Origin of the sequence: Parafrankia sp. Ea1.12 (assembly GCF_900465275.1) — a bacterium.
GTDB classification, from domain to species: Bacteria; Actinomycetota; Actinomycetes; order Frankiales; family Frankiaceae; genus Parafrankia; species Parafrankia soli.
The window spans coordinates 1-56,987 of the sequence record NZ_UBIZ01000570.1; the positions used below are offsets into that span (position 1 = coordinate 1).

The 56,987-nt window shown below is 72.6% G+C and carries 49 protein-coding genes and 5 pseudogenes (1 of these 54 running past the window's edge); 25 read left to right on the forward strand and 29 right to left on the reverse strand.

All coding sequences use genetic code 11. The features are described 5' to 3' along the window. A partial coding sequence (locus tag FMEAI12_RS31720; RefSeq protein ID WP_146776816.1) for a HAMP domain-containing sensor histidine kinase occupies positions 1–1,238 on the reverse strand: 1,238 nt, incomplete at its 3' end. 94 nt (positions 1,239–1,332) lie between these two features. After that, on the reverse strand, positions 1,333–2,022 hold the full coding sequence (locus FMEAI12_RS31725; RefSeq protein WP_020464384.1) for a response regulator transcription factor: 690 nt from the start codon (positions 2,020–2,022) through the stop codon (positions 1,333–1,335). Positions 2,023–2,166: 144 nt separating this feature from the next. On the opposite strand from FMEAI12_RS31725, the gene FMEAI12_RS31730 reads away from it, so the two are divergent. Beyond that, positions 2,167–2,790: a hypothetical protein gene (locus FMEAI12_RS31730; RefSeq protein WP_235014906.1), complete on the forward strand. Its 624-nt coding sequence runs from the start codon at positions 2,167–2,169 to the stop codon at positions 2,788–2,790. Positions 2,791–2,842: 52 nt separating this feature from the next. On the opposite strand, the gene FMEAI12_RS31735 is transcribed toward FMEAI12_RS31730, so the two are convergent. After that, positions 2,843–3,628, reverse strand: coding sequence for an SDR family oxidoreductase (locus FMEAI12_RS31735; RefSeq protein WP_112108898.1), 786 nt, complete (start codon positions 3,626–3,628; stop codon positions 2,843–2,845). On the opposite strand from FMEAI12_RS31735, the gene FMEAI12_RS31740 reads away from it, so the two are divergent. After that, a complete protein-coding gene (locus tag FMEAI12_RS31740; RefSeq protein ID WP_235014907.1) occupies positions 3,627–4,358 on the forward strand; it encodes a MerR family transcriptional regulator in 732 nt (243 codons plus the stop codon). The genes FMEAI12_RS31735 and FMEAI12_RS31740 overlap by 2 nt on opposite strands. A gap of 343 nt (positions 4,359–4,701) precedes the next feature. Here FMEAI12_RS31740 and FMEAI12_RS31745 read toward each other — a convergent pair whose 3' ends face one another. Together FMEAI12_RS31745 and FMEAI12_RS31750 are read right to left on the reverse strand one after the other, a co-directional pair. Next, on the reverse strand, positions 4,702–4,920 hold the full coding sequence (locus FMEAI12_RS31745; protein ID WP_020464378.1) for a hypothetical protein: 219 nt from the start codon (positions 4,918–4,920) through the stop codon (positions 4,702–4,704). A 161-nt stretch (positions 4,921–5,081) separates the two neighbouring features. Then, positions 5,082–5,543, reverse strand: coding sequence for a VOC family protein (locus FMEAI12_RS31750; RefSeq protein WP_112108899.1), 462 nt, complete (start codon positions 5,541–5,543; stop codon positions 5,082–5,084). Between the two features lie 168 nt (positions 5,544–5,711). Between FMEAI12_RS31750 and FMEAI12_RS31755 the strand changes: the two genes are divergently transcribed. From FMEAI12_RS31755 to FMEAI12_RS31770, 3 genes are all read left to right on the forward strand, one after another. Beyond that, on the forward strand, positions 5,712–6,230 hold the full coding sequence (locus tag FMEAI12_RS31755; protein ID WP_112108900.1) for a hypothetical protein: 519 nt from the start codon (positions 5,712–5,714) through the stop codon (positions 6,228–6,230). Positions 6,231–6,594: 364 nt separating this feature from the next. Further along, complete coding sequence (locus tag FMEAI12_RS31765) at positions 6,595–7,668, forward strand: ferredoxin reductase (RefSeq protein ID WP_112108901.1); 1,074 nt, start codon at positions 6,595–6,597, stop codon at positions 7,666–7,668. 11 nt (positions 7,669–7,679) lie between these two features. Then, a complete protein-coding gene (locus FMEAI12_RS31770; protein ID WP_071065147.1) occupies positions 7,680–8,768 on the forward strand; it encodes an acyl-CoA desaturase in 1,089 nt (362 codons plus the stop codon). Positions 8,769–8,806: 38 nt separating this feature from the next. On the opposite strand, the pseudogene FMEAI12_RS31775 reads toward FMEAI12_RS31770, so the two are convergent. Then, positions 8,807–9,391, reverse strand: a pseudogene (locus tag FMEAI12_RS31775) (DinB family protein). Positions 9,392–9,908: 517 nt separating this feature from the next. Here FMEAI12_RS31775 and FMEAI12_RS31780 point away from each other — a divergent pair. Continuing rightward, positions 9,909–10,193: a hypothetical protein gene (locus FMEAI12_RS31780; protein WP_071065150.1), complete on the forward strand. Its 285-nt coding sequence runs from the start codon at positions 9,909–9,911 to the stop codon at positions 10,191–10,193. Positions 10,194–10,208: 15 nt separating this feature from the next. On the opposite strand, the gene FMEAI12_RS31785 is transcribed toward FMEAI12_RS31780, so the two are convergent. Both FMEAI12_RS31785 and FMEAI12_RS31790 read right to left on the reverse strand, forming a co-directional pair. Beyond that, positions 10,209–10,640, reverse strand: coding sequence for a heme-binding protein (locus tag FMEAI12_RS31785; RefSeq protein WP_112108902.1), 432 nt, complete (start codon positions 10,638–10,640; stop codon positions 10,209–10,211). Then, positions 10,637–12,814, reverse strand: coding sequence for a malate synthase G (locus FMEAI12_RS31790; RefSeq protein WP_112108903.1), 2,178 nt, complete (start codon positions 12,812–12,814; stop codon positions 10,637–10,639). Before FMEAI12_RS31790 ends, FMEAI12_RS31785 begins: the two co-directional genes overlap by 4 nt. A gap of 71 nt (positions 12,815–12,885) precedes the next feature. Here FMEAI12_RS31790 and FMEAI12_RS31795 point away from each other — a divergent pair, with 71 nt between their 5' ends. Beyond that, complete coding sequence (locus FMEAI12_RS31795; RefSeq protein ID WP_235014908.1) at positions 12,886–13,767, forward strand: IclR family transcriptional regulator; 882 nt, start codon at positions 12,886–12,888, stop codon at positions 13,765–13,767. A 75-nt stretch (positions 13,768–13,842) separates the two neighbouring features. Further along, a complete protein-coding gene (locus FMEAI12_RS31800; RefSeq protein ID WP_112108936.1) occupies positions 13,843–15,228 on the forward strand; it encodes an FAD-binding oxidoreductase in 1,386 nt (461 codons plus the stop codon). Between the two features lie 22 nt (positions 15,229–15,250). Here the strand turns inward: FMEAI12_RS31800 and FMEAI12_RS31805 are convergent, their stop codons facing one another. Together FMEAI12_RS31805 and FMEAI12_RS31810 are read right to left on the reverse strand one after the other, a co-directional pair. Beyond that, on the reverse strand, positions 15,251–15,943 hold the full coding sequence (locus FMEAI12_RS31805; RefSeq protein WP_071065155.1) for a TetR/AcrR family transcriptional regulator: 693 nt from the start codon (positions 15,941–15,943) through the stop codon (positions 15,251–15,253). Further along, entirely contained in the window at positions 15,940–17,562 is a 1,623-nt protein-coding gene (locus tag FMEAI12_RS31810) for an MFS transporter (protein WP_112108904.1), read from the reverse strand. The genes FMEAI12_RS31805 and FMEAI12_RS31810 overlap by 4 nt, the downstream gene beginning before the upstream one ends. 749 nt (positions 17,563–18,311) lie before the next feature. On the opposite strand from FMEAI12_RS31810, the gene FMEAI12_RS31820 reads away from it, so the two are divergent. From FMEAI12_RS31820 to FMEAI12_RS31850, 7 genes are all read left to right on the forward strand, one after another. Beyond that, positions 18,312–19,619, forward strand: coding sequence for an efflux RND transporter periplasmic adaptor subunit (locus tag FMEAI12_RS31820; RefSeq protein WP_112108906.1), 1,308 nt, complete (start codon positions 18,312–18,314; stop codon positions 19,617–19,619). Between the two features lies 1 nt (position 19,620). Next, the gene (locus FMEAI12_RS31825) at positions 19,621–20,484 is read left to right on the forward strand and encodes an ABC transporter ATP-binding protein (protein ID WP_071065159.1); all 864 of its coding nucleotides are present in this window, start codon (positions 19,621–19,623) and stop codon (positions 20,482–20,484) included. Beyond that, positions 20,484–21,716 carry an ABC transporter permease gene (locus FMEAI12_RS31830; RefSeq protein WP_112108907.1) on the forward strand — a complete coding sequence of 411 codons (1,233 nt, stop codon included), beginning with the start codon at positions 20,484–20,486 and terminating at the stop codon, positions 21,714–21,716. Before FMEAI12_RS31825 ends, FMEAI12_RS31830 begins: the two co-directional genes overlap by 1 nt. 23 nt (positions 21,717–21,739) lie before the next feature. Beyond that, positions 21,740–22,750 (forward strand): DUF5666 domain-containing protein, encoded by a 1,011-nt coding sequence (locus FMEAI12_RS31835; protein ID WP_235014910.1) that lies wholly within the window; start codon positions 21,740–21,742, stop codon positions 22,748–22,750. Continuing rightward, complete coding sequence (locus FMEAI12_RS31840) at positions 22,743–25,190, forward strand: HlyD family efflux transporter periplasmic adaptor subunit (protein ID WP_112108937.1); 2,448 nt, start codon at positions 22,743–22,745, stop codon at positions 25,188–25,190. Before FMEAI12_RS31835 ends, FMEAI12_RS31840 begins: the two co-directional genes overlap by 8 nt. A gap of 104 nt (positions 25,191–25,294) precedes the next feature. Beyond that, entirely contained in the window at positions 25,295–25,717 is a 423-nt protein-coding gene (locus FMEAI12_RS31845; RefSeq protein WP_112108909.1) for a cupin domain-containing protein, read from the forward strand. 88 nt (positions 25,718–25,805) lie between these two features. Further along, entirely contained in the window at positions 25,806–26,579 is a 774-nt protein-coding gene (locus tag FMEAI12_RS31850; protein ID WP_112108910.1) for an SDR family NAD(P)-dependent oxidoreductase, read from the forward strand. Positions 26,580–26,789: 210 nt separating this feature from the next. On the opposite strand, the gene FMEAI12_RS31860 is transcribed toward FMEAI12_RS31850, so the two are convergent. Continuing rightward, positions 26,790–27,758, reverse strand: a complete 969-nt coding sequence (locus FMEAI12_RS31860; RefSeq protein WP_112108911.1) for an LLM class flavin-dependent oxidoreductase — start codon at positions 27,756–27,758, stop codon at positions 26,790–26,792. A gap of 456 nt (positions 27,759–28,214) precedes the next feature. On the opposite strand from FMEAI12_RS31860, the gene mdoC reads away from it, so the two are divergent. Further along, complete coding sequence (mdoC, locus tag FMEAI12_RS31865) at positions 28,215–29,651, forward strand: glucans biosynthesis protein MdoC (RefSeq protein WP_112108912.1); 1,437 nt, start codon at positions 28,215–28,217, stop codon at positions 29,649–29,651. A 124-nt stretch (positions 29,652–29,775) separates the two neighbouring features. Here the strand turns inward: mdoC and FMEAI12_RS31870 are convergent. The 6 genes and pseudogenes from FMEAI12_RS31870 to FMEAI12_RS31895 form a co-directional block, all read right to left on the reverse strand. Continuing rightward, positions 29,776–30,927, reverse strand: a pseudogene (locus FMEAI12_RS31870) (acyltransferase family protein); the annotation flags it as partial. A 207-nt stretch (positions 30,928–31,134) separates the two neighbouring features. Beyond that, a pseudogene (locus FMEAI12_RS40320) lies at positions 31,135–31,260 on the reverse strand (SDR family NAD(P)-dependent oxidoreductase); the annotation flags it as partial. Positions 31,261–31,325: 65 nt separating this feature from the next. Further along, the gene (locus FMEAI12_RS31880; protein WP_131626243.1) at positions 31,326–31,946 is read right to left on the reverse strand and encodes a hypothetical protein; all 621 of its coding nucleotides are present in this window, start codon (positions 31,944–31,946) and stop codon (positions 31,326–31,328) included. A gap of 460 nt (positions 31,947–32,406) precedes the next feature. Continuing rightward, positions 32,407–33,276 (reverse strand): universal stress protein, encoded by an 870-nt coding sequence (locus tag FMEAI12_RS31885; RefSeq protein ID WP_112108915.1) that lies wholly within the window; start codon positions 33,274–33,276, stop codon positions 32,407–32,409. Between the two features lie 149 nt (positions 33,277–33,425). Continuing rightward, positions 33,426–34,628, reverse strand: a complete 1,203-nt coding sequence (locus FMEAI12_RS31890; RefSeq protein WP_112108916.1) for a HAMP domain-containing sensor histidine kinase — start codon at positions 34,626–34,628, stop codon at positions 33,426–33,428. A gap of 20 nt (positions 34,629–34,648) precedes the next feature. Beyond that, positions 34,649–35,308 (reverse strand): response regulator transcription factor, encoded by a 660-nt coding sequence (locus tag FMEAI12_RS31895; protein WP_112108917.1) that lies wholly within the window; start codon positions 35,306–35,308, stop codon positions 34,649–34,651. Between the two features lie 145 nt (positions 35,309–35,453). On the opposite strand from FMEAI12_RS31895, the gene FMEAI12_RS31900 reads away from it, so the two are divergent. After that, entirely contained in the window at positions 35,454–36,308 is an 855-nt protein-coding gene (locus tag FMEAI12_RS31900; protein WP_131626244.1) for a hypothetical protein, read from the forward strand. A gap of 110 nt (positions 36,309–36,418) precedes the next feature. Here the strand turns inward: FMEAI12_RS31900 and FMEAI12_RS31905 are convergent, their stop codons facing one another. After that, the gene (locus FMEAI12_RS31905) at positions 36,419–37,915 is read right to left on the reverse strand and encodes an MFS transporter (RefSeq protein ID WP_112108919.1); all 1,497 of its coding nucleotides are present in this window, start codon (positions 37,913–37,915) and stop codon (positions 36,419–36,421) included. Between the two features lie 90 nt (positions 37,916–38,005). Beyond that, positions 38,006–39,016, reverse strand: coding sequence for a zinc-dependent alcohol dehydrogenase (locus FMEAI12_RS31910; protein WP_112108920.1), 1,011 nt, complete (start codon positions 39,014–39,016; stop codon positions 38,006–38,008). 429 nt (positions 39,017–39,445) lie between these two features. On the opposite strand from FMEAI12_RS31910, the gene FMEAI12_RS31915 reads away from it, so the two are divergent. From FMEAI12_RS31915 to ppsA, 3 genes are all read left to right on the forward strand, one after another. Beyond that, positions 39,446–40,051, forward strand: a complete 606-nt coding sequence (locus tag FMEAI12_RS31915; RefSeq protein WP_112108921.1) for a DoxX family protein — start codon at positions 39,446–39,448, stop codon at positions 40,049–40,051. 141 nt (positions 40,052–40,192) lie between these two features. Then, positions 40,193–40,810 carry a CBS domain-containing protein gene (locus FMEAI12_RS31920; RefSeq protein WP_235014912.1) on the forward strand — a complete coding sequence of 206 codons (618 nt, stop codon included), beginning with the start codon at positions 40,193–40,195 and terminating at the stop codon, positions 40,808–40,810. Continuing rightward, on the forward strand, positions 40,807–43,239 hold the full coding sequence (gene ppsA / locus FMEAI12_RS31925; protein ID WP_112108923.1) for a phosphoenolpyruvate synthase: 2,433 nt from the start codon (positions 40,807–40,809) through the stop codon (positions 43,237–43,239). Before FMEAI12_RS31920 ends, ppsA begins: the two co-directional genes overlap by 4 nt. A gap of 53 nt (positions 43,240–43,292) precedes the next feature. Here the strand turns inward: ppsA and FMEAI12_RS31930 are convergent, their stop codons facing one another. Further along, the gene (locus FMEAI12_RS31930; RefSeq protein WP_112108924.1) at positions 43,293–44,576 is read right to left on the reverse strand and encodes an acetyl-CoA hydrolase/transferase family protein; all 1,284 of its coding nucleotides are present in this window, start codon (positions 44,574–44,576) and stop codon (positions 43,293–43,295) included. A 203-nt stretch (positions 44,577–44,779) separates the two neighbouring features. Here FMEAI12_RS31930 and FMEAI12_RS31935 point away from each other — a divergent pair, with 203 nt between their 5' ends. The 4 genes from FMEAI12_RS31935 (at position 44,780) to FMEAI12_RS31950 (ending at position 47,956) form a co-directional block, all read left to right on the forward strand. Next, entirely contained in the window at positions 44,780–45,958 is a 1,179-nt protein-coding gene (locus FMEAI12_RS31935; protein ID WP_112108925.1) for a universal stress protein, read from the forward strand. Continuing rightward, a complete protein-coding gene (locus FMEAI12_RS31940; protein ID WP_131626247.1) occupies positions 45,906–46,238 on the forward strand; it encodes a hypothetical protein in 333 nt (110 codons plus the stop codon). The genes FMEAI12_RS31935 and FMEAI12_RS31940 overlap by 53 nt, the downstream gene beginning before the upstream one ends. Before the next feature lie 2 nt (positions 46,239–46,240). Further along, complete coding sequence (locus tag FMEAI12_RS31945) at positions 46,241–46,960, forward strand: hypothetical protein (RefSeq protein ID WP_112108927.1); 720 nt, start codon at positions 46,241–46,243, stop codon at positions 46,958–46,960. Positions 46,961–47,038: 78 nt separating this feature from the next. Next, positions 47,039–47,956 carry a universal stress protein gene (locus FMEAI12_RS31950; protein WP_112108928.1) on the forward strand — a complete coding sequence of 306 codons (918 nt, stop codon included), beginning with the start codon at positions 47,039–47,041 and terminating at the stop codon, positions 47,954–47,956. On the opposite strand, the gene FMEAI12_RS31955 is transcribed toward FMEAI12_RS31950, so the two are convergent. The 8 genes and pseudogenes from FMEAI12_RS31955 to FMEAI12_RS31990 all read right to left on the reverse strand — a co-directional run bounded on the left by FMEAI12_RS31955 (position 47,950) and on the right by FMEAI12_RS31990 (position 55,510). After that, positions 47,950–48,222 (reverse strand): hypothetical protein, encoded by a 273-nt coding sequence (locus tag FMEAI12_RS31955; protein ID WP_112108929.1) that lies wholly within the window; start codon positions 48,220–48,222, stop codon positions 47,950–47,952. The genes FMEAI12_RS31950 and FMEAI12_RS31955 overlap by 7 nt on opposite strands. Before the next feature lie 49 nt (positions 48,223–48,271). Continuing rightward, a pseudogene (locus FMEAI12_RS39560) lies at positions 48,272–49,092 on the reverse strand (cation transporting ATPase C-terminal domain-containing protein); the annotation flags it as partial. 63 nt (positions 49,093–49,155) lie between these two features. After that, positions 49,156–49,284: pseudogene (locus FMEAI12_RS40325) on the reverse strand (hypothetical protein); the annotation flags it as partial. Further along, positions 49,239–50,117, reverse strand: a complete 879-nt coding sequence (locus FMEAI12_RS31970; RefSeq protein WP_116430191.1) for a universal stress protein — start codon at positions 50,115–50,117, stop codon at positions 49,239–49,241. The pseudogene FMEAI12_RS40325 and the gene FMEAI12_RS31970, both read right to left, overlap by 46 nt. 166 nt (positions 50,118–50,283) lie before the next feature. Next, entirely contained in the window at positions 50,284–51,093 is an 810-nt protein-coding gene (locus tag FMEAI12_RS31975; RefSeq protein WP_112108938.1) for a CBS domain-containing protein, read from the reverse strand. Positions 51,094–51,238: 145 nt separating this feature from the next. After that, a complete protein-coding gene (locus FMEAI12_RS31980; RefSeq protein WP_146776817.1) occupies positions 51,239–51,838 on the reverse strand; it encodes an HPP family protein in 600 nt (199 codons plus the stop codon). Positions 51,839–52,017: 179 nt separating this feature from the next. Next, entirely contained in the window at positions 52,018–53,835 is a 1,818-nt protein-coding gene (locus tag FMEAI12_RS31985) for a GAF domain-containing protein (RefSeq protein WP_112108939.1), read from the reverse strand. 190 nt (positions 53,836–54,025) lie between these two features. After that, positions 54,026–55,510 (reverse strand): hypothetical protein, encoded by a 1,485-nt coding sequence (locus FMEAI12_RS31990; protein WP_112108930.1) that lies wholly within the window; start codon positions 55,508–55,510, stop codon positions 54,026–54,028. 374 nt (positions 55,511–55,884) lie between these two features. On the opposite strand from FMEAI12_RS31990, the gene FMEAI12_RS31995 reads away from it, so the two are divergent. Continuing rightward, positions 55,885–56,718, forward strand: a complete 834-nt coding sequence (locus tag FMEAI12_RS31995; protein WP_235014914.1) for a PP2C family protein-serine/threonine phosphatase — start codon at positions 55,885–55,887, stop codon at positions 56,716–56,718. Positions 56,719–56,773: 55 nt separating this feature from the next. On the opposite strand, the gene FMEAI12_RS32000 is transcribed toward FMEAI12_RS31995, so the two are convergent. Beyond that, a protein-coding gene (locus tag FMEAI12_RS32000) for a SulP family inorganic anion transporter (protein WP_112108932.1) crosses the window boundary here: on the reverse strand, positions 56,774–56,987 show its 3' portion. 1,457 nt of this gene lie beyond the right edge of the window; the window shows 214 of its 1,671 coding nt (coding positions 1,458–1,671); the start codon falls outside the window, past its right edge; its stop codon occupies positions 56,774–56,776.

Below are 56,987 nucleotides of genomic sequence, written 5' to 3' on the forward strand. Positions count from 1 at the left end.
AGCCCGGTCGAGCCCGCGCCCCCGGCCCCGCCGCCCCGGCGCAGCGCCGCCGCGGGGTCGACGACCCCCGGGCCGGCGTCGAGCACGCGCACCCAGACGGCGTGGTCGGTCAGCCGCAGCTCGACCGCGAACGCCACACCCTCGGCGGTGTGCCGGAACACGTTGCCGAGCAACGCGTCCAGCGCGGTCGCCAGCTCGGCGCGCGCCACCGGCACCGGCGCCGGCCGATCGACGCCGGACACCGCCCACCCGCGCCCCTGGTCCTCGGCCAGCGCGGACCAGAAGTCGGCGCGGTCGCGCACGACGTCGGCCGCGTCGCAGCGCTGCGCCGCCACCTGCTCGTCACCGAGCGCCCGGGCGGCGCGGATGACGTAGTCGACCTCGTGCTCGAGCTGCGCCACCGCGTGCCGGGTCGCCTCCGCCGCCGCGGCGGCAGCGGCGTCGCCGCTACCGCCACTGCCGCCGCCGAGGGCGGCCGTGTTGAGCCGCAGCACGGTCAGCGGGGTGCGCAACCGGTGGGACAGGTCGGCGGCCCGTTCCCGCTCGGCCGCGAGCAGCTGGCGCACCCGGTCCGCCATCGCGTTGAAGGCGACGGCAGCCTCGTGCAGCTCGGCGGGAGCCGCCCGGTCGGACGTCGGTGCGCGGGCGGTCAGGTCACCCGAGCCCAGTTCCCGGGCGGCGCAGGCGAGCCCGCGCGCCGACCGCACGATGCGGGTGCCCAGCCGGTCCGCGACCAGCACCGAGGCCAGCACCAGCGCCGCGGCGACACCCCCGAGGACCAGGCACGCCCTCGCCACGCCCCGGCCGAGCTCGGCCTCGGGCACGAACACCTCGATCACCGCGATCCGCGCGTCGGCGACCGCGACCGGCCGCAGCAGGACGGATCCGCCCGGCACCGCCACCACCGAGGAACTACCGGCACCCGCCACCGCGGCCAGCTCCGCCGCCCCGGCCCGCGACCGCCCGACGGCAACCAGCGCCGAAGGCTGGGCGGGTGCCGGCACGTGCACCGCGACCAGTCCTTCCGCCCCGCCGCGCGTGCTGGCGAGGGCCCGGCCCAGCGCCGCCTGGTCAGTGGTGATCGCCAGCGCCGGCCCGAGCTCGGCGGCCTGGCGCTCGGCGTCGGTGAACGCCCGGTCGTGCGCCGTCCGCTGGACCGTCAGCACCAGCGGGACGAGGAAGGCCAGCGCCACCATCGTGGTCACCGCGATCGACACCTTGGCGAGCGCCCACCTCATCGCGCTCTCACCCGTGCCCTCACCGTGCCCTCACCGTGCCCTCATCTCGCCCTCGCCCGGCCATTGCCGAGCCCGCATCGTGCCGTCGGCCGACTCACGGCCGAGGCGCCTCGAGCTTGACCCCGACGCCACGCACCGTGTGGAGGTACTTCGGCCGGGCGGCGGTCTCCCCGAGCTTGCGGCGCAGCCACGACAGATGGACGTCGATCGTCTGGTCGCCGCCGTACGCCTGCTGCCACACGGCGGCCAGCAGCTCCCGGCGCGGCACCACGTCGCCGGGGCGGGCGGCCAGGTAGGCCAGCAGGTCGAACTCGCGCCGGGTGAGGTCGAGATCCCGCCCGTCCAGCACCGCCGTGCGTTGCCGGGGGTCGACCACCAGCTCACCCACCCGGAACGCCGGTACCCGGCCGGTGGCGGCGGCCGGACTCGTGCGGCGCAGCACGGCGGTGACGCGCGCGTCGAGATGCTCCGGCGAGAACGGTTTCACCAGGTAGTCGTCGGCACCGCTGTGCAGCAGCCGGACCATCGCCGGCTCGTCCCCGCGGGCCGTCGCGACCACCACCGGGACGTCGCTGACGCCGCGCAGCATCCGCAGTGCGGCCGCGCCGTCCAGATCGGGCAGGCCCAGGTCGAGCACGACGAGGTCGCAGCCGACCTGCGTCACCTCGCGCAGCGCGTCGAGCGCCGCGCCGACGCTGCGCACCGCGTGCCCGGCGCTGGACAGGTGCCGCACCAGCGCGGCACGCACGTACGGGTCGTCCTCGACAACCAGGATCGTCGCCACGCCCGGCTACCCGGTCGCCTGCGGAGTCATCGGCGTGGCTCCTCTCGGGCGGCGGCGGTACGACGTGTCGGTAGCTGACGACGTGTCGGTAGCTGACGATGCGTCGATACCTGAACAGGGCGAATGTGGCAATATCGCACCGCTATGGCTTGGACTCTGCTCCGCCTGGCCGCCTGGGTGGTCGCGACCGCGCTGGCCGTCACCCTGTCCTGGTTCGCCGTCAACGGGGTACTCGCGGGCGACACCTTCGCCACGCCGTCGTCAGCCGTCGCCATCGACCCGCCGGACGTCCCGCCGCTCCCGTCGGTCAACCCGCCCCCGGGGCTGTCGCCGTCCGCGACGGTGGCGCAGTCCGGGACGGCGGTGCCCGCTGGGACGGCGGTGCCGTCGGCGACGTCCACCCTGTCGTCGACCGCGCTGCCCAGCGCATCCGCCCCGCCGACGCCGCGACCGCGGGCAACGGCCCTCCCGGCCCCGGCCGCAGCGTCGCCGTCAACCGGCCCCGTGGCCGCGCCGCCGCCCGCGGCCCCCGCACCGGCCGGCACCGCCACAGCCACCGCGCAGAGCTACCAGCTTGACGGCGGACGAGTGGTGATCGAGACCACCGACGTCTCGGCCCGCCTGGTGTCCGCGACGCCGGACGTCGGCTGGAAGGTGCAGGCGTGGCAGGCCGAGGGATGGCTGCGGGTCGACTTCAGCCGCGACGGCAGGACGTCCTCGTGCTTCGTCACCTGGAACGGACATCCACCCAGCGTCCAGATCACCTGAACCCCGGCCTGGCCCGCGGCGCGGGGTGCCGCGGGCCAGGCCGGGCGGATGATCAGCCGACGGTCGGCACGGTGCCGCCGTCGACGGTGTGCTCGGCGCCGGTGATGGCGGCCGCACGGTCGGACACGAGGAAGGCAACGAGTTCGGCGACCTCGGTGGGCTGCGCGGGGCGGCCGAGTGGGATGCCGCCGAGGGAATCCATGACCTGCTCCAGCGCCTGCCCGCGGGAGATGGCCTGGCTCGCTGCGATGCGATCGATCAGACCGTCGGCGCCGGCGGTCTGGATGAAGCCGGGGGACACGACGTTCACCCGAACGCCACGCGGACCGACCTCGTTGGCCAGGCCCTTGCTGTAGGTGGTGAGCGCGGCCTTGGCCGCCGCGTAGCCGAGGGTCGCCTCGTACAGGGGCATTCGCCGTTGGATGGACGACACGTGCACCACCGCCCCGCCGCCGGCGTCGATCATCGCCGGCAGCAGGGCACGATCCAGCCGGACGGCGGCGAGCAGGTTGAGACGCAGCTCGTGGTCCCGGTGCTGGTCGGTGAGGGCGGCGAAACCACCAGGTGGGGCCTGTGATCCGCCGAGGGTGTGCACGACGATGTCCAGCGTGCCGAACCGGTTCCGCACCTGGTCGACGACGGCGGCGACGCCCTCGGCGGTGGTGAGGTCGGCGGGGATGAACAGGTCCGGCCCGGCCTGGCCGGACGGGCGGGTGCGGGCGGTGGCCAGCACGATCGCGCCGGCCTCGCGGAGCCGGTCGGCGATGGCGGCGCCGGTGCCCCTGCTGGCTCCGGTGACCAGCGCGCGGCGGCCGTCGAGCCGGTCACTGATGGTCATGGCGGCCCACCCTGCTCCGATCTGCTCCGATCTGATTCGTCATGCGGCCACCGTCGAGCAGATCCCGTCCGCCCAGGTGATCCACCGGCTGCGGGAGCTGGACATGCCGCTGGCCGACGTCGCCCGGATCCTCGCCAACGAGGACCCGGGCGCGCGGGCCGAGCTGGTCGCCGGACATCTCCAGCGGCTGGAGGCCGAGCTCGACCGCACCCGGGCCGCCGTCGCCTCACTGCGCCAGCTGCTGCGGCCGGACGTCGCGGAGCTGGCGGTACGGCTGCGTTCCGTCCCGGCCCGGACCGTAGCCGCGATCAGCGGCACCGTCGACCACGACGATGTCCTGGCGTGGTACGCCGAGGCGATGACCGAGCTCGACGCGGCCCTGGCCGGGCGCGAACGGCTCGGCCCGCCCGGCGGCTGCTTCGACAACGAGCTGTCCACCGCCGGCCGTGGCACGGTTCTGGTCTACCGGCCGTCCGCCGACCCACCGGCGCGGGGCCGCGTCACCCCGCGGACCCTGCCGGCCGTCGAGCTGGCCACCGCCGTCCACCACGGCGCCCACGACGACATCGACGTCACCTACGGTCGGCTCGGCGCCTGGGTGGTCGACCACGCCCTCGCCGTCGACGGCCCCGTCCACGAGACCTACCTGACCGGCCCACGCGACGATCCCGCGCCGCGGTCCTGGCGCACCGAGATCGGCTGGCCCATCTTCCGCCTCACGCCGTCCTGACCACGACGGGATGTCCGCCCGCGGCCCGGGCCGGTCAGATCCCGGTCTGCTCAGGCCCCGTCGGCGGCGGTCTGGTCCGCTGCCGACCCGTCCGCCGGGTCAGCGTCCGGCAACGAGTAGGGGATGTACGGCGGGTCGCCCATGGGGTACGCGCCCGTCATGGTGGCTGAGGCGCTTCCGGTCTTGTCCAGAGTTACTGTTGCCTCGCCGGGCCGGAATCCGTGCCAGATGCGCACTGTTCCGGACGGTGGTGTTCCGCGGAACACCAGACCCCCGCGGGCTGCGGTCACCACGAACCATGATTGATCCTGGTGTTCCGTGGAACACCAGAAAGGAGCGGGGCTTACAAGGTGGCGATCTGGCCCAGGCCGACGAACGGCAGCGCGACATACCCGTCCGCGGGAATTCCCTGGTCGTGGACGTACTGTTCGAGTGCGTCGAGGTCGACGAACGGTGCCATCACCCCCGCGCCGGGTACCACCAGCGCCCACACCTCCGACGGGATGATCGAACCCCGGATGTTCACCAGCCGTGCCAGCCCGGCCTCGATAGCCGCCGTCATCACACTCGGGCTCACCGTCGCCCCCCGTTCCCGTTGTCGCGCTCGGGCCCCCGTTGTCGTGTTCCGGCCCTCGTCGTCTCTACGGTCATGGTGTGTCGGATCCCCCTGGACTAGTTAGCCCGTAGGGTTCCCCCCGAACGCGGGGCTGCGCGGGATCGCTTTCAGTCCAGGCAGAACTCGTTGCCCTCGGGGTCGGTCATCACGATGTGGCCGGCGCCCGTTGGGGGCACGGGTTCGTGGCGGCTTACCCGCTTGGCGCCGAGCGCGACGAGCCGGTCGCACTCGGCCTCCAGCGCCGCCATCCGCTCGTCGCCCTGTAGCCCGGGAGCCGCCCGGACGTCGAGGTGGACGCGGTTCTTGGCGGTCTTGTCCTCCGGCACCTGTTGGAAGAACAGCCGTGGGCCGTGCCCGTCCGGATCCTCGATGGCCGATCTCGTGTTGCGCTGCTCCGGCGGGACGCCGGCCCGCGTGAGGAAGTCGTCCCAGGCGGCCAGCGGGTCGGCGCCCTCGGGCAGGTCGACGCCGGGCGGGCCGGGGTGGACGTAGCCCAGCGCGTCGCGCCAGAAGGACGACAGCGCGCGCGGGTCGTGGGCGTCGAAGGTGACCTGGATGTGGCGGCTCATCGGGCTGCTCCTCTGCTGGCGGGTGGGTGACGACACGGCCTTCCGCCGCCGACATCGTCCCGCACGCGGCTGTGATCGCCCCCGCACACACCCGGCGCCCGTCGGGCTGCCCGGCCCGTCGGTCGGCACGGTGGCTTGAGTCGTTGGCCAGCGGGCAAGCCCGATGGCATGGGAGACGTGACCAACGAACCGGATCCGCGTCTACTCGGTACCTACCTGAACGACCATTTGGCCGGTGCCGGCGCGGGGGTCGATCTCGCGTCCCGGATCGCGCGGGTGCACCAGGGCACTCCCTCCGGCCCCGCGCTCGCGCACGTGGCCGCTGAGATAGCGCGGGATCGGACGGCGCTGCTGCAGATCATGAAGGATCTGGGAGTGCCGCGGCGGCGCACCAAGGCTTTGCTCGGGCGGCTCGCGGAGAAGGTGGGCCGGCTCAAGCTGAACAACCGGCTGCTGCGGCGGTCGCCGATGAGCTCCGTGGTCGAGCTGGAGACGCTGTGGCTCGGTGTGAACGGCAAGTCGCGGCTGTGGCGCTCGTTGGGGGCTGTCGCGGCGGGTGACAACGGGCTCAGCCCGCAACTCCTCGATCACCTGCTCGACCGGGCCCGGCAGCAGGCTGACGATCTCGAGGACCTCCGGATGCAGGCGGTCGAAGAGGTGTTCGGCGCACTGTCCCACCGCATGTGATCGTTCTACCGTGTAGGGCCGTCCCACCACTCGTCCCCGGCTGGTCTCCCGCCTCCCCGGCGGGGCGTTGCTGGTCGCGATCCCCGGTGTGGGTCGCATGGTCCAACTGCGCCGGGTGGCACGCCGTCACCGAAAGGCCGAGAACATCCCGCCGCCACCGTGACCGACGACGAGCGAGAGTTCGGCACGCGGGCCGCCTGGTCGCGGAAGGTGACGCGCGGGTGTAGCGTTTCGAGCGAGCGAGCGCGCCGGCACCGGCGTGAGGCATCGGTCTGAAAATCGCACCGAGCAAGCTCTCTTCTTGTTCCGTGCTCCCGGCGAGGTCAGCGTCACACCCGAAAATCGGCAATCGGGAGAAAGTAGTGTGACCGTCGGAAGAATCCTGTTGGATGCCGCGGCGTCGTTGACCACGCCACTGCTGCCCGATGATTACCTCGGACTGATTGATCCGCTCTGGTCGCGGCGCGGGTTGCGGGGGCGGGTCGAGGCTGTCCGGCGGGAGGCCGCCGGCGTCGCCACGCTGGTGATCCGTCCCGGCGCGGGCTGGAACGAGCATCGCGCGGGTCAGTACGTCCGGATCGGCGTGAATGTCGACGGCGTGTGGCACTGGCGCCCCTACTCGGTGTCCTCGGCCCCGAGGGATCCCGGCGGTGTCATCTCGATCACGGTCAAGGCCCTCCCGGACGGGAAGCTGTCCGGTCGTCTCGTGGAAGGGGTCCCGCCCGGCGCGATCGTGCGCCTGGAGAAACCACGGGGGTGTTTCGTGCTGCCGCAGGTGCTTCCGCCGCGGCTGCTGTTCGTGACCGCTGGCAGCGGCATCACGCCGGTGATGTCGATGCTGCGCGGCCTTGCGCAGGGTGGCGAGATGCCGGACGCGGTCGTCGTGCATTCGGCGCCGACGCGGGACGATGTCATCTTCGGCACCGAGCTACGAGAGCTCGCGGCCCGGTTCCCCACCCTTCGGCTTCACGAGCACCACACCAGGGTGCCCGGCGGGCCCGCCCGGCGTCTCACCATGGCGGCGCTGCCCGCGATCTGCCCGGACTGGGCGGAACGGCCGGCCTGGGTCTGCGGACCCCCAGGGATGCTCGCGGACGCCGAGGCCTGGTGGCGTCGGGCGGGGATCGCGGACCACCTGAGGGTGGAGCGGTTCCGTCCCGCCGAAGCGCCCGGTGGCGGGACCGGAGGGCGGGTCCGGTTCGCCAGGAGTGGCCGGCAGGCTCAGGCTGGCGGCAACACATCGCTGCTGGCGGTGGGTGAGGACGCCGGCGTTCTCATGCCGAGCGGCTGTCGCATGGGTATATGCCACAGCTGTCTGGCCCAGCTCACCTCGGGCCGGGTGCGGGACCTGCGCACCGGGCGGGAGCACGGTGCGCAGGGCGAACTCGTCCAGACCTGCGTGTCGGGCGCGGCCGGCGACGTCGAGATCGACCTTTGAAGGGGTGGGCAATGGCCAGGCGGACGGCACTCACCGCAGCCGAGGCCGACGAGTTCGGCCGCGCGCTCGACCAGCTCCGGGAGGAGGTTCTCGCCGGCCGAGGGGAAGGCGATGCCCGGTACATCCGCAGGGTGATCGCCGTTCAGCGGGGCCTGGAGATGGGTGGGCGGGTGGTGCTGTTCGCGTCTCTGCTGCCACCGGCATGGCTGGCGGGCACGACGATGCTCGCGACCGCCAAGATCCTGGAGAACATGGAGATCGGGCACAACGTCCTGCACGGCCAGTGGGACTGGATGTGCGATCCCGAGATCCACTCGACCACCTGGGAATGGGACTCGGCGTCACCCGCCGCGCAGTGGAAACACTCGCACAACTACGTGCACCACACCTACACGAACATCCTCGGCAAGGACCGGGACATCGGATACAGCCTGCTGCGCGTCAAGTCGGAGCAGCGCTGGCACCCCGCGTACCTCGCCCAGCCGCTCTATAATCTCGCGCTCGCGGCGGTCTTCGAATGGGGGATCGCCCTGTACGACACCGAGATCGAGCGGGCCTGGCGGGGGGAGAAAAGCTGGGGCCAGACGTGGGCGCAGCTCCAGGTGTCGCTGCGCAAGGCCGGGCGGCAGGCGGTCAAGGATTACGTGGCATTCCCGCTGCTGGCCGGCCCGGCGTTCCTGCCCGTCCTGTTCGCCAACCTCACCGCGAACGTCACCCGCAACGTCTGGGCACACACGATCATCTTCTGCGGTCACTTCCCGGAGGGAGCGGAGGCCTTCACCGAGGAACAGGTCGAGGGGGAGACCCGCGGCGGGTGGTACGCGCGGCAGGTGCTGGGCTCAGCCAACATCGACGGCCCGGCACTCCTGCACCTGATGAGTGGGAACCTGAGTTTCCAGATCGAGCACCACCTGTTCCCCGATCTACCCAGCAACCGGTACGCACAGCTCGCCCCGCAGGTACGCGCCCTCTGCGAACGCTTCGGCCTCCCGTACACCACCGGAGGACTGCTGCGACAGACGGCCAACGTGTGGAAGCGCGTCATCCGGCTCTCGCTCCCCGGACCCGCCCCGGCGGTGGCCGACTCCGCCACGTCGTAGCCGACGCCGGTGCTCGCCGGGGCCGTTCCATGATCCGGTTACGGGGCCGGCGGACGGGCGGGTTCCGTGCGCAGATAAAGGTCGCGCAGCAGGCAGACCTCGGCCAGATGGTGGATCAGCTCGCGGTGGATGTGCAACACCAGATCGGCCATGGGCGCCTCGGGGAAGGGCTCCTTCGCGCCGACCGGGACCCGCAGCCCGGCCTCGCCGAGGCCGCGCACCCCGGCGAGCCAGACGTCGAGCTGGGCGTCGAGCTGGTCGAGCGCGGTGGCCGCGCTGCCCGCGTACTCCCAGGTGTCGTACGACGCCGCCGGCGCGCCGAAGTGCGCCGCGTTGCGTGCGGCGAGCACGCCGACGATGACGTGACCGAGCCGCCAGGCGATCGTGGCGAAGGCCGCGGGGACCGGGTTGGGCCAGGCGAAGTCAATCGTGAAGCGCCCGGCGCCACCCTGCACGGGCGCCGTCGAGGTGCCGCGCGGTCGCACGCTCCAGGCGTCCGGTACCGGCGACCAGAAGTACTCGTCGTCGGTGAGGCCGTTGAGTCGGGGCCGGAGCTGATGGTTTCAGTGGAACTCCCACTGCTCGCGCAGCGACCGGTTCCAGTCGAGTTTGTCTGCGTCCATGTCACTCACCCTGACACGCCTTGCGGACAGGATCGGTCCGCGATCCATGTCAGGGTGAGTGACGCGCCGACAGGGAGATCGAGGGGGCGGGAGAGTCAGAGGAGTTCGATGGCGACGTCGTACTCGCCGATGACGACATCCTTCATGATCTCTTTCCTTTCCTCGCCTCGTGTCACGTCCGGGCGGGCTCCGTGTCGGGGTGGTCGCTCTACGCGGTTTCGTGATCTGGCCGGGAAATTCTGAAGGTAATTAAGCTGCGAGTCGGATTGATGTTTCTTGTTTTGATGCGCTGACACGAGTTTCCAGGATCGATTCTGGTCGACGTGGGCCTTCGATCGGGTGGGCCCATGAGGTGGTGCCACCGGAAGGCAACGGTGGCGGTCGGCCCCGGGGGTGGGCGGATTCCTTGCTAGAGTCGGCTCATGGTGCTGGCTGAGCGCTTTCCCGAGGCCGCTGAGGGCTGTTCCGGCAGTCTTGTCGTGACCAGTTCCGGCGGGCGTCGCGGAAGGGAGTTCCGGTGAGCGGGAAGGTCGACTGGCTCGTCTGCAAGGTGGGCTGCATTGAATGCGGCATGATAGAGGACCCTGCGCTGCTGATTATCGGAGTTTATGCGGACGAACAGCAGGCCGTTTCCGTCGCGCGCGACGCCGCCCACACAATCGCACAGCGCTGGGGGATGACCAACCCCGAGGAGCCGTACCGGGTGAACGCGGCCCAGATGCTGGGCTCGGGGATGGGCGCCGGCTGGATGTGGACGCCCGCGGACCACGAGCAGGTCTACGCGGTGCGGGTCTCGTCCTGACCGGCCGGCGGCTCCTCAGCCGGTCTGCGGGCTGAGCCCGACCGCCTCGATGCCGGCGACGGCGACCAGCTCGTCATTGTCCGACGTGTCGCCGGAGACGCCGACCGCGCCCACCAGCTCGCCGTCGGCGGAACGCACGAGCACCCCGCCCGGCACCGGCACCAGGGCGCCGCCGATGGCGGACGTCGCGGCCGCGATGAAGTACGGCTGCTGTTCGGCGCGGGCCATGAGCGCCCGGCTGCCGAGGCCGAGGGCCACCGCGCCGTGCGCCTTGCCGAAGGCGATCTCGAACCGCTTCGTCGACGCGCCGTCCTCGCGCTCGACGGCGACGACGTGGCCGCCCGAGTCCAGCACGACCACGGTGAGCGGCTTGAGGTCGTGCTTACGCCCCGCCTCCCGGGCCGCGGCGACGATCTGCCGGGCCACATCCAGCGGCAGTGCCGTCATGAGCGGACCATCTCCTTGTTCTTCTGGGCGCGCCGGTGCTCGTGCAACAGCGGTTCGGTGTAGCCGTTCGGCTGGTCGGCGCCCTCGAGTAGCAGCGCCCGCGCGGCGGCGAAGGCCAGCTCCTCGAAGGCCGGGGCCATCGGCCGGTACCCCGGCTCGCCGGCGTTCTGCGCGTCGACAAGCGCGGCCATCCGGCGCAGCGACTCCTCGACCTGCTCGCGGGAGACGATGCCGTGCCGCAGCCAGTTGGCCACGTGCTGGGAGGAGATGCGGCAGGTGGCGCGGTCCTCCATCAGGGGTGTGCCGGTCAGGTCGGGCACCTTGGAGCAGCCGATACCGAGCTCGACCCAGCGCACGACGTAGCCGAGCACGCCCTGGACGTTGTTGTCGACCTCGGCGGCGACCTCCTCCGGCGACCAGGCGGCCGCCGGTTCCGCGAGCGGGACGGTGAGCAGCTCCAGCCGGTCGGCCGGGCGGCGGCCGGCCAGCTCGCGCTGCCGGTCCGCCACGGAGACCTCGTGGTAGTGCAGTGCGTGCAACGCCGCGGCGGTGGGCGAGGGCACCCAGGCGCAGGACGCGCCGGCCAGCGGGTGCCCGATCTTCTGCGTCATCATGTCGGCCAGATTGTCCGGCGCGGCCCACATGCCCTTGCCGATCTGCGCCCGCCCGGGGAAACCGAGGGCGAGGCCGGCGTCGACGTTGTTGTCCTCGTAGACGCGGATCCACGTCGCCTCGCGCATGGCGGCCTTGCGGACCATCGGCCCGGCGAGCATCGAGGTGTGGATCTCGTCGCCGGTCCGGTCCAGGAACCCGGTGTTGATGAAGACGACGCGGTCCCGGGCCTCGTACACGCAGCGCCTGAGGTTGACCGAGGTGCGGCGTTCCTCGTCCATGATGCCGAGCTTGATCGTCGCCGGCGGGAGCTGGAGGAGGCGCTCGACGCGGGACATCAGCTCGACGGTGAAGGCGACCTCGTCCGGGCCGTGCATCTTGGGCTTGACCACGTACGCCGAGCCGGTGCGGGAGTTGCCGCCGGCGGTGTCGCCGCGCAGGTCGTGCACGCTGCCCAGGCCGGTGACCAGCGCGTCGAGGATGCCCTCGGGCACCGGCCGGCCGTCGCGGTCGAGCACCGCGTCGGTGGTCATCAGCAGCCCGACCTGGCGGATGAGCAGCATCGACCGGCCGGGCAGGGTGACGGTGCCGCCGTCGGCGGTCGTGTACTCGCGGTCGGCGGCGAGGACCCGGGTGAAGGCGCGGCCGCCCTTGTCCACCTCGGCGGTGAGCCGGCGCTGCATGAGCTGCAGCCAGTTGCGGTAGCCGAGCACCTTGTCCGCGGCGTCGACGGCCGCGACCGAGTCCTCCAGGTCCATGATCGTGGTGACGGCGGCCTCGACGACGACGTCGCTGACGCCCGCGCGGTCGCCCGCCCCGACCGGGTGGTTCCGGTCGACCTGGATCTCGATGTGCAGCCCGTGATGGGTCAGCAGGACGGCCGTCGGCTCGTCGCCCTCGCCGCGGAAGCCGACGAACAGCGCGGGGTCGGCCAGCCGGACGGCGGCCCCGTCGATGGTGACGACGAGCCCGTCGGCGTCGACCGCGTACCGGGTCGCGTCCGCGTGCGAGCCGCTGGCCAGCGGGAAGCTCCGGTCGAGGATCTCCCGGACCCGGGCGATGACCGCGGCGCCGCGGGTCGGGTTGTAGCCGCCGGCGCGCTCCTTGCCGTCCGTCTCGTCGATGACGTCGCTGCCGTACAGGGCGTCGTAGAGCGAGCCCCACCGGGCGTTGGCGGCGTTGACCGCGTACCGCGCGTTGAGCAGCGGCACCACCAGCTGCGGGCCGGCCTGGGTCGCGATCTCGTCGTCCACGCCGTCGGTGGTGATGGTGAACGGCGCGGGCTCGTCGAGCAGGTAGCCGATGGAGGTCAGGAACTCGGCGTAGTCGCTCTGCGCCGGCCGGCCCGGCGTGCGCCGGTGGTAGTCGTCCACAGCCTGCTGGAGCTCGTCGCGCCGCGCGAGCAGCTCCCGGTTGCGCGGGGTCAGCTCGTTGATGATCTCCGCGGCGCCGGCCCAGAACGCGGCCTGGTCGACACCCGACCCGGGCAGCGCCTCCTCGGCGACGAACTGGTGCAGCTCGCTGGCGACGCGCAGTCCGACGACGTCGATGTAGTCAGGCACTAGCCCATCCCGAATTTCGTATGGTGGAATAGCCTTTTCGCTCATCGGACGCTACCGAGGGATGTTGGACGGTGTCAACACAGGCCGCGTCACCGCAGGGTGCGGCAACACAGGCCGCGGCAACACAGGTCGCGTCGCCGGAGGTCGCGTCGCCGGAGGTCGCCTCGCCGGAGGCCGGCCCGCCAGAGGTCGCCTCGTCACAGGGGCCGGCCGTGCCCGGGGTGCAGTCGGTGCACCGCGCGTTGGACCTGCTCGAGATCCTCGCGGCGGCCGGCGGCCGGCTTCCCATGGCCGAGCTCGCGGCGCGCGCGCAGCTGCCGACGCCGACCGTGCACCGGCTGCTGCGCACCATGGTCGAGCGCGGGTACCTGCGGCAGCTGCCCGACCGCAGCTACGCGCTCGGCTTCCGGCTCGTTCCGCTGGGCGCCCGCGCGAACGCGATGGTCGGCGCCAACGCGTCCGGCGTGCTGCACGACCTCGTCGCCGAGCTGGGCGAGACGGCCAACCTGGCCGTGCTCTCCGGCGACCAGGCCGAGTACGTCGCCCAGGCGCCGTCGCGGTACGCGATGCGCATGTTCACCGAGGTCGGGCGGCGGGTCGACCTGCACTCGACCGGCGTGGGCAAGGTGCTGCTCGCACAGCTGGACGACGACGAGGCGCTCGGGATCATCCGCAGCCGCGGGCTGCCGCGGTACACGGCGCACACGGTGGGCACCGAGACGGCGCTGCGCGCGGAGCTGCGCCGCATCCGCGAGCGGGGTTTCGCGCTCGACGAGCAGGAGCAGGAGATCGGCGTGCGCTGCGTGGCCATCGCCCTCGACCCGGCGAGCGCGCCGGGGGTCGCGGTCTCGGTGTCCGGGCCGACGGCGCGGATGACCGACGAGCTGGTCGAGCGCGCGGTCGGGCTGCTGCGGGCGGCGGCGTCCCGGCTGGCCGGAGACCTGCGGGACTGACCCCCACTTCTTGACAGTGGGCCCACAGCGCTGTTCGTATCACGGAATAACTTTTCCATAAACTGGAAGATGCTGATGACCTCGCCGCTCGCCGCCAGCCCGCCCGCGTTGGCCCCGCTCATCGCCGACCTGCCGCCCGACTCGGTGATCGTCGACCCCGACCGGATGGCCGGCTACCGGTGGGACCGCGCCAATGATCCGAACGCCGGGATGCCCCTGGCCGTCGTGCGCGTGACCAGCACCTCCGACGTCCGGGCGGTGCTGCGCTTCGCGAGCGAGCACCGCATCCCGGCAGTGCCGCGCGGCGCCGGGACCGGCCTGTCCGGCGGCTCGTCGGCGGTCGACGGCTGCATCGTGGTCTCCACCGAGCGGATGCGGGAGATCGACGTCGACCCGACCACCCGCACGGTGCGGGTGCAGCCGGGTGCGCTGAACGCCGAGGTGAAGGCCGCCGCCGCGGCACACGGGCTGTGGTATCCACCGGACCCGTCCTCGTTCGAGATCTGCTCGATCGGCGGCAACCTCGCCACCAACGCCGGTGGCCTGTGCTGCGTGAAGTACGGGGTCACCACGGACTACGTGCTGGCGCTGACCGTCGTGCTCGCCGACGGGACGGTCGTCCAGCTCGGCGGCCCGCGGCTCAAGGACGTCGCCGGCCTCTCGCTGACCAAGCTGTTCGTCGGCAGCGAGGGCACGCTCGGGATCATCACCGAGGCGGTGCTCCGGCTGATCCCCGCGCAGCGGCCACCGGCGACCGTGGTCGCCACGTTCGGCTCCCTCGACCACGCCACCGCGACCGTCCTCGACATCACGCGGCGGATGCGCCCGTCCATGCTGGAGCTCATGGACCGGGCGTCGATCAACGCCGTCGAGGACGTCACCTCGATGGGGCTGGACCGCGCGGCCGAGGCGATGCTCCTGATCCAGTCGGACGAGCCGGGCGCCACCGCCGCGGCCGAGGTCGCCGAGATCGAGGCGCTGTGCGGCGCCAACGCGGCGCGGGAGGTCTTCGCCACCGACGATCCCGAGGTCGGCGACCAGTTCGTCGTCGCGCGCCGCATGGTGATCCCCGCGGTGGAGCGCCGCGGCTCGCTGCTGCTCGAGGACGTCGGTGTGCCGCTGCCCGCGCTCGGTGGGCTGGTGCGCGGCATCGCCGACATCGCCGACCAGCGGCAGGTCGAGATCGCGGTGATCGCGCACGCCGGCGACGGCAACACGCACCCGTTGATCATCACCGACCGCACCGACCCCGAGCAGACGGCTCGGGCCGAGACGGCCTACGGCGAGGTCATGGACCTGGCCATCGCGCTCGGCGGCACCATCACCGGCGAGCACGGGGTGGGCCGCCTGAAGAAGCCGTGGCTGCCCGGCTACCTCGGCCCGGACGTCCTGCGGCTGAACCAGCGCATCAAGGACGCCCTCGACCCGCTCGGCATCCTCAACCCGGGCGCGATGCTCTGAGCTCCGCACCGTCGGGTTGCCTCTACTGGCAGTCCGTGAGGCCCAGCGCGGCCACGAGGGCCGCGGTCAGGGGGGCGCGCAGCTCGTCGACCGACACCGCGGACAGCCGGGTCAGCGTCCCGGCGTCCCGGGCGACGCCGACCCCGAACAGCACGGCGACAGCCAGCTCGGCGGCCAGCTGCGGGTCGGGGCCGTCGGCCGCGCCGCGCAGCGGCTCGAGCACGGTGTCGAGCCGCTCGCGGGTCGCCTGGCGCGCGGCGTCGTCGACCTCCCGGCGGAAGACGTTCTGGGCGGCGGCGCTCACGCCGGTCGACGTCCACTTGTCGAACGCCCGGTCCACCATCCCGTGCACTGTCGCCAGCGGGCTCGCTGCCGGCTCGTCCGGAGGACCGGCGACCGCCCCGGCCACGGCCGCCCCGTCGTCCACGGCCCCGTCGTCCCCGGATGTGGCCGGCACCGGTGCGTGCGGGGCGGCCGGTGGGCCGTCCGCACTCGGAGCGGACTGTTCGATGAGCGGGTCGGCGGCGAGAACGGCCTGGTAGAGGCCCTCCTTGCCGCCGAAGTAGCGAGCGATGAGCGCCGGGTCGACGCCGGCGCGGTCGCCGACCGACCGGATCGCCGTCCCCGCGTAGCCGCGCTCGGCGAACAGGTCGGCCGCCGCGGCCAGCAGCGCCTGGCGGCTGCGCGCGGCGTCGCGCCGCCGAGTGGTGTTCATGACCGGACATCCTCCGCCATGATGAGTCCCGCGGCGGTGGAGCCCGCCGATTCCTCCTCCATCGTCTCCAGTTCCGTCCGGCGCGCCGCCCCCATCGGGCGGGTCGCCGCGGACGGGGTGCCGGGCAGGGCCAGTGCCGCGAGCGCGGCCAGCGCGCAGACCCCGCCGGCCACGACGAACGCCATCGTGTACCCGCTGTTGGTCGGCTCGACCGAACCGGCCGGTGTGTGGGCGGCGAGCAGCGCCGCGCCGAGCGCGCTTCCCACCGAGCCGCCAGCCGTGCGCAGCACCTGGTTGAAGCTGGTCGCGCTGCCCGTCTCGTGCGGCGGGACGGCTCCCATGATCAGGGCGGGCATCGCGGCGAAGGCCAGTCCGATGCCGACCCCGAACAGGAACGTGGCCGCGCCCAGCTCGACGAGGTGGTCGTGGCTGACGGCCAGGCCGAACAGGGCGAGGGCGACCGCCATCAGGCCGCACAACAGCAGGCCCCGCCCACCGCCGGTGCGCGGCCCCAGCCAGCGCGACCACCGGCTGGCCAGCACCGTCCCGGCCGACAGGGGCAGGATCACCAGGCCGAGCACGGCCGGTGACGCGCCGAAGCCGTAGCCGGTCGAGGTCGGGGCCTGCGCCAGCCGGTTGATCAACGTCATCGCGTTGAACATGCCGAAGCCGGCCAGCGCCGCGCACACGTCGGCGATGAGCACCGGCCGCGCCGCCAGGTACTTCAGATCTATCAGCGGGTTGTCCGTCCGCAGCTCGACCAGGGCCCAGGCCACCCCGCAGCCGATGCCACCCACGAGCAGCGCGATGACCGCCGGTGACAGCCAGCCCCACGACTCGCCCTCGCTCAGCGCGAGCAGCACCGGGCTCAGCGCCGCGGCGAACAGCACCGCGCCCCGCAGGTCGACCCGCCCACGGGCGGTCCGCGCGCTCGCCCGGCCCGGGACGACCACGAGCACGGCCGCCATCGCGGCGGCCGCCAGCGCGGCGGCGACCCAGAAGCCGGCGTGGTAGTCGAACGTGTCCGCGAGCAGCCCGCTCAGTGGGTAGCCCAGGCCGGCGCCGGTCGCGACCGTGATGGACAGGGCGGCGACCCCCGGAACCAGTTTGTGCGGGGGCAGCAGGTCACGCGCCAGCGCCAGCGCCAGTGGCATCAGGCCCATCCCGACGCCCATCAGGCCCCGCCCGACCAGCAGCTGCGCGAAGCCGTTGGCGGTGGCGGAGAGGACGGAACCGACCGCGACGGCGCCCAGGCCGGCGAGCATCACGGTCCGCCGGTGCGGCCCGTCGCCGAGACGTCCGATCAGCGGAGTGGACGCGGCGCCGGTCAGCAGCGTGAGGGTGAGCAGCCACTGGGCGCTGTCCAGCGAGACGTGCTGGGCGGCCGCGATCGTCGGGATCAGCGGTGTGCCCAGCGTCCCGATGACGGCGATCACGAGCCCGCAGTAGACGAGCACGCCCAGCAACATGCCCGGGCGGGGGTGCGGCCCCCCTCCGCCGGACGGCCGAGCCACCGCGGTGGGGCCCGGCGGCTTCGGCTCCGCGACTTCGTCCGCCGCCTCGTCCGCCGCTTCGTCAGCGGACGTCCTCGACCGGATGATGTCTCGTTCCGCGCGCACGTGGTGCCCCCAGTCTGGTCATCGCTTGATGTCATCATAAGAAGACATCGAACGAAGACAAGACCTGGCGCAACCTGTACCCGCAGGTCACGCTCGGTGTGAACATCGTCGGGGACGGGGGTGGCGCTGGGTGCGATGTTGTGGATCCCGCTCAACGGCGGAAGCGGACGAGATCGCCGCCTGCCGCCTGCCGCAGGCGTGGCCGGCAGGCGGCGTCCTGTGTGTGGGCGTGGGTGTGGCGACCGTTTTCGCTTACCCGCAGACCCTGACGGACCGCGGGGGAACCCAGTGCCGCTGTCCGTTCTCCCAGACCCAGTGGCCATCCACATGACGCCAGTAACACCCGTACGCGGCGCCGGTGACATGGGCAGGCGGAGCGGCCTGTGCGGGAACCGCGAACAGAACCGAGCCCACCGCGGCGGCGGCGATCAGCGGCGGGCATTTCGAAATCTTCCGGCGCGCCATGTCTGCTCCCCCCGGTGCATTGCATACGAGCCGTCGAGGAAGTTCCGGCCTGACTGCACGCGAGGCATACCCGTCGCCTCCGCGAGACAACCGTGTTTCGCGCGGACCCACCAGATGATCGAAAATCATTCGTGTACGAATGGGTCGATCAATGGAAATCCATGCAGTAGACAATCGACCTGGTTGTTCATAGCCTGCGCATAGATTCCGCACGGGTTGCGCACAGGTACCCCCGAAATGCTCGCGGGCGTGCAGAATCAGACACCGGCCGAAGGCGCCCGGCGATGACATCCGTGGGCCGGCTGGCTGCGCGTCGTCGGCCACTGGTCGCGCTGGCCGTCGTGATCGTGGTGGCCGTCGCCGCGGGGATCACCATCCATGTGGTCGGCCGCGGTGGATCCTCGGACGCGGCGGCGACTGTCATCTCCCGGACCGTTACCGCGGAGATCGGGACGATCAAGCAGTCCATCTCCACCACCGGCACGATCGCACCGGCCACTCAGGCTGACCTGACCTTCCCGGCTTCGGGCAAGGTCACCGGCGTCCTGGTGAGCGAGGGCGACACGGTGACCACCGGGCAGCAACTCGCGACCATCGACTCGGCGTCGCTGGCGGCGAGCCTCGCCCAGGCCAAGCTGACGTTGGCCAACGGCCAGGAGAAGCTGGCCTCCGACCAGACGGCGGGGGCGTCCAGCGAGCAGCTCGCCGCCGATCAGGCGTCGGTCACGACCGCCACCGACGGGGTCACCGCGGCGCAGACGGCGCTGGCCGGGGCGACCATGACGTCACCGGTCAACGGAGTCGTGGTGAGCGTCTCGCTCGTGGTGGGTCAGCAGGTGTCGGGATCGTCCAGCGGGAGCGGCTCCGGATCCTCCGGCGGCGGGTCCGGCGCCTCGGCCGGTGGGATGGGTGCCTCCGGCGGGACGTCCGCCGGCTCGGGAGCGACGTCCACCGCGTCCACCTCGTCGTCGGGTGGGCAGATCACGGTTATCAGCACCGATTCGTGGATCGTCAACGCCAGCGTCGACTCCAACAGCGTCGGCCTGATCGCGAAGGGCAACCAGGCGACGGTCGTGCCGGGCTCGGGCACCGCGACCGGCGTCGGGGGCTCCGGAGGTGCGGGCGGCACGATCTACGGGACGGTGTCCTCGGTCGGCCTGATCGCATCCAGTTCCGGGCAGACGGCGAGTTTCCCGGTAGTGATCAAGGTTACCGGCAGTCCCGGCGGGCTGCACGCCGGTGACACCGCGACCGTGGCGCTGATCTACAAGCAGCTGAGCAACGTCCTGGTGCTCCCGACGGCGGCCATCAGCCAGGAGAACGGGAAGTCCGTCGTCCGTGTCGTGTCGGGCACGACGACGACAACCCGGGCGGTGACGACCGGGGTCTCCGGTGGCGGCTCCACCGAGATCGTCTCCGGTCTGTCGGAAGGCGACCAGGTGCTCGTCGAGGTGGCGGGCGGCGCGGCCGGTCCGGGTGGATCCGGCGGGGGCACGGGGAGCGGAACCGGCGGCCAGGGCTACGGCGGTGGCGGGTTCCCGGCCGGTGGGTTTCCGAGCGGTGGCGGGTTCCCGGGCAGCGGTGGTAACTGACATGGCCAGGAGACCGCCCGAACGGGAACCCGCCGCCACGTCATCCCGGTCGCCCGCGACAGTGTCGCCACCGGAACCCCCGACCACTCCGGTCACGCGGCCCCGACCGAGCGCCGGTGCCGGTTCGGACTCGGGTGCTCCGGTCATCGAGCTGGACCAGGTGGCCAAGTCCTACCGTGCCGGAACGCTGGACGTCGCCGCGCTGCGCGGCGTCTCGGCCCGCATCGCCGAGGGCGAGTACGTCGCCATCGTCGGGCCGTCCGGCTCGGGGAAGTCGACGTTGATGCACATCATCGGCTGCCTCGACGTGCTCACCGCGGGGACCTACCGGCTCTCCGGCGAGGACGTGGGCGCGATGACCGAGGTCGAGCTGGCCGAGATCCGCAACCGTCGGATCGGGTTCGTGTTCCAGCAGTTCAACCTGCTGCCGTCGCTGTCCGCGTGGCGCAATGTCGAACTGCCGCTCGTCTACCGCGGGGAGCGGCGGGAGCTCCGCAGGCACCGGGCCGTCGCCGCGCTCGACCGGGTCGGTCTCGCGGACCGGATCGAGCACCGCCCGGGTGAGCTCTCCGGCGGCCAGCAGCAGCGGGTCGCGGTCGCCCGCGCGCTGGTCGGCGACCCGTCCCTCATCCTCGCCGACGAGCCCACCGGCAACCTGGACTCGACGGCGACCAGGGATGTGCTCAACCTCTTCGACGAGCTGCACGAGCAGGGCCGGACGATCGTCCTGATCACTCACGAGCAGGAGGTGGCCGACCGGGCCCGCCGGGTCGTGCGGATCCGGGACGGGCTGATCGAGTCCGACACCGCGGCCGGCTCACCGGCTCTCTTGGCCCCCGCGGCGGCCGAGGCGGCGACCCGCTGATGGGATGGCTCGAGACATTCCGTACCGGAGTGGACGCGATCCGTACCCACCGGCTGCGTTCCGGTCTGACGGTGCTCGGCATCCTGATCGGGATCGCCGCCGTGGTACTCACAGTGGGCCTCGGCGTGGGCGCCCAGGACAAGGTCGGATCGCAGATCAGCTCGCTGGGAAGCAACCTGCTGATCGTCTCGCCGGGCAGTTCGACCAGCTCCACCGGTGTGCGCGGCGGGTTCGGCTCCGCGTCGACGCTCACGGTCGCCGATGCTGCCGCGTTGGCCTCGAAGACCTCCGCGCCCGACATCGAGGGGGTCGCCCCGGTCAAACAGAGCTCGATGTCGGTGCTGAACGGTTCGGTGAACTGGACGACGACCGTGGTCGGCACGACCCCGTCCTGGCTGTCCGTCCGTAACCGCTCCATCAGCGCGGGCCGTTTCATCACCACGACGGACGACGCGCAGTCCGCGGCGGTCACCGTCCTCGCCGCGGACACGGCCACCGAGCTGTTCGGCCGGCGCAGCCCGGTCGGTCAGAGCGTGACGATCAACAACATCCCGTTCACGGTCGTCGGAGTGCTCGTCTCGGCCGGCTCGGACAGTTCGAACAACCTCGACGACCAGGCGATCGTGCCGATGTCCACCGGGGCGAGCCGCCTGTTCGGCGGGACGACGCGCACCTCGGTCTCCTCGATCTACATCAGGGGGTATTCGGCGTCCACCCTGTCGGCGGCCTACCAGGAGGCGACGAGTCTGCTCCTGAACCAGCACGGCATCACGGACTCGTCCAGCGCGGACTTCACGATCACCACCCAGGAGTCCCTGCTGAGCACGGCGACGTCCGTGAGTCGGACGCTCACCGCCCTGCTGGCCGGGATCGCGGCGCTGTCCCTGCTGGTGGGTGGGATCGGCGTCATGAACATCATGCTTGTCTCCGTGACCGAGCGCACCCGCGAGATCGGGCTGCGCAAGGCGCTGGGCGCGCCGCCCGCGGCGATCCGGCGGCAGTTCCTCATCGAGGCGTCGTTGCTCAGCCTCGCCGGAGGAGCGATCGGCGCGCTGCTGGGCATCAGCGGCGCACTGGTGCTGCCCCAGTTCATCGACAACCCGGTGGCGATCGTCTGGTGGGCTGTGCTCGGCTCGTTGGCCGTCGCGGTCGCGATCGGCGTCGCCTTCGGCGTGTACCCCGCCAGCCGGGCCGCCCGGCTGGCCCCCATCGACGCGCTCCGCAGCGACTAGCCCCCATGACGAGGACAGACACCATGACTGGCCAGGTTCCGTTTTCCGTGCCGCCGGTCGGCGGCCGTCCCGCGCGGCGCTCCGCGGCCGTCGTGGCCGCCTCCGCTGCTGTACTGGTCGCCGTGCTGGCCGGCTGCGGCGGTTCCTCCGGGACGTCCACGGCGGACGCCACCCAGGCCGGCGCCACACCCGGGCAGGGCGGCGGCCAGCCAGGAACGGAGGCTCCCGCGTCCGGGCTCATCGCGGAGGTCGACTCCGGCACCATTCAGGTGCAGAGCCAGCAGTCCGGGCAGATCGCGGTGAAGTACGGCGAGAGCACCACGTTCACCGAGACAACGTCCGCGGCGCTCAGCGACGTCAAGGAAGGCGTGTGCGTCACCGCGGCGAACATGCCGGCGGACGGCGCCCGGCCGGCGGGCGGGCAGGTGTCGGGTGCGCCGGCCGGCGGGTCCGGCGCGCAACCCTCGGCGCGGCCCACCGCCATGCCCACGTCCTTCACCGCGACGACGGTAATGATCAGCCAGCCGACCGACGGTTCCTGCGCCGGGCCGAACGCCGCGGCGCGGCCCACCGGCCAGCCCCAGCCGAGTGGCCAGCCGCAGACCCGCCCCAGCGGCGGCCCGGACGGGCCGGGCGGTCAGAACGGGCAGGGTGCACCTGGCGGGCAGGGCGGCTTCGGTGGCGGCGGCTTCGGTGGTCGGGCAACCGGCAAGGTGACCTCGGTGTCCGGCTCCACGATCACCATCTCGGGCACCGATTTCGGCACCGACAAGGCCGTCACCTACACGGTGCTGGTCGACGGCGACACCAGGTACACGCAGTCGGTCGCGGCGACGTCGACCGGGCTGGCTGTCGGGAAGTGCGCGGTCGCGAACGGCGACACCGACGACACCGGCACCGTCACGGCCACCCGGATCGCGCTGAGCGAGGCCACGAACGGCGCCTGCGCCACCGGCTTCGGCGGGGGCTTCGGTGGCCGGGGCTCTGGCGCGGGTGGCAGCGGATCCGGCGGAACGGGCACCACGAATGGCTGACGCGACACAGCGGGCGGACGAGACCGCGCCAGCGGACGGGGCCCCCCGGGCCGGTGGGACCTTCCGGGCTGGTGGGACCTCGGGGGCTGGCGGCGGTTCGCGGCCGGCGCCGCGCCGGCCGCGCCGGCCCCGCAAGGCTGTCGTCGGCGGGGTCGCGGCGCTGGTGCTCGTCGGGGCGGGCGTCGGCGCGGGTCTCGCGGTCACCGCTGACGACGGGCCGTCCTACCGGCTCGCCGCCGCGACCACCTCGTCGGTCACCCAGACGCTGACCTCGGTCGGGACGCTGAGCACGGTCGACACGGCGACGCTCTCCTTCCCGGTCGGCGGAACGGTGACCGGGGTGCCGGTGCAGATCGGTGATCAGGTCAGCGCCGGGCAGGTCCTGGCGAACCTGGACCCGACCGCGCTACAGAGCGCGCTCAACACCGCGAACCAGAACCTGGCGAACGCGCGGCTCACACTGACCGACGACGCGTCCGGCCAGACGTCCACGGGAGGCGGGCAGGGCGCCACCGCGGCTGTGGCGTCCGCGTCGTCGAGCGCGGCGGGGCCATCGGGCTCCACGATCGGCCTGCTCGCGAACGCCTCGTCAGGGTCCTCGGGCACCGGCGCCGGGACCTTCGGCGTCCAACTGGCCAGCGCCTCCGCCGACGGATCCACGAAGCCGAGCGCGCTCGACACCGCTGTCACCACGGCTCAGCAGGAGGTCGTCGCCGCCCAGTCGGCGCTCGACGGCGTCCTGACCGACCTCGGCGCCGATCTCGGCTCGCTAACCGCCCAGGGCGGTGGCTGCGCGGTGACCGGCGGCTCGCCGCCCGAACCGATCTCCTACACGGCCACGCCAACCCCCGCCGACTCCTCGGCCAGGGCCGGGACGATCGGCGGCACGGTCGGTGACAAGGACACGGTGACCCTGACCAGGAACGGCACGGTGATCGCGACCCGGACTGGTCCCTACACGTTCAGGGGTCTCGACACCGGCGCCGTGTACACCGTCACGATCCAGCAGGCCGGCCTGGTCGGCACCATCGACGTCACGCGGTGCCAGAGCGCGATCAGCGGTCTCATCACCCGGTTCGGCGACGCGTCCAGCGCGTCGGGGGAGTCGAACCTGGCGGCCCTGGCGTCCCGGCTGGCCTCGGCGAAGGTCAACCTCGACACGGCGGTCGCCGCCCTGCACAGCGCCGGCGGCGTACCGGCCGGGCCTGAGGTCACTCCGTCGACCGGCCCGCAGCCCGGTGGGACGACCAGTCCGGTCACCGGTGGGACGGTCGCGCCGAGCCAGGGCGGCTCAGGCCTGGGAAGCCACCCCTCGACCGCGCCGTCCACGAAGCCGACCGTGACCGCCACCCCCCGGCCGAGTCCCAGTTCATCGGACGGCGGCTCGTCGCGCGGTGAGTCGTCAGGCGACGGCTCATCCGGCTCCGGCTCGTCGAGTGGATCCGATGCCCGGCCCACCCCGGCTCCGTCCGAGTCCGATCGTGCCGGCTCGGCGGGTTCCGGTTCCGGCGCGGGCGGCGGCGGCTTGGCCGGTTCCGGTTCCGGCGGCGGCTCGGGTGCCGGCACGGCGGGTGGTTCGGGCGGTGGGGCGATGACAACACGCGCGGCCCAGCCCGCCACCGCCGAACAGCTCGCCGCGGACCAGGCCGCCATCGACGCGGCCGTCGCGCAGGTCGCCGTGGCCCAGCAGAACCTGAACGGGGCCACGCTCACCAGCCCCATCAGCGGGACGGTGGCCGCCATCTCGCTAGCCCCCGGTGCCACCGTGGGCGCGTTCTCGACCAGTGGCACCATCACGGTGCTCGGGGACGGCGACAAGCAGATCACCACCACGGTCCCCCTGTCCGCCGTGGACACCGTCAAGGTGTCGAATCCGGCGACCGTCACCGTGGACGGGGTCAAGGAGCCGCTGACCGGCACCGTTTCGTCGATCGGCGCTCTGAACAGCACCACCGGCTCGACCACGACCTATCCCGTCAGGATCGTTCTGAAGCCGACGAGCACCCGGCTCTTCGACGGCACCGGCGCCACCGTGTCGATCACGGTGAAGGAGGTCAAGGACGTCCTGACCGTGCCGACGTCCGCCGTGCACCGGGTCGGACAGCTGGCCACGGTCACCGCGCTGAAGGACGGGAAGGCGACGGCGGTCCGGGTGGAGACCGGCGCGGTGGGCCCCGAGCGCACCGAGGTGATCTCGGGACTCCAGCCCGGTGACCAGGTCGTCCTCGCGGACATCAACGCCGACCTGCCCTCAGGCGGTTCGGCCCGGTCCTCCACCAGCGGCGGGCTGTTCGGCAACGGCAACGGCAACGGCGGCGGCGGTGGGCTCCTCGGCGGCGGTGGCACGGGCGGTGGCCCCGGGGGCGGCTTCGTCGGCGGTTTCGGTGGCGGCTCCGGTGGCGCTGGTGGCGGTGCCGGCGGGGGTGGCGGCCAGCGCTGACCGCCACCCGTAAAACCTCCGTTGACACCCTCGGTCCCGTGTCACTACGTTTCCGCTCACAACGGCCGTTCCATATACGGAACGGCACTGGAAGGAGCGGGCTGATGGCTGACGGCACCGACCGGCAGGGCAGGCAGGAGAAGCCCCGACAGTTCTTCTTCGACGTCAACGAGATGACCGGCCGCACGAACGTCGAGATCATGGGGGATTCCGAGGAGGCCGAGAAGTATTTCGACTTGTTCGGGCGGGATCTCGTCACCAAGGTCATTCTCCAGTCGCCGGCACTGTCCGTCTTCCATGAGTCGGCCAAGCCGGGTGAGCGGGTCAAGCCCCATCGTCACGGCACTCACCAGATGAATTACGTCCTCAGCGGGGAGCTGATTTTCGGCCGGCGGCGGGTGGGGCCCGGAATGGGATTCTTCACGCCCGACATGCTCTACTCGTGGCGGGCCGGGGAGGAAGGCGCCGAATGGCTCGAGATCCACGCCGGCCAGCCCGGCATCTTCGTGGAGCAACGGGATCTCTGACGGGCCTGCCCGCCACCGCGGAGGCGTTCGCGGTCCGCTGGGCGCCTGTGCCGCTCCGGAGCCACCGACCAAGTGAAGGACGTCGATTATGACCGGGTTATTCGAAGGCAAGGCCGCTCTCATCACCGGCGCCGGCTCCGGAATGGGCCGAGCCATCACCCTGCGACTCGTCGGGCAGGGCGCCTCGGTGCTCGCCCTGGACATCGACGCCGACCGGCTCGTCGAGACGAAAGCCCTCGCGGCAAAGGCCCTCGAGACGGCCCGAGTGGCGGGCACGGTGTCCGTCCGCCAGGCCGACGTCAGCGACCCTGGCGCATGCGCCGAGGCGGTGGCCGCCTGCGTGGCGGAGTTCGGGAAACTGGACGTGCTGGGCAACGTCGCCGGCATCTACCTCGCCGAGCACACCACCAAGGTCACCGTCGAGCAGTACCGCCGCGTGATGGCCGTCAACCTCGACGCCTGTTTCTTCCTGGCCCAGGCCGCCATCCCGCACCTGCTGGAGACGGGTGGCAACATTGTCAACATCGCGTCCAACGCCGGGCTCCAGGGCGTGCCTTACTCTGCGGCCTATTCCATGAGCAAGGGCGGTGTGGTTGCGCTGACCCGGTCGCTGGCCGTCGAGTTCCTGAAGACGCCGCTGCGGGTCAACGCCATCGCCCCGGCGGGCACCAACACCAACATCGCGACCTCGGGATCGTTCCCGTCCGGCATGGACCCCGACCTCGCCCGGCGGATGGCGGGCCTGCGCGGCCTGGCCGAGCCGGAGGAGATCGCCGCCCTGTTCTCGTTCCTCGCCTCCGCCGACGCCCGCTCGGTGACCGGCGCCGTCTACACCGTCGACAACGGCCTCACCGTCAGCTGACCGCCCAGCCGCCACCCGCCGCCGGCGGCCGGTTCGACTGCCGGCGGCGGGTCGCTGAAAGTTGTGGCCGGCCGGCCCCGTGACCTCGCCCTCGCCGCCGGCGCGTGGGCGCGTATGCCGCTGCGGATCCCGATGATCCGCGCGGCCCTCCCCGCCCGCCGCGCCGGGTGACGTCCGGGACGTCCTTTCACCGCACCGCGGTGTGCGGCCTCAGCGCGCGGCCTCATCCCCAGCCCGGGCGGCCGCCTGCTCGTTCCCGTGCGCGCGTAGCGGGGGGATCACCTCGTCGAGCAGACGGTGGACTATGCGGTCGGGGTCGCCGGTGCCTGGCGCGGGCATGAAGATGAAGTGCCGGGCGCCGGCGTCGACGAAGTCGCGGAGCTTGCTGGTGACCTCCTCCGCCGTCCCGGCCGCCGCCACGCTGTCGACCATGGTCTTGAAGTCCTGGTTGTAGGTGCCGCCCATCGTGCGCGCGGCCTCCTCGCGTGCTCGGTCGCCGTCGGGGTCGACGTTGACGAACACGAACGCGTACCACTCGAATCCGCTCAGATCACGTCCGGCGTCGGCCGCGGCCTGACGGATGGTCCGCGCCGAGGCCGCGTAGCGGCGGGGCGAGTACAGGTAGGGCATCCAGCCGTCACCGAGCAGCGCGGCGCGGCGCATCGCCGGCTCCTTCCGGCCGGCGACGATGACGGGCGGGCCGCCGGGCTGGGCCGGCGCCGGGTGGATCCGGACGTCCGTCATCGGGTAGAACGGCCCGTCGTGGGAGATCGTCTGGGCTGTCCAGAGCCGCCGGAGCAGGCCGATGGCCTCGTCGGTGCGCCGCCCGCGTTCCCGGACCGGAACCTGGCAGGCGCTGAACTCCTGCGGGTACTCGCCGCCGATGCCCACGCCGAGGACGAGCCGCCCGCCGGTGGCCCGGTCCAGGTCGGCGACCTGCTTGGCCACGATCGCCGGTGCGTACAGGGGGAGGAGCAGGATCGCCGTCCCGATGCGTACCCGTTCGGTCACCGCTGACAGGCGGGCCAGGCTCATCATCGCCTCGCCCGACGGGTTCCGGGAGGCGACGTGCCCGCCCGTCCACAGCGAGTCGATCGGCAGGTCCTCCAGCGCGGCGGCCCGTTTCAGATCGGCCCCGGCGACGAACCCGACCGAGATCACGCCGTCCTGTGCGGCCATCCGAACACCTCCGCGGCTCGCGCCGCCCCCGCCGCGCGCACTGGCGGGAGTCGGCTGGCCGAGCGTGCGGCAGACCGCCCGCCGCAGGCAACCGACCCGAGCGCGCGGCCCGCCGCCCGCGACCTCGGCACGGTATGAATTTCATGCCGGGAAGCGCGCATGGTGAACCCCTTTTGTTCTCGCGGTCACAAGGCCCTCCGGCTGTTTCCGGCAGCCCGTTCGTAGGAATTCTGCGGTAGCTCCGTCCCGGCCCTCCGGCTCGATGGTCTGGCGCGGCTCAGCCTTTTACTGATGGTGTCTCATCTCATCCCGGGAACCGCCTGCAAGTGACGCGGCGCGACATTGGTCGACACGTTCCGAAGCGTAGTATTTCGCGAGCCCTTGCGCTTCCTCCCGACGTCATCCGGCGCCGGGAAAGCGTGTATCCGTCGGCCGGAAACGGGAAGGAAGGGACTCGTGGGGGAGCGGGAGGCAGTACCCGCCGCGGGAGCATCCACCGCGGGCGTGCGCTACCACCACCTGGACGCGCTGCGCGGTGTCATCATGCTGATCGGCGTCTTCGTCCACGTGGCCACGCTCGGGGACGACCCCGTCTTCGACGGGATAGCGCGGGCCTCCGGCCTCTTCCGGATGGAGGCCTTCTTCGTCATCTCGGGTTTTCTCTCCGCGATGCTCACCGCGAAATACGGGCCCGGGCTCGCCCTCCGGCGCAGGCTGGCGGCGGTGGGCGTGCCGCTGGCGGCGACGCTCGTGCTGTTCAACCCGCCGACACTGTGGCTGATCTCCCGCTTCCACAACCGTAGCGACATCTCGTTCGCCGACTTCCTGCGAGCCTGCATGGCTCCCGCGTTCGAAGGCCGGTTGAACTGGTACCTGCACCTGTGGTTCCTGCTGGTGCTCCTCGGGTACGCGCTCCTCACACCCGCGGCGGTGAAGCTGCTGAGCAGGTTCGTCTCCACCCGGTGCTATCAACAGGCCACCGCGGGGCGGCTCCGTGCCATGACGGCGATCACGCTTCTCGTGCTGGGCACGATGGCGGCCGGCAGGATCGGCTGGGGCGAGGCCATCCGGCCCGTCATCGGGTCGGGATTTCATACGGACCTGGTCCGCCGCACCCTGGAGTTCCTGCCGTTCTTCCTACTCGGTCTCCTGCTGTTTCTGGACAGGGGCCGGCTCGTGCCGTCATTCCAGCGGCCCGCGCCGGTTCTTCTCTCGGTGTCGGGGCTCGTCCTGCTGGCGTCGTGGCACGGGTGGGTGGACACGCTCGCGATGGGCACCGGCCGGGTGCTGGCCGAGACGATGTTCGCCATTCCGGTGATCGCGACGATTTTCGCCGCGGCCAGTCGGTGGGGGTCGCGCCCGAGTCCCGCCCTGCGTTATCTGGCGGAAGCCTCGTACTCGGTCTACCTGCTGCATTTCTTCTGGATCTACGTGTTCGCGACCCTGCTCGGTTTCGATCCCGGTCTCGGCTCGGCACGGATGCTGCTGCTGGTCGTCGCCACCTACGCGGCCACCTTCGCGACCCACCATCTCGTGATTCTCCGGTTCCCGCTCCTCCGGCGAATCTTCAACGGCAGGTTCCCGTCGAAGGCCCGCCCCGGGTCGGAGCCGCCCGTGGCCGTGCCGGCGGCTCCGCCCGTGGCGGTACCGGCGGCTCCGCCGGTTCTCACCTCGACGCGTGGCGGGTGCGCCGCTGGTTGGGCACGGCCGCGGGCCGGGAGCGCCTCAGAGGATCCGAGCCAGGCGGGCTCGCCGGCCCAGCCGACACGGGCATCCCCGGCACCGCGCTGTACGTCCGGTGCCCGCCCGGCGCGGCACCCGCGGCGGCGCCCGGCACCGAGCCCATCGGGGACGGTGAGCCCATCGGGGACGCCGAGTCCGCCGGGCGCGTAGGCCGTCCCCCGGGGCGTGCCGCGGGCCGGGAGAGGAACCCTCCCAGCCAGGACGGCGCCGCCGCCGACTTGAGGGCGAGCGCGGGCGATTCGACGAGGTGCCAGCTGGCGACCGCGACCGCCCCGGAGAGGCCGATCGAGGCGACGATGTTGACGGTGACGTTGTCGTCGCCGACGCCGAGCTCGAGCAGGAGGAGCTGCAGCGGCCACGAGTAGACGTAGATGCCGTAGGAGAGGTCCCGCCGGCTCCCGACCCGCATGAGACGACGTCCGGTGCCCGCCCACAGCAGGAAGTAGGCCAGCGGCGCGGGCGCGAGGGGCAGGTAGGCGGCGGGAGCCGCGAGGGCGATGGCGAGCAGGCAGCAGCTCGCGGCGAGCAGCGGCCGGTTCAGCGGGATGCGGTCGGCGTAGAGGAACATCACCGCGCCGACGAGGAACATCGAGGCGAAGCGGAGCGCGTAGGCGTCGGCGAGGCGGTCCGCGCCGAAGACGGCGTCCGCGGCGGCGAGCACCCAGCAGGCGACGGCCAGGCCGAGGACGGCTGCCCGGCGCCGGCGCAGCAGCCCCACCGCCCCGAGGATCCCGATCATCAGGTAGCACAGCGCCTCGAAGAAGAGGGTGTGCAGGGAGCCGTCGAGCGCGCCGCCGCCGTTGAGGTCGCCGATGTTGAACTGGTGCATCCGCAGCAGGGCGTTGGCTGCGACGTAGGTCAGCGCCGAGTCGGCGCCCGTCCAGGGATAGCCGGCGAGGGTGTCCCGTTCGAGTAGCCACAGCAGCGGTCCGAGGATCACCGCGGTCACGGCGAGGCAGACCCAGAAGCCGGGCAGGATCCGCAGCAGGCGGTGCCACAGGAAACGTCCGGTCGAGCGGGCCCGCTGCCGGCTCCGAGTGATCAGGAAGCCGCTGAGCAGGAAGAATCCGTCCACGGCGACCTCGCCCGCCTCCGGCCCGCCGGTCAGCTTCCCGAGCGGGTCGTCCTCGTCCCGGACGAACCCCCAGGAGTGCGACACCAGCACGGTCGCCGCCAGGACGAGCCTGAGCGCGTTGAGGTTGTTGTGCCGCGGATCGAACGCCTGGCCCAGGGTCCGTGCGCCGGGCGTCGCCAGCCATCCCCACGGTCCCTGCGGCGCCCAGGGCCATCCGTGCCGCTTCCTGCGGTGGCGCGGACCTTCGGGACGGCCCGGGGCGCGGGCCGAGCTGGCGTGCGTCACGTCTGGTGTCCTCTCGAGGCCTCGGCCCAGCCGCGCCCGTGGACGGCGTTCCCGACGCCACCGCATCCAGAGGACTACCCTCCGCACCCATCTCGGGCAGGCGTCGCACGCGCGGGTGCGGCCATCTCCGTCAGAGGTACGCCTACCCCCGGACCAGCCCCCCACAAAAGGCGCGACTGTCCGATCCGACACAGCCGTCGCTGCTCAGGGCGCCTGAGGCGCCGCCGCCCGAGTTGCCGGAGGCACGGCTGTCCCGGTCGTCTCACCAGGACACTCGACGGCGGTCCGCTCGCCCGCCGCCGGGTCCCGCGACCCGACCAGGACGTCGTGGCCGCGCGCGGCGAGCTGGCGGGCGATCTCCCGGCCGAGGCCACGATTGGCCCCGGTCACCAGCGCCAGCGGCCGCCGCTCGGCTGTCTTCCGCCAGGTGGTGGCCGCGAAGCGGCGCGACGTTGCCAGGAAGGTCAGTAGCGCCAGGTAACGCTGCCGGGGCCGGGGTCGTCGAACCGGATGACGCCAAACTCCTCGGTGACGTCGAAGACGAGCGTTGTCGTGACGGTGGTGCCAGCGGAGAGCGGTCCGGTGGGGAACATCGCCTCCGAGAAAAGCGGGCAGGCTATTGTGTTGTCCGGCCCCACCGCGGAGAACATGAACCAGTCCGGCGCAACGTAGTCTCCGGTCACCTCGGCAGAGACATCCGCGACGAGATAGACGCCATTTTTTGGCTTCGGCGGGTATTCACTGCCTGGTGCGGTGGGCTGTTCACGCACATTCTCGACCGTGAGCGTGATAGCTGTGGGCTGCTCGCAGCCCAGTATCTTGTACTGGACGACGACAGTGTCACCCGCGGCAACAACGGGGTCGATCCCGTCCGGTGAACGCTGAGCCGCCTCGGTTCCCGGACTCGCCGGGCCAGCGGATTCAGGGCAGTCGGCCGGACTGGCGGCGCCCACACCACCCGCCGACAGATCCACGCTCGGTCCGTAATTCTCTTCATCCGTGAACGGAGCGTTTAGCTCGCGGACGACGTCATGGGCCACTTCATCGCTGTCGGTGCCGCCGCGGACCACCGCGACCGTACTCAACGCGACGGCGACACCGGACAGGACCGCGACGGCGACCAGCAGCCAGCCCTGCCATCGCGGCGACGACGAGGGCTGCGGCGGCGGTGGATACCAGCCGTAGGCGGGCCACGGAGCGACTGGAACATGGAGTGGAGTTCCCGTCGGCCTCGCGCCAGGTGCGGGCACCCCCCACCCCGCCGCCTGGTCCGCCGGGGAACTGCCAGATCCGGGGGCTGGGTTCTCAGTTGGTCGCGAGTCCTCCGCCGATGAAGAGGGCGATGGCGACCCATGCGCGGGAGGTATGGCCGCGGACGGGGAAGCGGCCTCCGGTCGTTCTCCTGATGGTTTCCCGCCGTCTTCCGCCACGCCCCGCCCTTCGCCCTGGATCCTCGGATCTCCGAACACCCGGCTGGTTGAACGGCTCACGCTAGCGGATTGAATGATAATCCGCGCGGCACCGCCTCGCCGGGCCCGGATTGGTTCACTCCTCGTCGTGGACGACGGCGACGGGGCAGGCGGCGTGCAGGATGGACTGGTGGCTGACCGAGCCGAGAAGCAGGTCGGCGAAGCCGCCCCGGCCGCGGCGGCCGACCACCAGGAGCTGCGCGTCGGCGGCCTCGCGCAGCAGGGCCGAGGTGGGCGCCTCCGCGGTGACGACCGTGTCGACAACGACCTCGCTGGCGTGGTGCAGGCCCTTCGCCACGGTCTCGTCCAGCATCGTCTGCGCCCGTCGCAGCAGATCCGACTGCCCGCTTATGACCAGCCCGGGGTACAGCGGCTCGGTGCGGCCCACGGCGTGGACGACCCGCAGCGGGGCCTGGCGCAGGGCGGCGGCCCGGGCAGCCCAGCGCAGGGCGCCGACCGAGTTCCGTGAGCCGTCGACGCCGACCACCACCGGTCGCCGGTCGGGGCGGGGCGCCCGGTCGGTCGAGCCCCGGACGACGACGACGGGGATGCGGGCATGGTTGACCGCGCCCTGCGCGACCGAGCCCGCCAGCACCCGGTGCACCGGGCCGTGACCGTGCGACCCGACCACGACCATCTCGGCCCCGGTCCAGTTCTTCTCCAGCGCGACCAGCGGCGGTGCCTCGACGACCAGGCGGCTCACGTCGACGTCGCCCGCGCCGACGCGCTCGACGGCCTGCTCGAGCGCCTCGGTTGCCGCGGTCTCGAGGGTCTCGTGATCGGCCCGGACGACGCGGCGGAAAACCTCTCGCGGCAGCCCGTCGCTGCCCCACGCCAGCAGCGCGGTGACGGGCCGGGCGCGCAGCCGCGCCTCGCGTAACGCCCACCGCAGCGCGTCTTCCGAACCTGTTGAACCGTCCACGCCGACGAGAATTGTCCTGTCCACGTCCAGTACCGCCTGTCTTCATCGGTTGCCGGCCCGAAAGCGACCGCCTCGAATCTCGCATCGCGGGCGGAGACGGACATCGGCCGTCCGGCAGGCGGTTTTCGGTTCGTCGGCCAGGTCTCGCCGGGACCATAGGCCCGCGGTCCGGATCACGCACTTTCCCGGGTCGGTAGGAAGACGGCCATCTCCAGGCCGCCTTCGGGCCGGGACACGGCCCGGACCGAGCCGCCGTGGGCGCGGACGATCGAGGCGACAATCGACAGGCCGAGCCCGGCACCGGGCTGGGCGCCGGGCTCGGCCCCCCGCGATCCCCGCCCGGCCTGGCTGAACGGTTCGAAAAGGTCGACGGCCGAGGACGAAGGCACTGGGGGACCGGTGTTGGCGACCCACAGCACCGGATCCCTGCCGTCGCGCACCCATACCGTCCCGCCGCGTCGGTTGTACTTGATCGCGTTGTCGACCAGGTTGGAGACCATCCGCTCCAGCAGCACCCGGTCGCCCCACACGAGATCGGGCGGCCGAGCGGAACGGTCGTGGCCGGTACGCTCCCACCGCAGGTCCACCCCGGCCTCGGCGGCGACCGCCCGGTGCGTGTCGACGACCGTCTCGACGACCTCGTCAAGGCACACCACCTGGCGGACCGCGAGGCCACGGTCGCTGCGCGCCAGCACCAGCAGCCCTTCGATGAGTGCCTCGATGCGCACGTTCATCGTCAACAGGCGGGTGCCGAGCTCGCGCAACGCCGGTTCGGCCCCGGGGCGGCCCATCGCGACCTCGACGAGGGTGCGCTGAGCAGCCAGCGGGGTGCGCAGCTCGTGCGAAGCGTTGGCCACGAACCGGCGCTGGCTGTCGAAGGACGCGGCCAGCCGGTCGAGCATCTCGTCGAACGTGTCGGCGAGCTCGGTCAGCTCGTCGCGTGGCCCGCGCAACCGGATCCGCGCATCAAGATTGTCCGCCCCGAGCCGGCGGGCCGTCGCGACCACCGCCTGCACCGGGCGCAACGTCCGGTCGGCCACCACCCACCCCAGCAGCAAAGCCAGGATCAGCGTGGCCCCGATCGCCACCCCTGACTGCACCAGCAGGGTGTTCAGCACACCCCCGCGGTAGTTGCGGACGGCCCTGACCACGGTCAGCACACCGGTCTCCGGGCCCGAACCGGTCCCGACGGTGCCGGGCAGTCCGGGACCCGACTGTCCGGGCATCGTGACCGTTCCCTCGAAGACATGCGCGGCGGGAGCGGCGGCTGGCGGCAGCGCGGAGCGAACCAGGAGGTAGTTGACGGCCAGCAGCACCACGCCGCTGAGGAGAAACAGGCCACCGCACATCAGCGCGAGCCGGATCCTGACCGACATCGCGACCGGCCGGGGTCTCCTCAGCCCTTCATGCGGTACCCGACCCCGGCGACCGTCTCGATCAGCGGGGGCGGCCCCAGCTTGCGGCGCAACGTCATCACCGCCATCCGCACGGCGTTGGTGAAGGGGTCGACGTTGGAATCCCAAGCCTTCTCCAGGAGCTCCTCGGCGCTGACCACGGACCCGTCGGCCCGCATGAGGACCTCCAGGACGGCGAACTCCTTGCGGGAGAGCGGGACGAAACGGCCGTCCCGCGACACCTGGTGCCTCGGCACGTCCAACTCGACGCCGGCGCGGGTCAGGACCGGCGGCACCGCGGCACGGGCCCGTCGACCCAGTGCCTGAACCCGGGCGACGAGCTCGGCGAACGCGAACGGCTTGGTCAGATAGTCGTCGGCCCCCACCCCGAACCCGTGGACCCGGTCGGCGATGTCCCCGGCGGCGGTCAGCATGATGACCCGGGTGTCGCCGCCGGCGGCCACCACGGCCCGGCACACGTCGTCGCCGTGCACCGCGGGTAGATCCCGGTCGAGCACGATCACGTCGTAGGGATGGAGCGCGGCCAGTTCCAGGGCGCTGGCCCCGTCCCCGCAGGTGTCCACCGCCATGGCCCGCTGGCGGAGGCCCTCGGCGATGGCCTCGGCCAGCATCGCCTCGTCCTCGACCACCAGGATCCGCACGCGACCGCCTCTCCGCTCACGTCGATCATCGGCGGTGGGCCATAAAGAAAGAGTAAGGGGTGACACTTACGGAACCCAGATCGCCCGGTCACTAGATCTGGTCGTGGCCGGCGGATCCGCGGCGGCCATGACACGGAGGTGGCTCATGAGACGACGATGGTCCGCACGCGTTCTGATCGGGACGGCGATCGTGTTGGCGGTCGGTGCGAGCGGCACCGCGCTGGCGATGGCCGCCCAGCCCGCTGACCCGACCGAGCCCGGCACGTCGTCCGGTGCTCCCGCCCTCCCGCCGGACGACTCCTTCACCCGGTGCCTCGTGGCGAACGGGGCCCAGGTGCACACCGACCCGACGGTGGACGGCCGACGCTCGGTGCGGGTGACGCTCGACCCGGCGCACCAGTCTCCGGCGCTGGACGCCTGCCAGCGGTTCGCACCCGCCCCCGGCACCATCGGCGGCGGCCCGGCCCCGATCCAGCCGTTGACCGCGGAACAGAACGCGACGGTGACGGAGTGTCTGCGGGCCGAGGGAGTGGCCTTCCCCGCTCCCGGGACCACCCAGGTGCTGGGCCTGCCGCCGGCGGACGAGCCGATCCCTCCGGGCTCCGCCCCCGCCGCCCCTGCTCCCGGCGCTGGCGCCGGCAGCGGCAGCGGTGCGGCACCGGCCCCCGGTTCCGGAGGCGGCCCCGTCCTGGTGCCCGGTCCGGTGGTCAGCGGAGGTCCGGGCGGGTACGGCGGCCTGGTGATCAGCAGGGAAGCGGGTGCCGGTGGCGAAGCGGCACCCGGCGGCCCCGACGTGCTCGGTGACGCACCTGACGTGCCCGGTCTGCCCGGTGACGCGCCTGGCGGACCCGGCGCGCCCGGTGACGCGCCTGACTCGAAGGTTCTCGGCGCGCTCGGCCGGTGCGCACAGGCCGCCGGCCTGCCCGGTCTCGCCCTGGAGACGCACTCGGCGGACAGGACCACCACAGTGGTGGCGATGGCGGTCGAGCCCCGCTCGTAGGCAGGACAGCGCTCCTCGGTCGCGTCAGGCGGGCGCGGCAGCCGTCGCCCGCCTGACGCGACCACAACCGGCGCCGGCCCGGCCCGGCCCGGCGATCCGGTGCCGGCAAGTCACAGCCCGGCGCTGGTGACCTCGGTGGTGTCCGGGACGCCGGGCCGGACGAGCAGCCCACAGAGGACGGCACCCGCGGCGAAGATCGCTGCCGACCAGGCGAAGGCGGTGGTGTAGCTGTGGACGGCGGCACGGGCGAGCAGGTCGGCGCCGGGTGCCCTGCCGCGGGCGTAGTCACTGGCGGCGGTGGCGGCGATGGTGCTGAGCACGGCGATGCCGATGGACCCGCCGATCTGCTGCGCGGTGTTGACGGTCGCCGAGGCCACCCCGGCGTCGTCGGGCTCGACACCCGCCGTGGCGGTGCTCATGGCCGGCGCCATCGCCAGCCCCAGCCCGACTCCGGCGATGACGAGGGCGGGCAGGATGTCGGCCAGGTAGGTGCTGTGGACCTCGAGCGTGGTGAGCCACAGCATGCCGCCCGCGGCGGTGAGCATGCCGAGGCCTATCAGCGGCCGTGGACCGACCCGGGGGAACAGGACACTGGTCGCCACGGTGGCGGTGATCATCACCGCGCCGACGATCGGGAGGAACGCCAGCCCGGTACGGATGGGCGAGAATCCGAGGTTCTGCTGGAGGTAGTAGGTCAGGAAGAGAAAGATCCCGAACACGCCGACGCCGACGACGAAGACCGTCAGGTAGGCGCCGGCGCGATTGCGGTCGAGCAGGATCCGCATCGGGAGCAGGGGATGCGTGACCTTTGTCTCCAGGGCCACGAACAGCGCCAGCAGTGCGGCTCCGGTGAGGAGCAGGGCCCAGGTGCCCGGAGCGGACCAGGAATGGGTCTGCGCGTTGGCGAAGCCGTAGACCAGGCTGAACAGGCCGGCGCAGACAGCAAGAGTACCGGGCAGGTCGAGGGCCGGATGTCCGTCGACGCTCTGGCGGCGAATCAGGCCGGCCGCACCGGCCATCGCCACCGCGGCGAAGACCAGGTTGACGTACAGGCACCAGCGCCAGTCGAGGTATTCGGTGAGGACTCCACCGAGCAGCAGGCCGACCGCACCGCCCGCGCCGGCGATCGCACCGTAGATGCCGAACGCCTGGGCGCGTTCCCGCGTTTCGGTGAAGGTCGTCGACAACAGGGACAGGCCGGCGGGCGCCAGCAGCGCGCCGAACATGCCCTGGCTGGCACGGGCGGCGACCAGCATGCCGAAATTGACGGCCGCCCCGCCGACGGCGGAGGCCGCGGCGAAGCCTGCCAACCCGGCCAGCAGGGCCATCCTGCGGCCGAACAGGTCGGCGATGCGCCCGCCGAGCAGCAGCAGGCTGCCGAACGCCAGCGCGTAAGCGGTTATGACCCACTGCCTCGCACCGTCGGAGAAACCCAGGTCGCGCTGGGCCGAGGGCATCGCGATGTTGACGATCGTCGTGTCGAGGATGACCATCAGCTGCGCGACCCCGAGAACAGCGAGGATCCACCAGCGCCGAGGATGATCAGGGTTGATCCCGTCGGTGGCCGCGGGCTCCTGGTGTGTTGTGCGGGAGTCGGTGAAGGTCATGGCGACCGCCCTGTCCTATGTGTCGTGCCCGTTCGGAACCCTGCTGACTCTCGGGGTGAGATGGGGCGGGACACCCGGGTGCCCGCGCGGTCAGAACTCGAACACCAGCCGGGCCGGGACCTCGCTGGCCAGAACCTCGTCCATGCAGACGTTGACGTCGTCGAGCTTCCGCCGGGCGGCGATCACCCTCGTCCGTCCGGCCGCGTGCAGCCGGAAGACCTCGGCGAGGTCATTGCGGGTGCCGACGATTGACCCGCGGACACTGATGCCCTTCAGCACGAGGTCGAAGATCGGGATGGACATCGTGCCGTCGGCGGGCAGCGCGACACAGACCAGCCGTCCGCCGCGACGCAGCGAGGCGAACGCCTGCTCGAACGCCCGCGGGGATGCGGCGAGAGCCACCGCGACATCAGCACCGCCGAGCTTCTGGATGGCCTCGACCGGGTCGGTGGACCGCGCGTTCACCACGTGGTCGGCGCCGAGCTCGGTGGCCAGGGCCAGCTTCGGCTCCGTGACGTCGACCCCGACGACGAAACCACCGGCGATGCGGGCGTACTGCAGCGCAAGGTGGCCCAACCCGCCGATGCCGAACACCGCGACGGTCTCGGCCGGGACGACACCGGCGACCTTGATGGCCTTGTAGGTGGTCACCCCGGCGCAGGTCAGCGGCGCGGCGTCGAAGGAGGAGACGCCCGCCGGGACCGGCACGGCGTAGTCCGCGTCGGCGACGGCGTACTCGGCGAACGCACCGTCCACCGTGTAGCCGCTGTTGTGCTGGCCCTCGCACAGTGTCTCCCAGCCGCCGATGCAGTAGCGGCACCGGCCGCAGGCATAGCCCAGCCAGGGGATGGCGACCCGGTCGCCGACGGCACGCCCGGTCACCCCGGCACCGAGGACTTCGACGACTCCCACTCCTTCATGCCCGGGGACGAACGGCGGAGTGGGCTTGACCGGCCAGTCGCCGTGAGCGGCGTGAATGTCGGTGTGGCACAGGCCGCTGGCCTCGATCCGGACCAGGACCTGGCCGGGCCCCGGTGTGGGAACGGGCCGGTCGACGATCTGCAGCGGTGCGCGGAAATCGGTGACAACGGCTGCCTGCATGACGTCCTCAATTCCTCGCGGTGGGGCGTGCTGCCGTCGGCCCCTTGGGAGAGTGTTAAGCATGGAGAAGGGTGGGTCCGTTCGCCCTGGATGGCGCCCGGTCCGTAAGGTCGACGATGCTGTCCGGCCTGCCGGAAACAATGTGTGTCATGACAGCCCTTCTGACCCACTCGCCGGAAAGGTTTTTACCGGCGCATCACCGACCGTGTCTCATGTTTCTCCGTCGGCAAGATCTGCTCATGCCACGTAGGTCCCGGGCCGGGGGGGACGGATGGTCCATGCGGGTGGGTCGAACGGTCACGTACCGCGGAGGTGGCGGGCGCGCAGGAGGCGGGCTCCCACCTGTGCCCGGCGGTCCCGTCCGGACTGGGACCATCCGCCCATAGGTGGCGGGATGTAGCTCACTCGGACGGAAGTCCGGTCCCCGACATGCTGGTGGTCATCCCGATCGAGGAGGACACGATGCCTGTCACCACCGGTACGAAGGCCACTGCCGCGGTCCGCTCGCCCCTGGCCGACCTCAACCGCCACCACCACCCGGGACGCCACAGCCTCGCCGTCGACGTCCTGCTCGCGGTCACCCGGGTCAGCCTCGGCTGGATCTTCCTGTGGGCGTTCCTCGACAAGCTGTTCGGCCTGGGCCACGAGACCCCCTCGGCCCAGTCCTGGGTCAACGGCGGCAGCCCCACCGAGGGCTTCCTGGCCCACGCGGCCGCCGGACCGTTCGCCGGGATCTACCACGACATCGCCGGCGCGGCCTGGGCTGACTGGCTGTTCATGATCGGTCTGGCCGGTATCGGCGCGGCCCTCGTCCTCGGCGTCGGGATGCGCGCCGCCGCCGTCGCGGGTGCCACCCTGCTCGTCCTCATGTGGACCGCGGTTCTTCCCCCGGAAAACAACCCCTTCATGGACGACCACCTCGTCTACGCTCTGGTCCTCGGCCTTCTCGCCGCCTTCGGCGCTGGTCGTTCCTTCGGTCTCGGCGGCTGGTGGGAGCGCACGGCTCTCACCCGTGGCCGGCCCTACCTGATCTGAAGTACTTCGTCCCGTGGCGAGATGGACCCGAGGTGGTCCCGAAAACGCGGCCGCCGGATGGGCCGAACGCGGATCCATCCGGCATCGCCGGGCGGGCTGATTCTTTCTGGAAGGGCGGCGGTTATGCGTGCCGGAGAACTGATGACGCGCAAGCTCAGCATCGTGACACCCGACGTGCCGGTGAAGGACGTCGCGCGGCTGCTCGCACTGCGGGGGGTCGGCGCCGCACCGGTGGTGTCGCCTCAGGGCGAGCTGGTCGGCATCGTGACGGAGGCGGATTTCATCGCGCTGGAGGCTCGGCCTGACTTGAGGCTGCACGCCCGCCGTGACCGCAGTCCGCGGCCGGCCGCACCGGGCACTGTCGGCGAGGTGATGTCGTCGCCGGTCGTCACGGCCGGGGTCGACGCCGACATCGCGGACATCGTCGGCGTCATGCTGGCCGAGCACATCTCGCGTGTGCCGATCCTGGACGAAGCGGGAACGCTGGTCGGCATCATCAGCCGCAGCGATCTGCTCCGGCTGCTCGCCCGCCCGGACCGGCTGGTCGCCGAGGACGTCCGCGGTGCGGTGGAGGCGGCCGGGGTGCGCGGTTCGCCGCGGATCGAGGTGCTGCACGGGCGGGTCCGGATCTCGGACGTCGACACCTCGGATCCCGCGCTGCTGCGGCGACTCGTGCGCGACGTCCCCGGGGTGCTGGGCCTGGAGATCGCCCAACCGGTCGGTGCGGCCGGAGCGAGCGGCAGGGAGGACGAGCTGTGAGCGAGCGTCGGTGGATCGCGTGGTTCAAGGAGATCGGCGCGGACGACGTCGACCAGGCCGGGGGCAAGGGCGCGAACCTCGGAGAGCTGACCCGCGCCGGGCTGCCCGTGCCACCGGGATTCGTGATCACGGTGTCCGCGTACCTGGACGTCGTCGACGCGGCCTGGATGCGCTCGGAGATCGCCGCCCGTGCCGCGGGCATCGACCCTGACGACCACGCGCAGCTCGAACAGGTCGCCGGGGAGTTGCGGGCGCACATCGTCGCGGCGCCCGTCCCGGAGGCGCTGCGCCGCGCGATCTCGGAGGCGTACCGGGAACTGGGCGGCGGCTCGGTGGCGGTGCGGTCGTCGGCGACGGCCGAGGACGCGGCCGGCACGTCCTTCGCGGGCATGAACAGCACGTTCACCAACGTCTCCGGCGAAAAGGAACTCCTCGCGCGGGTTCGTGAATGCTGGGCCTCGCTGTACGGGCCGCGAGCCGTCGCCTACCGGGCCAGCCGCCACATGGTGGCCGAACCGGAGATCGCGGTCGTGGTCCAGCGGATGGTCGACGCGGAGCGGTCGGGCGTGATGTTCTCGGCCGACCCGACGACCGGTGACAGGTCCCGCATCGTGATCGAAGCGGCCTTCGGGCTCGGCGAGGTCGTCGTCGGCGGCGAGGTCATCCCGGACACCTACGTCGTGGACAAGGACGGCCCGCGGCTGGTCGACGTCCGGACCGGCGCGCAGACCCATCAGATCATCCGTGGCGCCGACGGCCACGACCTGCTCGTGAACCTGCTTCCGACGGAGGGACGCCACCGGATTCTCACCGAGGACGAGATACTGGACCTGGCGCGGCTGGCTCTGCGCGTCGAGGCGCACTACGGCGAGCCGCAGGACGTCGAATGGGTGATCGAGGGGCACCGGACACATCTCGTGCAGTCCCGCCCCGTCACGACCGGCGGGGCGGCACCGGTCACGACCGCACCCCGGCCCACGAGAATCGAGTCGTCCGAGAGGACCGGCCCGTCCGAGATGACGGGCAGGAGCGAGCCCTCCGACACCGTGCTGCTCACCGGCCTCGGGGGCGCGCCGGGACGGGCGGCCGGCCGGGTCCGCGTTCTCACCTCACCCGGCGATGGCGCGGCGTTCGTGACCGGGGAGGTCCTGGTCGCCGCGATGACCTCCCCGGACTGGGTGCCCGTCATCCGCCGCGCCGCCGCGGTGGTCACCGACAGCGGCGGGGTGACCTGCCATGCCGCGATCGTCGCCCGCGAGCTGGGCGTGCCCTGCGTGGTCGGGACGAGCAGCGCGACATCCACGCTGCGCACCGGCGACACGGTCGTCGTCGACGGCAGCCGCGGGGTGGTCGAGAAGGATGCGGACATATGGGAGACCCCGCGAGTGCTGGCCAACCCGGGGCGAGCCATGGTGAAGACCATCCCGTCACCCACGGTCGCGATCGAGGTCACGCCCGTCGTCCCGGCGGGCCAGGCGCCGAACCCGGTGGTTCCGGTGGCTGTCGAGCCGACCGCCACCAGGCTCTATGTGAATCTTGCCGTCGCCGACCACGTGGAGCAGGTCGCGGCACTGCCTGTCGCGGGCGTGGGCCTGCTGCGGGCGGAGCTCCTCCTGGTCGACGCGCTTTGTGGGACGCATCCCCGCCATCTGCTGGAGCAGGGCGGCCGCGCGGAGTTCGTGGAACGGATGGCCGCCTCCGTCGAGCGGATCACCCGCGCGTTCGCGCCCCGGCCGGTGATCTACCGGGCGACGGACTTCCGCACCAACGAGTTCCGCGGGCTTACCGGTGGCGACCGTTTCGAACCGGTCGAGGCGAACCCGATGATCGGCTACCGGGGCTGCTTCCGCTACGTCCGTGATCCCGCCGTGTTCGACGCCGAGCTGGAGGTGCTGGCCGTCGTGCGGGAACGCACGCCGAACCTGCACCTGATGATTCCGTTCGTGCGGACCGGCTGGGAGCTCGAGGCCTGCCTGAGGGCGGTGGACGCCAGTCCGCTCGGTGACCATCGGGACATGCTCCGCTGGGTGATGGCCGAGGTGCCCTCGGCCGCCTACTGGATCCCCGCCTACGCCCGGCTCGGGATCGACGGGGTCTCGATCGGCTCCAACGACCTGACCCAGCTCGTGCTCGGTGTCGACCGGGACTCCGAGACCTGCGCCGAGCTGTTCGACGAGGCGGACCCGGCGGTGCTCGACACCATCGCCCGCATCATCACGGCATGCCGGGAGAACGGTCTCACCTCGTCGCTGTGCGGGCAGGCTCCCTCGACCAGGCCCGACTACGCCGAGCGGCTCGTCGAGCTCGGCATCACCTCGGTCTCGGTCGATCCAGACGCGGTGGGTGCCGCGGCGTGGTCGATCGCCGCCGCGGAGCGCCGCATCCTCCTCGACGCGGCCCGGACCGGGATGGCGTCAGGGCGGGGCTGACCTCGGAGGCCAGCGGTGATCGCGGGCCCGGGGAAGCGATGCGAGCGGGGGGATCAGGCCGGCAGCTCCGATCCTTCCGCCCGCCCGGCATCCCTTCCGTCCATGTGCCCTTCCGCCCCGGCTTCCCGCAGGCCGGGGCGAGCCGCCGGGTGCGCGACGTGCTCGATGAGGTCGCGGGCCTGCTGCTCCTGCGCGCTGCCCCACAGCTGCGCGGTGCCGTGCTCGCTGATGACGTGGCTGTGCTGGAAACTTGTGGTCGGCTCGGCCAGCGCCCGGACGACCGTCGACCGGCCGGTCTTGCTGTGCCAGCTGGGCAGGGCGATGATCGCTCGTCCGCCGGTGGCGTGCAGTGCTCCGGTGACGAAGTCGGGCTGCCCGCCGAAGCCCGACCACACGCGCCCGCGTACGAACGAGGCGTTGGCCTGGGCGTGCAGGTCGATCTGCAGCGCGGTGTTGATCGACGTCATCCGGGGCTGGCGGGCGATGGTCCCGGGGTCGTTGACGGTCTCGGTGCGCAGCAGCCGGACCCGGGAGTTGCGGTCGAGCCAGGTGTACAGCTCGCCTGAGCCGAACACGAAGCTGGTGACCAGCTCAGCGTCCGCGGCCAGGGCACCAGAGCGGTCGAGCGCCAGCACGCCGTCGGAGAACATCTCCGTCCACACCCGCAGGCGTCGTCGCCCGGTGAGCGCCGCGAGAGTGGCGTCGGGGACGGCGCCGATGCCCAGCTGCAGGGTCGCGCCGTCGGGCACCAGCGCGGCGACCCGGGCGCCGATCTCGCGGTGGATGTCGCTCGTCTGCCTGAAGACGGGGCTGGCCAGCGGTATGTCGACCTCCAGGGCGAGGTCCACCTCGTCGCAGGAGAGCTCACCGTCACCGAAGGTGTAGGGCATCCGGGAGTTGGTCTGGGCGATGACCAGACCACCGGAGCTCCGGACGGCCTCGACGGCGGCCGGCAGGATGTTGACCTCGGTGCCCATCGACACCTTCCCGTCAACTGGCCGGCTGGTGTGCAGGATGACGGCGTCGGGGCGGTGCGCGCTGGTGAACAGCCGGGGGACCATGCTCAGCCGGCAGGGCAGGTACTCCAGCGCGCGGTGTCCCCGCATCCCGGGGCCGACGAACGGCGTCACCGGCGTTACACCGGGCCGTTCCGGGACGCCGTGCTGGGCGTTGAGGACGAATAGACGGTACGCGGGCAGCGCGCGGTCGAGCGCGCCCACCGCGACGGTCGGAGCGGCGAAGTTGCCCGCCGCGACGATCAGTGGCGGTCGGTCCGGTCGGTCCGCCAGCCGAGCGGCGAGCAGGTCCACGAGCACTGGCTCACTCACGATCCGCATGTCCGCATCGTCCCGGGTGCCCCGAGCGGCCCGGCCGGCGGGTCGGCTGGCGGGTCGGTCGGCCGTGGTGGTCCAGGGACGTCCGTTCCCCGCCAGGAGTCCTTGGTCATGTCCGGTGCAGTACGGAAAGGCCGGATCTGCTGGGCGTGAAGGGGAAGACGTGTTGTGTACGGATTTTCCGGAGGCCGGTGGGGAGGGCTGAGATGACCGAGATCGTCGTCGGTGTGGATGCTTCGGCCACGTCGGTGTCCGCCCTGCGCTGGGCGCTGACGGAGGCCCGTCTGCGCCGCATCGGGGTGCGGGCGGTCCTGGCCTGGTCCGGGGGTGGCCTTCCGGCGGCCCTCGGTCCCGTGGGGGTGCCGTCCACACCCGCGGATCTCGAGGCGGCCGCCGCGGCCATGCTCCACCGGGCCGTCGTGGAGGCCGTCGACGGCCTTGCCGCGGGCGACCGGGTCAGGGTGACGGAGTCGACCGTGCGGGATCTTCCCGCGCGCGCCCTGGTCAGGGAATCCACCGCGGCACGGATGCTGGTCGTGGGGGCGTCGGCGGCGAGCCGTCACCGCCGGGCGGCCACCGGTTCGCTGGCCGAGGTGTGTGTCCGAGAGGCCCGGGTCCCGGTGGTGATCACCCATCACGACGCCACTCCCGGTTCGACCGGCCGTGTGTTCGCCGCCCCGCTGGAGCGGATGGCTCCGGACGCCGGTTCCGCCGTCGCCGTGGCCTCCCGGGACCGACTGCCGGTGCTGGTCGGGGTGGACGGTTCCGCTCCCTCGCTGGCAGCGGTTCGCTGGGCGACGCGGGACGCGTGCCTGCGGGGGGTGCCGTTGGTGATGGCGAACGTCCGCCCGCACTGGCCGCGGGTCCCCGGCAGTTTCCCGGGGAGCTGGCGGGCCAGCCGCGACGGCCGGATCACCGAGGAGATCCTGGACTACTGCGCCGCCGAGAGCCGGCGGGCCTGCGCCGAGGTCACGCTGCTCCCACTCGCCGTCGACGGCGTGCCGGCCGCGAGTCTGCTCAGGCTCGCACGGGATGCGCAGATCCTGGTCGTCGGAGGCAGGGATGCCTCGATGTTCAGCCCTCGGCCGCTGCGGGCGCCCGGCCGGGACGCCGTGATCCACGCTCCCTGCCCGGTGGTGATCGTCCGGCCGGAGCGGACCGGGTGCACCACCCCCGGGGGCTGCGCCGACGAAGGAGGTAACGATCATGACTGCCGTTCGTTTCGAGGTTCCGAAGGTCACGGCCAGGCGGATTCCCACGCGGCCCGCCGAGCTGGCAGTCGAGGCGGCCGGCCCGCCCCCTGCCGGGGGCGCGGCCACGGAGCCGCTTCCCGTGGCGGTACGGCGCTCACCCGTCGACCTGACGGCGGTGGCGGTCGTCGGTGAGATCGCCGTCGGCGCCGTGGCCGTCGCGTGGCAGCTGGCGCGCCGGCAGCCGGCGCCGCACGCCAACGTCCAGATGGGTCCCGGCGGCTGGGTCAGCCTGCGGGGCGGTCGGGTCCGGCTGACCGGCCACGGCCGCCGGGCCGGGCACCGCGGGCAGGATCACCACTGGTCACATCTCGGCGTCGGCGCCGCGCCGCGCCGCCGTCACACCTGCCGGCGCCACCGGATGGCCGGTCAGGCCCGCCGGCTGTCCTGGCGGCCGCCGACCGGGAGGTCGTAGCCATGAACCGACTGACGCAGAGCCCGCCGGCACGACGTGGGATGGGCCGTCGACGGGTCGGGACACTGGCGCTGGCGGCCGGTGTGCTGGCGCTCGGGCTGGCAGGCTGCGGCGGAGCGGACGACGGGGGCACCGCCGGGCGAACCGCCTCGGCACCACCGGTGACCACGACCGCCGGCACACCGTCGGCGAGCGTCGCAGCCAGGCCCACCGGGTCGCCCCGCGGCGGCCCGGCGCCGACGCCGGCGACGCCGTCCCGCCTGCCCACGACCCCGGGCGAACCCGCGTGGTCGAGTGAGCCGCGCCGCGTCGAGCATGCGCTGCCCGGCACGGCGACGGTCGTCGCGGTGCGCGGCGCGCACAACGTCGCCGGCGGGCTGGAGTTCGACCGGCTGGTGATCGAGTTCCGGGATCGCGTTCCCGGCTACGACGTGCGGTACGTGGCCGATGTGCGATCGCCGGGAGAGGGTGCGGTGGTCCCGCTGCGCGGACAGGCGTTCCTCGAACTGGTGCTGTTCCCCGCGGCGGCCCACGACGACGCCGGGACGTCGACGCTGACCACCCCGCGGACCGGTGGTGGGCTGCCCGCGCTCGTCCAGTACCGGCTGACCGGTGACTACGAGGGCTACGTCCACTTCGGCCTCGGCGTCGACGACAGGGTCGGCTTCCGGGTGCTCGAACTGTCGGATCCGGCCCGTCTGGTGATCGACCTCGCGGCCTGAGCGCCGCGTCCCCGGCCGGCCGTCGCGGTGGCGGGCGGCCGCGCCGGGGTGAGGCCGCCCGCCTGAGGGAGGTGGCACATGACAAAGGGCGAGATCGTGGTCGGGCTCGACGGATCACCGGAGGCCGAACAGGCCCTGCGTTGGGCCGTGCGCGAGGCCGGCCTGCGGCAGACGGGGGTGCGCGCGGTCCTGGCCTGGGCCGCGGCCGGCCCGGCCTCGGACGGGTCGCGGCCGCCGCCGGCGACCTCCCCCGAGCACCCGCGGTGGACGGCGCAGTGGATCGTCAACGACGTCCTGGGACGGGTGCGCGGGGACGAGCCGGCGGCCCGCATCGTCGGCCGGACCGTCTTCGGGCCCGCGGTGCGGATGCTGCTGGCGGAGTCGGCGGGCGCGGACATGTTTGTCCTCGGCGCCCACGGAACCGGTCGGACCGCGCCGATGCTGACCGGGTCGGTCAGTCTCGCCTGCGCGCACGGCGCGGAGGTCCCGGTGGTCGTGGTCCGAGGCTCCGCCGCCAGGTGGGAGGGCGGACCGGTCGTCGTCGGCGTGGACGGTTCGCCGGCCTCCCTCGACGCGCTCGACTGGGCGGTGCGCGAGGCGGAGCTGCGGGCGGCCCGGCTGCGGGTCGTCCACGTGTGGACCCCGCCCCCGACGTCGGCCGACGGCCCTCCGCCCGGTGCCGACGCGCTTCACCGCGCCGCCCGCGGCGTGCTCGACGAGGCCGTGCGCCCGTATCTCGCCCGTGCCCGCGCGGGCACGGGCGTGGAACCCGTGCTGATCAGCAGCGGGGTGAGTCGTGCGCTGATCGACGAGGCCGCGCGGGCACAGCTGCTCGTGCTGGGAGCACGGGGCCGGGGTGGTTTCGACGGGCTCCTGCTCGGCTCCACCGGTTCGCAGTGCGTCTCCTACGCGGACAGCCCGGTCGTCATCGTGCGCCGTTCCGCCCAGCCGCGGAGCCCGACGGACCCGTCGTCGGGCGGTCCGGCGGGTCAGTGAACGGGCGAGAAGTACGAGCCCGGATCGTTGAGCGGCATCCCGGCGCGGTCGTAGACCGACGTGCCGAGGGCCCGTAGCCGCTCCGACGACGCGCGGAGATGATGCGCGCAGAGGAGGATCTCCTGCTCCGGCCGCCCGTCCTGGGCCGGCACCACCACCTGTGCGACAGGCGCGCTCGGGCAGCAGCACGAGCGTGCGGCCGGTCCGATCGGTGGGCGCGGGCTGGCCGCCGGCCCGGGCGGGGTGGCCTGGGCGGCGGGGATCATGTCTGTCCGTGGTGACCGGGAGGAGCGCCTGCCCCCGAGGAGACTCATGTCACCAAGATGCCCTTCCGGCCCGTGCCGGACGACCGACTGAGGTCCCGTCCGGGTGGGCCGCTCCGCCTGCCGTGCGCGCCCGGCGGCGCCACGCGCGCCAGAGCTCGTCGGTGCCCCAGACGATGGCCGGCAGCGGGAGCAGCCTGTTGGTGAACAGCCCGACGGCGCGCAGCAGCATCACCGGCCGGATCACGCCCTCGCTCCGCGGCCTCGGCGGGCGGTCCATCAGCCCCGGCTCGGCGGCTCCCGCCCCAGCGCCAGCGCCGGCAGCGTCTCGGTGCCCAGGTCGATCATGAGGATCTGCAGGACGGTCAGCGGCAGCGGCACAGCACCGCCGGACAGCGCGAAGACCAGGAACGGGACGACCTCCGGAACGGCATGGGCAAAGATATAGACAATAAATTTCCGAACGTTGTCGTAAACCTGGCGGCCGGCCCGGACGGCGCCGACGATCGTGGCGAAGTTGTCGTCCGTGAGCACCATCGTGGACGCCTCCCGGGCCACGTCCGTGCCCGAGCGTCCCATCGCCACCCCGATGTCGGCACGGCGCAGGGCGGGCGCGTCGTTGTAGCCGCTCAGCAGCCGCGTGTCGGCCGGAATCCGATCGCCCTCACCGATCAGGATCAGATCGCCGGGGACGATCTCGCGTACGTCGATGTCACGCGCCTCGCCGTCCCGGACCGCCGTCGCATGGGGCGGCATGTAGGCGGCCAGCGCCTCCACCGCGCGTTCGGCGTGCCGTTCCTGGACGAAGGCGACCGCGGCGTTGAGCAGCACCACCGCGACGATCGCCGCGGCGAGCACAGTACCGCCGGACACCGGCGACAGCAGTGCCGCCAGCCACAGCAGGAGGGCCAGCGGGTGGAGGAGCTGGCGGCCGATCTCACCCGGCCAGGTGCGGCCCCCACGCCGCGACAGCTCGTTGGGCCCCGCGGCGACGAGCCGGCGGGCGGCCTCCCGGCCGCTCAGCCGTGGATGACGGCCACGGGGCAGGCGGCGTGCAGCACGCACTGGTGGGCGGTGGAGCCGAGCACCAGTTCGGCGAAGCCACCGCGTCCGCGTGTGCCGACCACGACGAGCTGCGCGTGGGCCGAGGCGTTCAGCAGGGCGCGGGTCGGGGTGTCGTCGACCGCCTGCAGGCTGACCTCGACATCGGACTCGTCGTCGATGTCGGCCGTCGCGATGTCGGTGAGGAGCTGCTCGGCGCCGGCGCGGAGCGAGGGGTAGAAGTCGTCCAGGGGCACGCCCAACGTGGTGATGTTGCTGTGGTAGCCGTGCACGATGTGCAGCGGGACGCCGCGCTCGGCAGCATTGGCCTCGGCCCAGCGAACCGCGGCCTGCGAGGGGGCCGAGCCGTCCACCCCGACCACGATCGGCCGCTGGTCGGGCAGGTCGTCGGTGGCGGTGCCGCGGACGACGACCACCGGTCCGGAGCAGTGGTGTAGGAACCGCTGGGCGACGGAACCGGCCAGGATGCGGTGGGCCAGGCCCGGGCTCCGGGCCCCGATCACGGTCAGCGAGGCGTTCTTCGCCTCGGCGACGAGCGCGTCCACCGGGTCCTGGTCGACGACGAGCCTGCGCAGCTCGATCGGCAGGTCGGGCATCGGCACCCGCTCGATCGTCCGGTCGAGCATCTCGGTGGCGGCGGCTGCGAGCCCCTTGTAGTCGGCGGTGGCCGCGGCCTGGTAGACCGGCCGCGGCAGGCCGTCGGCCGTCCAGCCCAGCAGGGCGGTGACGGGCCGGTGCTCGATTCGCGCCGTCTCCAGGGCCCAGCGCAACGCGGCCTCCGATCCCGCGGAGCCATCGATTCCAACGAGGATCGTCCGGGTGCTTTCGGTGCTCACGGTGGCCTCCTGCATCTGTCGACCGCCCGATCGGGTGGGCCCGATGGGGCTGGTCCCAGCGTGCGGCAGAGACGGGTGCATCCGAACCGGCGAAGGTCGGTGGCCCGACCGGACCTTTGGCCCGCGGGCAGGCCGCCCATTCGCTCCGTTGACGGGCCGCGGATTTTTATCGGGCGCCGCTGGGGGCGGGCTCGCCGTGGTGGCGTATCTCCGCGTCCGGTCCGGGATAGATGAAGCTGACGTGACCGGTGTCGGACCAGCGCACCGCGAACGGCGGGTCGCCCGCGGGCGAGCGGACCTCGAAGATCTCCCCGGTCCGGTCCGGTTGCCGGGTGGCACCGCGGTGCACGACCAGCGTGTCGCCGGGAGCGGCGCGCATCTGCCTGCGCCGCGGCGGAAGCTCGGGCACCGCGCTGGGTTCCGTCTCGACGCCGGCGGCGGCGGAGGCGCGCGCGGCAGCCGCTGGCGCGGCAGCCGCTGGCGCGGCAGCCGCTGGCGTGGCGGGCTCGGCCGGCGGCGCCGTGGATGTGGGCTCCGGCGGACCGGCCTCGTGGCGCGGCGTGAGCACCTCGTCGGCCAGCGGGTGGACGAGGTCCGCGACCTGGCGTTCGTTACGGATGAGCAGGTCGTCGACGGAGACGAGACCGACGACCCGGCGGCCCTCCATCACCGGGAGCCGGCGGAACGCATGGTCGCGGAACACCCGGTAGGCGCGCTCGACGTCGACGCCGGCGGGAATCGTGATCACCTCGGTCGTCATGAGCGCGTCGATCCGGCCGTCAGGGGAGACACCGCGCGCGACACCGCGTAGGACGATGTCGCGATCGGTGACGATCCCGACCAGGTTGTTGTCGTCCTCCACGACGAGGAGTGCTCCCACCCCCTGGCGCTCCATCTCGCGGGCCGCGTCGCGGATCGAGGTGCCGCTGTCCACGGTGACCGGTTGCCTGGTGATCGTGCTGCGTATGTCGGTCATGTTCACCGCCTCTGCCTGGTGGGGGCAGCCGCCGCGTCCTCTGCCGATCAGTGGGGTGGATGGTGCCTCCCCCGCCACATCGGACGCCGACGGTCACGAGTGGTGCTCATACGTGTGCTTTCGGTGTGCCCGCTGCTCGGGATGGTCACCCCACGCCGTGCTCAGGCGGGCACGGTGACGCCGCCGAGAACACGGGCACGAGGCGGAAGAGCATCGGGTTGGGCAGCGCCGCCTCCGTGCCGGGCCGCCGTGGGTGGCGGCGGCCGGCCAGCGCGTCGACCAGATCGGCCGTCGTGAGTATTCCGGCGAGGTTGTCGGATTCGTCCAGGACGCAGACGGCGTCGATGTGCCGGGACGCCATGAAGTCGGCGACGGAGCGGACGGTCTGGTCGGCGTGGACCTGGGGTGGTTCGCGGTCGAGGAGTTCGCTGACGGTGCGAAGCCGCGGGCCGAGCGGGCCGGCGACCGACTCGGAGACCAGGCGCCGGTCGTCCAGCATGCCGACCAGCCTGGATCCCTCGACGACCGGCAGGTGGTGTACGCCGGCCTGGGCCATGACCTCCCAGGCGAGGATCACGTCGTCGTCCGGTGCCACCACCATGACGCCGGTTGTCATGATCTCTCCCGCGCGCACGTCCGCCACCCGCGCCTGGGTGGGTCCTGTGCCGGATGGTGCGTGGGCCGGGGCCGTGCCGGCCGCCTCGGCGGGCTCCGGGCGGCCCGCCGCACTGTTCCGAGTCGCCAATGTCCTCGTCCTCTCTGCCTCGTCCCTGCCTCGTCCTGTACCCGTCGCTGGTCCGCCGGACCGCGCTCGGGCATGGCGACCTCCTGGCGGAGGAGAGAAGGAACTCGTTGCCGCGGTCTCGCCGGGCCGGCGGTTCAGCGCGCCGTGCCCGGGCCATCGGGCGGCGCGTGCCGACGGGGTCAGAGAGGGGCGGTCCAGCGGAGGTGGGTGCCGCCCGCGGGCGGCACCGTGGCGGTGAAGGTGCCGCCGAGGCTCTCGGCGCGGGCGCGCAGGTTGTCCAGGCCGCTGCGGCGGGTGGTGTCACCGATGCCGACCCCGTTGTCGACGGCGTCCAGGGTGACCATGTCCCCGTCCACGGCCAGCCGCACCTCGACGCTGGTCGCGTGGGCGTGGCGGGCGGTGTTCGTGAGGGCCTCGCGGGTGACGGCGAGCAGATGGTCGGTGAGCTGGTCGTCCGCGACGGTGTCGAGGGGACCGGTCAGGGAGATCGCGGGGGCGAACCCGAGGGCCGGCCGAACGTCCTCCGCGATCTTGTCGAGGGCGGTGCGGAGACGGCCGCGCTTGGTGGGGCCCTGCCCGCGCAGCTCGAAGATGGAACGACGGATGTCCTTGATGGTCGCGTCGATGTCCTCGACGTAGCCGTTGAGCCGGTCGGCGTTGGAGGGGTTCTCGTACTGGGCGAGATCCTGCATGCCGAGCGCGACGGCGAACATCCGCTGGATGACGTGGTCGTGCAGGTCACGGGCGATCCGGCCGCGGTCGGCGAGGACCCGCAGGTGCTCCTGGTCGGCTCGGGCCCGGGCGAGCTCGAGGGCGACGGCGATGTGGCCGGCGAAGCTTGTCGCCATGTCGAGGTCGCCGTCGGTGAAGGCGCGGGCGCCGCGGTCGCGGCCGATGAGCAGCGCTCCGCCGCACTGGTCGCCGCCGGCGACGAGCGGGACGACCATGAGCGGCCCAGTGCGTGCCGCGCGCTCGTCGGGGAGCGCGTCGAGCTCCGCGTCGTCGACGCGAAGACCCTGCTGCTCGGCGATCACCCGGCCGGTCAGAGTGTGCGCGAGGGGGATCAGGCGGCCGGCGCGGCCGGCATCGGTGCCCAGACCGGCGTGGGCCGGGCCGTCCGGTGCGGCGGTGCTGTCGGTCCCCGCGGCCGAGCCGGTACCGTCACGCCCCGTGACGGCGACGGCGACGCGCGCGTACTCGCCCCCGTTTCCCCTTCCCCCGCGTTCGGCGTTCCCGGCACCCTTGCTCGGGTCGCCTCCGTCCGCAGTGCCCTGGTTCGTGGTGTGCAGCGCGAGGGCGACGAAGGGGGCGTCGGCGACCTCCTGCACCCGGTGCACGAGGGTGGCGAGCGCGTTGTCGGCGCCGACCATCACCTGGCGGCTGATCTCCGCCGAGGCGGTCATCCACAGGTGTCGCTGCTGCGACTCGTGGTAGAGCCGCGCGTTCTCGATGGCCACCCCGGCGTTGGCGGCCAGGGCCAGGGCGAGCTCCTCGTCCTCCGCGGTGAAGGGGACGCCGTCGCGTTTGTCGGTGAGGTAGAGATTGCCGAACACCTCGCCCCGCACCGTGATCGGGACACCGAGGAAGGTCCGCATCGGCGGATGCCCGGCCGGGAAGCCCTGGGAAGCCGGGTCATGGGCGATGTCGTCGGCGCGGCGTGGCCGAGGGTCGTCGATCAGGATGCCGAGCAGGCCGTGGCCGGTGGGTAGCTGGCCGATCCGCTCCACGTCCGCGTCGGTCATGCCGACGTGGACGAACTCCTCGAGGGTGCGGTCGGGGGCGACGACGCCGAGTGCGCCGTAGCGGGCACCCAGCAGATCCGTTGCGGCCTCGACGATGTGCCGGAGCAGGACGGGCAGCCGCAGGTCGGTGGCGATGACCCGGTTCGCCTGCAGCAGGCCGCGCAGCCGGCCCTGGGTGGCGAGGACGTCCTGGGCGCGGTCGACGAGTTGGCTGAGCAGGTCGTCGAGTTCCAGCCGGGCCACCGTGGGGAACATCAGCCCGTCGCCGGCGGGCAGCCCGGTGGGCGCCGGTCCGCCCGGCGCCGGGCGTGGGGACTCCCTGGCCGACGGTTCGGCCGCCGGTGTCCCGCCCGACCGGTGCGAGGTCGAGAGCTCGGATCCTGCCGCCACGCGAGCACGATACGCGAGGTGCGACTTTCGGGGTGCGGGTTACACGATCGCCGTCTCATCCCGCCGCCCGTCGCGCCGCCCGCAGGGTGGCGTCGGGTGCCGGCGCGTCGCGGAGGGTCTTCGCCTCGGGCCAGGGGTCGGTGCCGGCCGGCTCGTCGGTGCGCCCGGCACCCGGCCGGGTGCCGGGCCGTGGGGCCAGGGCCGGTCGGGTGCCGGGCCGGCGGTACCCCGGATGCGCGCACCGAAGCTGGACGAGGTCCGCCGCGGTGGCGTCGGCGAGTGCCGCGGCGCGGTCCCGGTCGCGGCGCAGGGTCCACGGCGCGTCGAGGACGACGGTCTCACCGCGCTCGGCCGCGATGCCCGCGCGCCGCAGCAGCTCGTCGTAGCCGAGGTCGGTGGTGCGGCCGGTCGCGTCGTCCGGCCCGCTACCGGTGGTCTCGGCGCGCAGCAGCGTCCATCCCTCCGCGTCGGCGAGGTCGGCGGCCAGCTCGCTGCGTCCCGACTCGCGGGTCCCGCCGACGAGAACGAGCCGCACCCGCCCGTGGCGCAGGTTCGTGAGGGCCAGTGAGGCCAGGGCCCGTGCCTCGGCGCCGGCGGCTCTGTCACCCTGGGCGTGCCGGGTGCAGGCGACCTTGCAGCGCACGAACGCCCGGTACGCGACGTAGAGGTTCTCCAGCGACCTGGGATGGCTTTCGGCGGAGTACTCGCGGTAACGATCCAGGAAGAACGCGGCGAGATCCGGACGCCCGAGACGTTCGAGGTCCATCGCGAGGAACGCGACGTCGGCGAGGACGTCGCCGACCCGCAGGCGCTGGTCGAACTCGAGGCAGTCCAGGACGCGGGGGCCGTCGTCGAGGCAGTAGATGTCGTCGGCGAGCAGGTCGCCATGCCCGTCGCGGATGAGCTCGCGGTGCTGCCGCTCGCGCAGCAGGGGCTGGCGACCGTCCAGGTAGCGCCCGGCGAGCCGGCCGATGGCGTCGATCGTGCTGGCGTCGAGGACGGAATCCAGGTAGGGCTGGACGCCTCGGATGCCCTCGTCCCACAGCCCGCGCAGCGTGGCGGGCGAGCCGGCGTCGGTGATCTGGGCCGAGGTGTCGCAGCGGGTGTGGAAGTCGGCGAGCAGGCGGGCAACGGCCCGCAGCTCCCCGCAGACGTCCCCGCCGGCGGTGACCAGTGCGGACAGCCGCCGGGCGGCCGGCAGGCGGCGCATGACGACCATGTGGTCGCAGGCGTTGCCGTCGGGGCCGATCACGTCGGCGACGCCGAGATAGACGTCCGGCGCCAGCCGCCGGTTGAGGTCCACCTCGGCGTGGCAGGCCGCCTGGCGTGCCTCTCGGGTGCGGAAGTCCAGGAAACCGAGGTCGGCCGGCTTCTTGGTCTTGTACACCCGGTCACCCAGGAAGACCAGTACGGACGTGTGCGTCTCGACCAGCCGGGCCGGTGCCGGCGTCGGCGCCGGCGTGCCGCCGAGACCAGACCGGACGCGCGCCGATGGCGCCGCCGAGGCGGGAACCGTGTTCGCGACTGTCGTCACACCCATGCCTCAACCCTGCCCCCGGGATGCTCCGGGTACAGCGTTCTCGAGTAGCCCGGCCGGGGTGCGAAGGTCCCGGGGGCGGTGGGACCAACGGGGAAGCCCGGGATTGGCCGTCGGTGCCGCGGTGAGCCGCCTGACCTGGCGGGTTCCCGCCCGGGGCCCGACCTCCCGGCACCCCCGTTCGGGGGACGTTCCCCCGGCTCCGCCCTGCCGAAAGTCCCTTTCACCGGTTCGGCGCGATGCCGATTCTGGGAGCGCGTCGCCTCCAGGTGCATCCAGATCGGGGCGGTCGCGGGCCCTGCGGAGATCGGTCTCCCGGGCCCGACCGTGCCGGTCACCTGATGCGGGGACCGGCAGCGGATACCGGAGGTGGGCACGTGAACGACATCAGAGCGTCCTGGCGGATCAGCCCGTCACGGCCGGGTGCGATGTGCGGCGACTGGATCGACGTCGCGCGGCTCGCGGACGGGCGGCTGGCGGTCAGCATGGGCGACGCCGCCGGTCACGGCGACCAGGCGGCGGCGCTGGCTCTGGTGCTGCGCCGGCTGCTACGCGACCGGCTCCTCGACGGCGCCGATCCGGGCCAGGCTCTCGGCGGTGCCCTCGCCGAAGTGGCCGAACTCGGCGACATGGGCGAGATGTACGCCACCGCGTTCGTCGCCGTCGCCGCCGCGGACGGCACGGTGACCTACGCGAACGCCGGCCACCCGGCGCCCATCGTCCTGCGCTCCCGGGGCCCGTGGGATCGGGGGCGTACCGCCCCCGGTCACCACGGGGCGAGCCGGTCGCTCGGGCCCACCGGCCCGCTCCTGTCGGATCTCTTCGCCGGTGCCGCGATCTGGTCGAACCGGACGCTGCGGCTCGCCCCAGGTGAGTCGTTGTTCCTGTACACCGACGGCCTCACCGAGGCGCGGAACTCGGCGGGCGTCGAGTTCGGACCCGACCGGCTGGTGGACGCCGGCTGGCGGCAGACCGGGAGCAGCACGCCGGGCCGGGGCCGCCGCCCCTCCGCGGTGTCCGGTGTCCTCGAGCGCATGTTCGCCGAGGTCGCCGCGTTCACTCAGCGAGCGCCCGATGATCGTTCCGCGCTGGTGCTCGCGTGCGTCCCGGAGGTCGACGGCCACGATGGCGACCGTGCGCTCGGTGATTCCGGCCGGCTCGGTGACATCATCCGGCGCGGTGCGGCCGCTGAGCAGTGCGGCGTGGGCTGACGCCGCCGCGGGACCCGGTCGGACAGCGCCGGCCGGTGGCGTGCGCCGGTCGTGATCAGGGGAGCCTGTCGCCCGTGCGCAGGCGGTGTGCCGCCGTGGTCGCCCGCATGGTGGGGAAGATCATGTCGGGTCCGACGCTCGCGGTGAGCCCGTACGAGGTGAGGTCGTCGAGCAGCTCGTGTTTGACATGGGCCAGGCCGAAGGCGATGCCCCGCCTGGTCACCTCGGCACGCAGATCCTCCAGCGCGTCGAGAGCCGTGATGTCGACC

Bases quoted from the DNA above. Each gene is read 5' to 3' on its own strand.
- FMEAI12_RS31730 (WP_235014906.1), top strand. From the start codon at position 2,167: ATGGCTTGGACTCTGCTCCGCCTGGCCGCCTGGGTGGTCGCGACCGCG.
- FMEAI12_RS31740 (WP_235014907.1), top strand. From the start codon at position 3,627: ATGGCGGCCCACCCTGCTCCGATCTGCTCCGATCTGATTCGTCATGCG.
- FMEAI12_RS31735 (WP_112108898.1), bottom strand. From the start codon at position 3,628: ATGACCATCAGTGACCGGCTCGACGGCCGCCGCGCGCTGGTCACCGGA.
- FMEAI12_RS31745 (WP_020464378.1), bottom strand. From the start codon at position 4,920: ATGACGGCGGCTATCGAGGCCGGGCTGGCACGGCTGGTGAACATCCGG.
- FMEAI12_RS31750 (WP_112108899.1), bottom strand. From the start codon at position 5,543: ATGAGCCGCCACATCCAGGTCACCTTCGACGCCCACGACCCGCGCGCG.
- FMEAI12_RS31755 (WP_112108900.1), top strand. From the start codon at position 5,712: ATGGGAGACGTGACCAACGAACCGGATCCGCGTCTACTCGGTACCTAC.
- FMEAI12_RS31770 (WP_071065147.1), top strand. From the start codon at position 7,680: ATGGCCAGGCGGACGGCACTCACCGCAGCCGAGGCCGACGAGTTCGGC.
- FMEAI12_RS31785 (WP_112108902.1), bottom strand. From the start codon at position 10,640: ATGACGGCACTGCCGCTGGATGTGGCCCGGCAGATCGTCGCCGCGGCC.
- FMEAI12_RS31800 (WP_112108936.1), top strand. From the start codon at position 13,843: ATGACCTCGCCGCTCGCCGCCAGCCCGCCCGCGTTGGCCCCGCTCATC.
- FMEAI12_RS31805 (WP_071065155.1), bottom strand. From the start codon at position 15,943: ATGAACACCACTCGGCGGCGCGACGCCGCGCGCAGCCGCCAGGCGCTG.
- FMEAI12_RS31820 (WP_112108906.1), top strand. From the start codon at position 18,312: ATGACATCCGTGGGCCGGCTGGCTGCGCGTCGTCGGCCACTGGTCGCG.
- FMEAI12_RS31825 (WP_071065159.1), top strand. From the start codon at position 19,621: ATGGCCAGGAGACCGCCCGAACGGGAACCCGCCGCCACGTCATCCCGG.
- FMEAI12_RS31830 (WP_112108907.1), top strand. From the start codon at position 20,484: ATGGGATGGCTCGAGACATTCCGTACCGGAGTGGACGCGATCCGTACC.
- FMEAI12_RS31835 (WP_235014910.1), top strand. From the start codon at position 21,740: ATGACTGGCCAGGTTCCGTTTTCCGTGCCGCCGGTCGGCGGCCGTCCC.
- FMEAI12_RS31840 (WP_112108937.1), top strand. From the start codon at position 22,743: ATGGCTGACGCGACACAGCGGGCGGACGAGACCGCGCCAGCGGACGGG.
- FMEAI12_RS31845 (WP_112108909.1), top strand. From the start codon at position 25,295: ATGGCTGACGGCACCGACCGGCAGGGCAGGCAGGAGAAGCCCCGACAG.
- FMEAI12_RS31850 (WP_112108910.1), top strand. From the start codon at position 25,806: ATGACCGGGTTATTCGAAGGCAAGGCCGCTCTCATCACCGGCGCCGGC.
- FMEAI12_RS31860 (WP_112108911.1), bottom strand. From the start codon at position 27,758: ATGGCCGCACAGGACGGCGTGATCTCGGTCGGGTTCGTCGCCGGGGCC.
- FMEAI12_RS31890 (WP_112108916.1), bottom strand. From the start codon at position 34,628: ATGTCGGTCAGGATCCGGCTCGCGCTGATGTGCGGTGGCCTGTTTCTC.
- FMEAI12_RS31900 (WP_131626244.1), top strand. From the start codon at position 35,454: ATGAGACGACGATGGTCCGCACGCGTTCTGATCGGGACGGCGATCGTG.
- FMEAI12_RS31905 (WP_112108919.1), bottom strand. From the start codon at position 37,915: ATGACCTTCACCGACTCCCGCACAACACACCAGGAGCCCGCGGCCACC.
- FMEAI12_RS31910 (WP_112108920.1), bottom strand. From the start codon at position 39,016: ATGCAGGCAGCCGTTGTCACCGATTTCCGCGCACCGCTGCAGATCGTC.
- FMEAI12_RS31915 (WP_112108921.1), top strand. From the start codon at position 39,446: ATGCTGGTGGTCATCCCGATCGAGGAGGACACGATGCCTGTCACCACC.
- FMEAI12_RS31920 (WP_235014912.1), top strand. From the start codon at position 40,193: ATGACGCGCAAGCTCAGCATCGTGACACCCGACGTGCCGGTGAAGGAC.
- FMEAI12_RS31930 (WP_112108924.1), bottom strand. From the start codon at position 44,576: ATGCGGATCGTGAGTGAGCCAGTGCTCGTGGACCTGCTCGCCGCTCGG.
- FMEAI12_RS31935 (WP_112108925.1), top strand. From the start codon at position 44,780: ATGACCGAGATCGTCGTCGGTGTGGATGCTTCGGCCACGTCGGTGTCC.
- FMEAI12_RS31945 (WP_112108927.1), top strand. From the start codon at position 46,241: ATGAACCGACTGACGCAGAGCCCGCCGGCACGACGTGGGATGGGCCGT.
- FMEAI12_RS31950 (WP_112108928.1), top strand. From the start codon at position 47,039: ATGACAAAGGGCGAGATCGTGGTCGGGCTCGACGGATCACCGGAGGCC.
- FMEAI12_RS31955 (WP_112108929.1), bottom strand. From the start codon at position 48,222: ATGATCCCCGCCGCCCAGGCCACCCCGCCCGGGCCGGCGGCCAGCCCG.
- FMEAI12_RS31975 (WP_112108938.1), bottom strand. From the start codon at position 51,093: ATGACCGACATACGCAGCACGATCACCAGGCAACCGGTCACCGTGGAC.
- FMEAI12_RS31985 (WP_112108939.1), bottom strand. From the start codon at position 53,835: ATGTTCCCCACGGTGGCCCGGCTGGAACTCGACGACCTGCTCAGCCAA.
- FMEAI12_RS31990 (WP_112108930.1), bottom strand. From the start codon at position 55,510: ATGGGTGTGACGACAGTCGCGAACACGGTTCCCGCCTCGGCGGCGCCA.